Genomic DNA, 57671 nt, shown 5'->3' on the forward strand with positions numbered 1-57671 from the left:
TATAGATAAGCAGCAATAGCTGCATGATCATCCAAGTTAAAGGCTTCTCCAAGATGTTCATTGACGTACTGGGCTGCTTCATCATCCTGCAGCATCCAGGCGATCAGCTTGCGCTCAGCAGAATGGTAAGCCGGCAACAGATTGGGTGTAGGCACATGCCTATTTTGTTGCCTACCATTATTCCACCTTTTCGTGTTATTATCCCCATAATCCTCGTTATTTTTCATTGCTTCCCGTTCCTCGTTACATTCTTGCTTCAATGTCTCGAAGGATACATCAACTTCAGCCGCAAGTTCACGAAGATATACTTCACGCTCCGTCGGTGAAGACAGAGGAGCAATCAGTTTTACTGCTTCTTTGGAATAGGCGATCTGACCGCCGCCTTCTAGCAGTATATGGTTTTTTTTAAGGTTTATAAGCTTAAATTTTGTAGTTGTTACGGCACCGTCCACAATCTGGTTACGGAATCGTTCACCGCCGTGCTTTCGAATAAAATCATCCGGATCAAGTCCCTCAGGAATGAGCGCGATCTTCACCTGTAATCCGGCTTCCTCCAAGATGGGAAAGTTCTTCATGGCAGCGGCCTGTCCAGCCCGGTCGCCATCATAACACAGAATGACCTCATCACACATGCCTTTGATCATCAAAGCCTGATTTTCCGTAAGCGCCGTTCCCATAGCAGCGACACCATTCTGAACGTCCTGATCCCATGCAGAGATTACATCACCATAACCTTCAAACAAAATAACTTGTCTCTGTTTGCGTATTGCATTTTTGGCCTGGTGCAGATTGTAGAGAACACGACCTTTATTGAACAACCGGGTTTCCGGAGAGTTCAGATATTTAGGCTGGCCTTCTCCCAATATACGGCCCGCAAATGCAATCGGCTTACCGCTCCTGCCATGGATGGGGAACATGATTCGGTCTCTGAACTTGTCCACATATCCATGACCTTCACTTCGCTCTGAAAGAAGTCCGCCCCGCTCCATCTCTTCCAGCGGATATTCTCGCTTCTCCAGAAATTGTACCAGCGTATCCCAACGATTGGGTGCATATCCAATCTGGAACTGATCAATCAATTTGTCACCAATTCCGCGTGAGCGTAAATATTCCATAGCCGCCTTACCATGCTCTGTATTTTTCAATAGAAAATGATACAGCTTCGCGGTAAGCTCATAAGCCTCCAGCAGACGTGCCGTCTCCGGATTCACATGAGCTGCTTCACGTCCCTGCCAGTCACCCATGGAGATGTGACTTTCTTCTGCCATCGTTTTGACAGCCTCGGGAAAGGATAATCCTTCGATTTCCATCCTGAATTTGATGGCGTTTCCGCCCGTGCCGCATCCGTAGCAATAGAAAATCTGTTTCTCGGGTGTAACAGTGAACGAAGGCGTCTTCTCGGAATGAAAAGGGCAGAGGCCTTTCATATACTTCCCCTGCTTGGTCAGATGTACAAATCGGCTTACCGTATCGACGATATCATGTTGCTGCAATACCGATTCAATAATACTTTCGGGTATACCGCCTTGTCCGTTACTCATCTCGGCCACCTTCATCTCTTCTAACACGTAAATATAATTCGATAAACTTACACATTCTCCTGCAAATCTTTCAAAAGTTTTGTCAGTTTATGTTGAAAAATTTCTCGATCCTGCTCTGTGAAGGGCTTTGGCCCCTTCCCATAATGACCTCGGCGTCTGGCTTTGGCCGCAGTATGGCGAGAATCAAGCATAAAATCAATATCCCGGTCATTAAATTCACGACCTCTAAACGACAGAACATAACAACGTTTACCAAGTGCAAGCGCTGCAAGTCCATAATCCTGGGTTATGACCACATCATATGGCTTGATGTGATTTGCAATATACAAGTCTGCACTTTGATCACTGCGATCCACCTGCACGGTTCGTACGCCTTCTCCTCCTTGCAGCAAATGATCAAAGGAAGATACCATCAGCACAGGAATATTAAAAAGACGTGCGGTGCTGACAATCTCGGTCTTGACCGGGCACGCATCTCCATCCACAACGATGTGATTTATATTCAATTCACTCAAACCCAAACCACCCGGTTTCATAAAATAACTGCATAATGGTAATATACGACCTTTGCCATTCAAATTCCTTCTGCGTCCAATGGAGAAAAACAAAGTCTAAAATACGGAGCGGTTGTTTTAAGGCAAATTCTACAATCCGCTCCGTATATTTATACCCTCATGTATCCTTCTTTAATACTGATCATGTGCAGCTGTCGTACTTTGTAACGTGAATTGCAGTTACAGCACAATTTAGCCTACCAATTTGGAGAAGTCTGCAAAACCTTTCAAATCCTGATCAATGGCAGCAAGCAGTGCAAGGCGATTCGCACGAATCGCTTCATCTTCAGCCATAACCATGACAGAATCGAAGAATACCGTAATCGCAGCCTTCCAAGCGGAAGCGACAGATAATGCTTCTGCAGCATTGTGCTTAGCAAGTGCATCACGATAGGCTGCATTCGTTTGATTCCAGGCATCAAACAGCTGACGCTCTCCCTCTTCTGTAAACATTTCAGGATGTACAGAAGCGTTGGATGCTTTGGCCGCCAGATTTCCGACACGATTGAAGGACTCCACCGTTGTTTTGAACTCTTCTCCTGACAATACAGCTTTCATCAGTGCCTCACCTTTAGGAACGATCGCACTGATATCGTCGAACCCGGAAGCAATGACCGCATCCACGACGTCATATCGTACCGTTTCGGACAGCAATTTTTTCACACGTAATGCGAAGAAGTCCTGGAGGTCTTTACGAACCTCTGCGTCTGCACGTTTCAACAGATTCATCTGAGCATGTACTTCAAGCGCAGCCCCAAATACATCGGACAAGGTCAGCGGAAGCTGATGATCCAGCAGTATTTGTACAATGCCCGCTGCCTGACGGCGAAGTGCATAAGGGTCTTGAGATCCTGTAGGGATAATATTAATAGAGAAGCAGCCTACAATCGTATCGATTTTATCTGCCGCACTAACGATGGCTCCAACGAGAGATGCAGGAGACTGGTCTCCGGCGAAGCGTGGCTGGTAGTGTTCAAATACAGCCTTGGCAACCTCTTCTTTTTCACCAGCTTTGCGGGCATAATCTTCACCCATTACACCTTGCAGCTCAGGGAATTCCCCAACCATCAGCGTCACAAGGTCAAATTTGCAAATATCTGCGGATCTGCTAACCGCTTGAGCTGTATCTGCCGACACCTGCAGCTTTGCAGCCAGACTATCAGCAATTTTACGAATACGGCGTACTTTGTCCCCAACTGTACCGAGTTCTTCCTGGAACACGATGCTTTCGAGCTTGGACAAAGCATCCTTAATCTCCAGCTTCTGATCTTCCTCGTAAAAGAACTTCGCATCGGACAGACGGGCGCGCAGCACCTTTTCGTTCCCCTTAGCGATGACATCCAGTGAATCACTGCCTCCGTTACGAACCGTAACAAAGTACGGCAGCAGCTGACCTTCCTGATTCAGTACCGGGAAATAACGCTGGTGCTCACGCATTGATGTAATCAGCACTTCCTGTGGAATGTTCAGGAAAGAGGAATCAAATGTGCCAAACAGTACCGTTGGCGTCTCAACCAGGAAGAGCACCTCTTCCAGCAAATCTTCCTTGATGGCGATATTCCAGCTTTTCTCGGCAGCCAGTGCTTCAATCTGGGACACAATCATCTGTTCACGTTCCTGAATATCTGCAATAACATGCTGGGTGCGCAATACTTCCACATAAGCGGAAGGCTCGGACACAACAGCTTCACTGCCCAGAAAGCGATGTCCGCGCGTAACGTTGCCTGATTTGACCCCCGTTACTTCAAGTTCAATTACTTCGGTTCCAAACAGCGCTACAATCCAGCGAATTGGACGAACAAATTTGAAGTCATAGGACGCCCAGCGCATAAATTTCGGAAAAGTCATCGCATGCAGAACGGAAAGCAGTCCTTCGCCAATCACTGAAGCCGTATCTACGCCTTTGCTGCTTTTGGTTGCATAAATGTATTCGACACCATTCAGCTCTCTGAATGTGAACTGATCCGGTTCCACACCTTGACTGCGCGCGAATCCGAGCGCTGCCTTACTCCAGCTGCCGCTGTCATCCAGCGCAATTTTACGGGAAGGGCCTTTAACTTCTTCCTCCACATCCTCCTGTTTCTCAGCAACATTCTGGATCAGAACTGCAAGACGACGAGGTGTAGCATAGGCCTTAACTTCACCATACGCAATACGGGATGCATCGAGCCATTTCACGATGCGTTCTTCAAGCTGTGCAATGGCTGCGCGCATGAAACGTGCAGGCACTTCTTCCAAACCAATTTCAAACAGCAGATCTTTAGACATTCTCGGCTCCCCCTTTCTTGATCAGCGGGAAGCCCAGCTTCTCGCGCTCTTCCACATATGTCGCTGCCACTTGACGAGCAAGGTTGCGAACACGTGTAATATATCCTGTTCGTTCAGTTACACTAATCGCTCCCCGTGCATCCAGCAGGTTAAAAGTATGTGAGCATTTCAGCACATAATCATAAGCCGGGAAAACCAGGTGCTGTGCCATTGCTTTGTTTGCTTCTTCCTCATACATATTAAAAAGAGTGAACAGCATTTTAACGTCAGAAACTTCAAACGTATATTTGGAATGCTCATACTCAGGCTGACGGAACACATCTCCATATGCGATGCCTTCTACCCACTCCAGATCAAATACATTTTCTTTTTCCTGTATGTAAGAAGCAAGTCGCTCCATACCATACGTAATCTCCACAGCTACCGGATTCGTCTCAATTCCACCGACCTGCTGGAAATACGTAAATTGCGTAATCTCCATACCATCCAGCCATACTTCCCAGCCAAGTCCTGCGCAGCCAAGCGAAGGATTCTCCCAGTTGTCTTCCACAAACCGAATGTCATGCTTGAGCGGGTCGATCCCCAGACGTTTCAAACTTTCCAGATAGATCTCCTGAATGTTGTCCGGGGAAGGCTTGATAATGACCTGGAACTGGTGATGCTGATAGAGCCGGTTCGGGTTTTCTCCATATCGTCCGTCTGACGGACGGCGAGAAGGCTCAACATAAGCCACTTTCCATGGTTCTGGTCCAAGTGAACGCAAAAAGGTCATCGGGTTCATCGTGCCTGCCCCTTTTTCCGTGTCATATGGCTGAACGATAATACAGTTATGCTCGGCCCAGAATTGCTGCAGCGTCAAGATCATCTGCTGAAAATTCATAATCATGCTCCTTTTCGGTTGGTTTGTTAACAAGCGTAGAAGAAGTCCAGTCCATAATAAACAGCCCTCGCCCTACGCCTGATATACAGACGTAGGGACGAGAGCTGTTCCCGCGGTTCCACCCTACTTGGCCTGAGTCAAACAACAATAAATTGTCTGCTCCAACCCACTTTTCCGTGTCCATTCATGCTCCCGAGTGCCCTGTTCACAAACCGATTCAATCAGGCTCCCACCGTCCCTGACTCGCTTGTCATTCTGAATCCAGCTTCCTACTTTCTCGTTCAATGCATGTCTCCAAAAAGAGAATTTATACTTTATAATATATAAAATCAAATATGAAGTCAACACAAATTTTAAGAGTGCTTTACACAAGTCATATCCCGTACTTCTCCATCTGATCCAGAAAAGAGCGGGATTTAAGGTGAAGACCAAGCTGATAATCCATAAAAGCCCGCATGACTTTTTTAATTTCATTACGGGTTGACTCGCTCACCGATATATTTCCCAAACGCTGTAGATCCAGCTGTCCAAACAAGCGCAGCAGCTTTAACGTTTTTGAGCTGACAGGCATTGCTGGCGGATCAAAATGTTTGCATGCTCTGCACAGAACACCCCCGAGTCTGGGACTAATAAATAGCTGCTCATCGGGCCGTTCATGGTTGCAGGAGATACATTCAAGCAGCTGCGGACCATAACCAGCTGCCTGTAATATTTTCATCTCATACAAACTAATAATAATGGCAGGGTCCTTATCTTCCTTCAATGCCTGCAGACAAGCTTTCAATTGTTTGAACCAGAACGCACCGGTCTCTTCATCCTGAAGCACCCGATCCAGCAGCTCACATGCATAGGAAGCATAAGCCGCCTTCACCAGATCCTCTCGCAGCTCATGATTGGATTCAATAATCTCGCCTGCATTCAGTGTGCCGAGACCTGTATTACGAAAATAAACATATTGACCATACGTAAACGGCTGCACCAGTGCAGCATGCCGACTTTTTGGCTTTTTCGCACCCCGGACGAGAACTCCTGCTTTTCCGCCACTTTCGGTACAAAGCGTAACAATTTTATTACCCTCGCCGTAGTCCATGCTGCGGATGACAATGCCTTCCACCCTGTATAGCATGCCTCGTCACCTAACCATTCCTGAATCAGCCTATCAAGCTTCAGCTTCTTCGTCTTCATTCACTTCCCTTGCAGTATCCGACTCCTGACCTGACGAGTTACACGTCTCGGTATATAACAAATAGGATTCAACATCCCCTGTCATCGCAAATACCTTCCATGAAAAATCCCGCATCGGAAATTCATCCTCTCTTCGGAAATGACGTCTGGTTCTACCCGATAGGATGGAGCCTTGCAAGGGAAACTATGTGTTGCAATTAATGGATATGAAAATCACTACCGTAGTCTCACGATTTCATGAAGTTATTCACGTCCAAAACCAAGATCCCGCAGCACACGGTCCTGATTTCTCCAGTCTTTTTTCACTTTGACCCACAGATCCATAAAGATTCTGGAGCCAAGCAGATTTTGGATATCCTGACGCGCCCGCTTGCCCACTTCTTTTAACAAAGCTCCCTGCTTGCCGATGATGATGCCTTTCTGTGAATCACGTTCAACAAAGATAACGGCCGATATATAAACTACCCCATTATCCTGTACTTTCATGTCTTCGATTGTTACTGCGATGGAGTGAGGAACTTCCTCACGAGTCATTTGCAAAATTTTCTCACGAATCAATTCTGCGCATACAAACTGCTCAGGGTGATCCGTTACCTGATCGTCCGGATAATACTGCGGCCCTTCAGGCAAATACTTGCCGATCTGCTCAAGCAGTGTGCTCACATTGCTGCCAAGCATCGCCGAAACAGGCACGATTTCTGCAAAATCATGCAGCTTGCGATATTCTTCGATCAGCGGCAGGAGAGCTTCCGGTGCTATTTTATCAATCTTGTTCATTACAAGAATGACCGGAGTGCGCACACTTTTCAATTGCTCGGCGATGTAACGATCTCCGCCTCCCATGCCTTCTGAAGCATCGATCAGGAACAAAGCCGCCTCTACCTCACCAAGGGTGTTGAGAGCCGTTTCATTCATGTAGTCGCCAAGCTTGGATTGACGTTTGTGAATGCCCGGCGTGTCCAGAAATACAATCTGCTTTTCCTCGGACGTGTATACTCCATGAATTTTGTTGCGTGTGGTTTGCGGCTTGTCCGACATAATTGCGATTTTTTGCCCGATTACCTGATTCATCAAGGTAGACTTGCCTACATTAGGACGTCCGATGATCGCGACAAATCCGGATTTGAATGCTTGCTTTTTCATATGGTCCTCCTCAGGCGCCTAGGCCTGGAATTTATTTTTTAACATTGTTCAGATCTGAGGGCCCAAAAGCCCATGGCAGAAGCTCTGCCACTGTTGTTTCTAACAGGTCACCCTTTAAGTTTCCCAAAATGACTTTCATGTCTGGCTCACACAGCTCATACATGACTTGGCGGCATACCCCGCAAGGGGCAATCGGCCCTTCCGTATCTCCGACAATCGCCATCGCCTTAAAGCTGCGAGGTTTCTGTCCTCCTGCGATGGCACTGAACATTGCGGTACGCTCCGCACAGTTTCCCGGTGTGTACGCGGCATTTTCAATATTGCACCCATGGTGCACATGACCTTCACTATCAAGCAGTGCTGCGCCTACCCCGAAATGGGAATATGGCGTGTACGCTTTCGTACGTGCCTTTATTGCTTCTTGCATTAACAAGCCATTATCCATTAGTTTTTCTCTCCTTAGGGTGTGTATAAACTGTGAGCTCATTTCGTTAAGCTGATTAGACCGTTTGGATTACACGTGCCACTCCGATGACAGAACAAGCTTTCGATCGCTGTTATCCCCGGATTTTTTTCATCACTTTTTCCAAAGTGAAAATCCGGTGATAAAGGCGAGCGCTCCGCTTCTCCAGCTTTTTTCTGTCCTCTCCGTTATGGTGTAAGTTCAACAGAAATCAGCTTAAAGGCAGATTCACACTTTATTGGTGTGTGTCGTTTAAAGATTCAAAGCTTGAAAACCCGTTTGGATTACACGTGCCACTCCGAAGACAGAATAAGCTTTCGATCGCTGTTATCCTCATAAGAGACCCAGCCAGGTCATCACAGGTTTCAGGAAAACAAAACATCCAATGATGACGGCGAACACCGCAGCCAGCAGTACAGCCCCGGCAGCGGTGTCTTTTGCCGCTTTTGCGAGCGGATGGATATGCGGCTGTGCCAGGTCAACGGCTGCTTCTACCGCTGTATTCATCAATTCCGTAACGATAACCATAAATACGGCTGTTAGTACAAACATCCAATCCGTTCTCGAAATGTTGAAAAAAAATCCGGCTCCACACATCAAAATGGCTACTCCAGTGTGAACTCTAACATTCCGCTGCGTTCGCAAGCCGTATGCAATTCCTTCCAGAGCATTCAGGAATACGAGACCCCAGGAGCGCCTTTTCATTATCGTGTCAACCCGGCTTGAGCAAGGACAGCTTCCTGTTTGCCCATCATTTCCGCTTCGCTGGCCTCATCCTGATGGTCGTAACCAAGGAGGTGCAGGAAACCGTGTACAAACAAAAACCCTAACTCACGCTCAAATGAATGCCCGTACTCCTCACTTTGCAAGATGGTCCGGGGAACGGAAATAATGATATCGCCAAGAACATCAGGCATCTCTTCCATTTCCTCGTCCTCATCAAGCTCATAGATAATATCCAGTTCTTCATCCACGGTTTCATTCATGGCAAAGGACAGCACATCTGTAGGACGGTCAATGCCTCGGTAATCACGGTTCAGCTCATGAATCTGCTCATCGTTAACAAACGTGAGTGCAACCTCTCCTTCAGTAATGCCTTCTGCTTCACCGGCAATAGCCAGCAGCTGCTCTAGCATCGCGATCATTGGCTCCGTAATTTCTTTATCCTGTTGTTCATTATTCCATGCGAGGTTAAGACTCATTCCTTCATAACTCCTGTCTGCTCGTAATATTGATCAGCCGGCTTCAGGTGATGTCGGCTTTGGTTTCTTGATTTCTTCCGGATATTCGATTCTGGAATGGAAAATCCCCATCACCGTTTCCTTCAACGTTTTGGCGACGATATCCAGCTCACGCATCGTAAGATCACAATCGTTGAACTGATGATCATCGAGACGTCCCTTGATAATTTTCTCAATCATAGACTCGACCTGCTCCACCGTTGGCTTACGCAGTGAGCGAACCGCCGCTTCAACACTATCCGCTATACCCACAATAGCAGATTCCTTGGACTGCGCCTTCGGGCCAGGATAGCGAAAATCCTCTTCCGTGAAATCAGGTTCAATTCCGGCCTCCTCTGCCTGACGCAATGCCTTATGGTAGAAGTAGTGCAAAAACGTTGTCCCATGATGCTGTTCGGCAATGTCACGAATCGGCTTGGGCAGCTTATAGTCCTTCTGCATCTCTACACCATCCCTTGCATGAGCAACAATAATAGACTTGCTCAACTTGGGATCAATCGAATCATGCGGATTCTCCATATTGTTCTGATTCTCTATAAAATAGACAGGCCGCTTGGTCTTGCCGATATCATGATAATACGAGCCGACACGACATAGCAATCCGTTAGCCCCTATCGCTTCCGCTGCCGCTTCGGATAAATTGCCCACCATGACGCTGTGGTGATACGTGCCTGGTGTCTCCGTAAGTAACTTGCGAAGCAAAGGATGGTTGGGATTGGAGAGCTCCACCAGCTTGAGAGCGGACAAGATGCCAAATGACGTTTCAAAAAACGGCATTAATCCGATAACCAGAATTGCTGTAAGCACCCCGCCTGCAAAAGCGTACCCGATACCATATAACGCGGTTGTACGATTCCAGTCACCTGTATCAATCAGAGCGAGTGTAAATACCGCCAATGACCCAAAGAGGCAGACCATAATGGCCCCCTTCAAGATGGTCGAGCGCTGACTCGCACGATGTGTAGCAAAGATCGCCACAAACGAAACAACAATGGCAAAGAATCCAAGCTCAAAGTCGAAAAGCTGCCCCTGATGTGTATTCAGAATGATACTGGACAACAGTCCGATCAGGATGGAGCATACAAAAGCAAGTGTTGTATCCAGCAGCAACGCAATCAGCATGGCTCCCACGGCCACCGGAGCGAGAAAACCGATAAACGGTCGTTCATTCGTCTGAATTACTGCTGTGACATGCATGACTACAATTGTGATCATAAAAATAATAACAAGCATAAGCAGCTGAGCGTTATTATATTTGAAATGTGTCCCGCTGCTCTGCTGAATAAACATCAAAATCCCCGCTGACAGCATGCATGAGAACAGAAGTAATCCCAGCTGCGGCCAGTAGTTAACTTCATTTTTCAGCAGATCATTCTCACTAAGCAGTGCATACATTTCAGGAGTAATCAGCTCCCCTTTGGCTACCAGCGTATCCCCCTGCTTAATAAACACCGTAGGTGTATTTTCACGTGCCTGGACCTTCGCTTCCTTGGTGCCATCTTCATCGTAAAAACGGTTGGCGGTAACTACCAGGCGTGTGAGCTCCTGCACCACTTCCCGCTGTGTACGTTTGCTGAGTGAGCTCGCACTGACCATCTCTGCCACTTTGGCACGCGCCGTTGTCGCCTCGCTAACCTGATCGGTCATTAATCTGGCGACGATATTCCGCGCAACAGGCTTCATCTCCTGAATGTCATCCGAAGTCAGACGAGAGATTTTGATGTATGTCTCCTCAGGAATACGATAGCTCTGCTCCTGCACCACGTTTCGAATCTCTTCGAGCAGCGTGTCAGAGTATGTACCTGTTTTCCGATTATTATTAATAAAATTAGACACAAAATCCTTTTGGCGCTGCGGAATTTCATCCCGGTAGATATCAATTTTGTCCTGACTTGAGATCTGATCATCCTGATTTAAACGATCGATACGATCAAGCAGCGTGGTCATCAGGTTTTCGTTACGCATCGTCACGATCTGATATATCGGCTGTACTCGCTCTGCTGCTTCTTCCTGAGCCTTGAGTGTAGCCTTGTTATTCGGAATCTGCATCGGGGCAGCAATATCCACTTCACTGCGTGTGCCTTCCTGAATATCATATCGTTCTGGTAACAGCTTTGAAGAAAGACTCACATAAAAGAGAAGCACTAAAAACAAAAAGAGAAGATAGCGTGCCCACACGCTATACTTCCATCCTGTCGCTCTATTCTGAAAAGATTTGCCTTTTGACATTTCTTTCGAGGTCACTTTAGACAATCCCTTTCTATGCTTGGTTTTCTGCGGCGTTGTTGTAAGCCACGATAATTTTCTGGACAAGAGAATGCCGGACAACATCCTGCTCAGCGAAATGCACAAATCCGATTTCCTGAACTTCACTCAGAATTGCACTCGCTTCCACCAGTCCTGATTTTTTGCCGCGCGGTAAATCTATTTGTGTTACGTCTCCGGTAATGACCATTTTGGAGCCAAAGCCGAGACGAGTCAGAAACATTTTCATCTGTTCAGGCGTTGTGTTCTGCGCTTCATCCAGAATGATAAAGGAATCATCCAGTGTACGTCCGCGCATATAAGCCAGAGGAGCGATTTCAATCAGTCCGCGTTCCAGAGCCTTCGCCGTCTGCTCCTGCCCCATCACATCGTAGAGCGCGTCATACAGCGGTCTCAGGTACGGGTCTACTTTCTCCTGAAGATCCCCAGGAAGGAAGCCCAAACTTTCACCCGCTTCAACCGCAGGCCGTGTCAGCACGATGCGTTTCACACTGCCTTCTTTGAGCGCAGCTACAGCCAGCACAACAGCCAGATAGGTTTTACCCGTTCCGGCAGGTCCGATCCCGAATACGATATCTCTCTTTTTGATCGTTGTGACATAGTGCTTCTGTCCAATCGTTTTTACACGAATCGGCTTCCCGCGATATGTCGTTGTAATTTCACCCTTGAATAGATCCAGCAGCTGATCTGCACGCAACTCCTTGGCAAGCTCGATAGCATACAGGACATCTCGTTCAGTTAACACATACCCGTTACGGATCAATTGTAATAAAACATCAAATAATTGTTCAAGTGATTCTACATGCTGCGCAGTACCAAAGATATTAATCTCTGCTTCGCGTGATGCGATCTGGGCAGGAATTTCGTTCTCAATCAGTTTCAGAAAAATATCTTGGGGTCCGAATAGTGCTTGACCCTCTCCCGCACTCTGGAGCGAGATTTGTATGCTGCGTGTTTGCTCTGACAAATATCCTCATTCTCCTTGACTATGGACTAACGGAAGTTCTTCCGCGATGCTTTCTTCCACTTCAAATAATACTTTCATATAAACTTTACCATTCTCTTTCTTCTCATGCAAAATTTTTTCACTTAAAATTTTCGTTCCTTTGCCGTTTTTGGCTAAAATATCGTTTCGCGCCCCCTCCAAACCTTTCGTTTTGGCCCAGGTCACCGTCTGTTCTTCCTGATGAAAGCTTGTTTCCATATCCTTCTCCGTCATCCACCCCATAGGCAGGTTGAAGGAACGCCATGTCAGCGGCTTGTGATAGGTTTCTGTATCATATGATTTGAAGGGTGTATTCCCATAACCCCATAATTGAATAGCCCAGTCCCCCAGCACCACATAAAAACGTTCTTTGCTCTCCCCCGTCATCGTTTGATGTTTCTGAAGAAGCGGCACCTGGATATCATACTCCCGCCATACCATTCCGCGAACTTCTCCTTTGGCAACAATCGTTTTAGTGTTCTCCTCATCACCGAGAATACCCGAGATCAGCACTTGTCCTTTCTTCACACGCATGTCCTTCTGCACAACAGGGCGTCCCTGTTCCGCATAAATCCGGGTGACTACAGCATCCGACTTACTAATGAGATGTCTGGGGCTCAGCAAAGGTTCACGCTTGGGCTGTGCCGACTCTACCACCTGGATGGTAACACTTGTCCCCTCTTTGGTTACGCCAACCCAGGTTACATCCGGGAGTGCAAGTGCCAGCTGCCTTGAGAGCTTGTCCTGACTTCCCATTCGAAATGACCATTGGAAAGGATAAATGCCCTCCTTTTTGGCTGCGGCCAGCACTTCGTCTGTCGGAATTCTTACATTGCCTTTGACATCCACATTCCAGACCATGGAGGATAATGCAAATAGCGCTGCCATAAAAAACACCATGCCCAAGACAAAAAACTTCCTGCGCAGGAGCCGAGCCGCAAAAAAGGGAAAACCGCTGCGGTGCGTGATTTTCACTCTGCAGCCTGTCCCTTTTACGATGGGGCGCAGTCTGAAAAAATGCGGAAGCAAGATGCTCATCTCCGCCTGGCGTCCATCCTGCGCACGCAAATCCCATACACTTAGTCTCTGTTCGGTGATCATGTTGATTAACGTCTCGATATCTCCGCCTGTAACCTTAATCCGTACGGCGCCTCGCAATTTATACAGACTTGGCTGCTTCATTCGTTCCCCTCCACTCCATTCATATGAATATCCAGAATCGTACCTTCTACAGCTACTTCATCCGGCAAAATGTTACGTATAACCAAGGCACTGCCTTTGATCTCCAACTGGCCTTGTGACAGGGCGAGCACAATGCGATTCGGCGTGAAATGAATCACACCCCGATGATTTTCTATATACAGCTGCTTGCTGCCGATCAGGGTTAACCGTGGCATATCATAAAGCACATCCTGCGGCAGATCGAGCACCTCACTGGTCCATCTGCGCAGCTTGCGGCTGATCCGGGTCATTCGAAGGTCTTCCCCCTTCCTCTACAGTTCAACTTATGCGCAAATTCAGGGAATTATGAAGAATCGGCGAGCGGTTAGGTACTTATTTTGCAGAAAATACAAACATACGAAAAAAAGCCTTCTCCGGGAGCACATTACTCACCAGAAAAGGCTTCGTTTCAACTTTCACTTAAAAGGTTTCATCTGAACGTTTACTCTAAAGGCTTCATATCGGCATTCATCGGATCACTCACCACAAACTACAGCTTACCTCTTGTACCGAATGGCTGCTTCGCGCGCGGAGCACCAAGCACCTCTGCCCAAAGCACACCTGTGCGAATATCCTCGGCACGAAGACGCGAGCTGCCTGAATCCGAAGTATCCGTATCTTCTACACTTGAACCCGACACAGCAGGAAGACCTCCTGAGGTAATACGATTCAGTCTATCCTGAATTAGACGTTGCTGCTCTTCCATCTTGCGCATCTGCTCATCCACCGAGCTGCGCATGCTGTCCAGTGACTGTTCACGACTGAAATCATCCCCTTGGCGAGAGGATGCAGCAGGCTCGGAGTAAGGCTGATCATAACGCTCATCATATTGGTCATCATAGCGCTCATCGTCATAGCGTTCATCATACTTTTCCTCATATCGACGGTCATCCGCTCTGGATGGCTGCTGCGGAGGAGCATTGTCTACGCGACGATTGCGGTCTTCACCGCCGCCAAATGTTGGCATTCCGTTACCAGGACGCTTCTGATTCGGATTGGCCGACTTACCCAGCTTGCCCAGGAATGAAAAAAGTACAAAGGCCGCAACGGCTACCACATACAGATTATTAAATATCCATTCGAATAGGCTCATATGCATTCACCGCCTATCTTCCGTTTTTGGAATCACCCTGATCGCTGGAATTCGAACCTTCAGCAGGTTTTCCCAAAGTACTGCGCATCTGAGTATCTGCTTCAATGTTTTTCAGATTCATATAATCCATCACGCCAATCTTACCGCTACGGAGTGCTTCAGACATAGCAAGTGGTACTTGAGACTCGGACTCTACGACACGCGCTCTCATCTCAACAACGCGCGCTTTCATCTCTTGCTCTTGGGCTACGGCCATCGCACGACGCTCTTCTGCTTTTGCCTGTGCAATACGTTTATCGGCTTCAGCCTGCTCGGTTTGCAAGAAGGCACCAATGTTTTTACCTACATCTACGTCCGCGATATCGATGGACAAAATTTCAAATGCAGTACCCGCATCAAGCCCTTTGGACAAAACGGTACGAGAGATCAAATCCGGGTTTTCCAAAACGTCTTTGTGAGAATTCGAGGAACCGTTCGTACTTACAATACCTTCGCCGACACGGGCGATAATCGTTTCTTCACCAGCACCACCGACGAGTCGATCAATGTTGGCACGAACCGTAACACGCGCTCTGACTTTTACTTCAATACCGTCTTTGGCAACCGCAGATACGATCGGCGTTTCAATAACACGCGGGTTAACACTCATCTGCACGGCTTGCAGTACGTCACGACCCGCAAGGTCGATCGCTGCGGCACGTTCGAATTCGAGTGGAATATTTGCACGCTGTGCAGCAATAAGTGCGTTTACAACGCGGTCAACGTTACCACCCGCCAGGAAGTGACTCTCGAGCTGATTAATATTCAGTCCAAGACCTGCTTTTGTTGCTTTGATTAACGGGTTAACAATTCGGCTAGGGGTTACACGTCTCAATCTCATCGCGACCAGTGTAATAATACCGATTCGTACACCGGATGCGATGGCCGAAATCCAGAGCATAACCGGGAAAAAACTGAAAAATACGCTCAACACGATAATAGCCAGCACCGCGATGAGCAGAATCGTAATCATTGGGTCCATAAATTAAATTCCTCCGTTTGCAATAAGTTTTTTTGAAAAAAAGAGCATCAGAACTGACGCTGTACACATGCGCTGCTGAAGCATGCTTCCACCCTATTGCCCGCATGTCGGCAATGTGGTTATGTACACGGCCGAAGCGATCATCTCACTTCGGCCATTGCAGAATTACACAGGCAATGCCTGTTGTACAACAATTCGGGTACCTTCCGCTTTGATTACGATAATTGGCGTATCCACAGGAATGAAGCCGCCATCCGTAACCACATCGATCCGTTCACCATCAAACATCGCCGTGCCTGCTGGACGAAGCGGAGTCAAACTGATGCCCTGCATGCCAATCAGCTCCTTGCGCTCTGTTGCCGAGGAATACCCGCGATCAGCAGACAATCGCTCACTTAATATAAACCGGTTCCATATTCCTCTGTCTTTGAACACAATCGCAATGATGGCTACAACGACAAGTGCGGCTCCAAAGGCAATGCCAAGAGATACAAAGGCATCACTTGTATCATAGGCTGCCCGTACTACACCAGCCACCAGCGCAATCGATCCCACAATGCCCAGAATACCAAAGCTTGGGATAAACATCTCCAGAATCATCATCACGAGCCCGATCGTAAATAATACCCATGTTTCCGCTCCGGCAAACCCCGCAATGTAGTTGCCAGAGAAATAAAGAACAAAACATACAATACCAACGATTCCCGGTACGCCAAAGCCAGGAACGATAAGCTCAATGATGACACCGGCAATACCGATAAACAGCAATATCGTCATCACAATCGGATTGGTCAGAAAAGTGGAAATGTTCTCCGCAGTCGTGCGTTCCATCTTGAACACATCTCCTTGACCATACCCAAGCCAGCTTGCCGCTTCTTCCGGTGTATTGCTGATATGATCCGCATATCCTACCTTCAGCGCTTCTTCAGCGGAGAGAGCAATAATTTCACCTTTTTGCTTGGTTTTATTGATCTCCGGCATCTCGACTACGATGTTGACATCCGTCATGCCTGCCGCAATATCACTATCCCGACCGCTCTTCTCGGCAGCTCCCTGCATTTTGCTTTTCCAGAAGGCTACCAGCTTCGGATCATCCACATGTTTGCCTGTGCTATCCACCATGGCAGCAGCCCCGATCATACTTCCGGGCGACATTACGATCTTATCTGCATTCAGCGCTAAAAAACTCCCGGCTGACGCAGCATCACCGCGAACAAATGCCACGGTTTCGATCGGGCTTTCTTTAATCATCAAACCGAGCTTTTCAGCTGTATCGACACGGCCTCCCGGCGTATTGATATCGAGAACGATCAAGCCAGCGTTCATTTTCTCTGCTTCCTTGAATCCGCGCTCCATAAATTTGCCTAACCCCTGCTCGATTGGTTTATCAACCGGAATAATATATACGGCGCCGCTTTTTTCAGCTGCTTGCGCTGACGGTATTCCAATCCAGAGAGGAAGCAAAAGCGTCAGCAGCATCAAGAGCAGCATGGACCCCGTAAGCTTCTTCCGGCGCTTTCCCTTCACAATAGTCCCTCCTTTTCCAATAATGTTATACTGTCCAGCTTATGGTATTTATTACGCACAAAGCAAGCTTGCGTTTCAAAAACTTTAAATTATATTTGAATGCATACGTAAATGCAAGAAATATATACCCATAATCATGAATAAAACCCATTTTCTATAATTAGTTATGTATTTTCAGTGAAAGCCACTGCAGAACCATTGAAAAAACACCCCCTGACAAGTCAGGAGGTGTTTATAGAATTTGCTTTATTGCAGAAATTGTTGAACTGCTTGATTAACCAGTTTGCCGTCCGCTTTACCTTTTACTTTAGGCATAAGGGCCGCCATCACTTTCCCCATCTCTGCTTTCGAAGAAGCACCGGTTTCCTGGATGGTCTGCTGTACAATAACTTTAATTTCTTCTTCGGTAAGCTGTTCAGGAAGATACTGGATAAGTATTTCAATTTCCGCTTCGGCATTTGCCGCGAGTTCTTCGCGACCTGCTTTGCCAAATTCCTGGAGGGCATCTTTGCGCTGTTTGATTTCACGACTCAGGATATCAAGCACTTCGTTGTCATCCAAATCTCTTTTCAAATCTATTTCAAGATTCTTGATCGTCGAACGAATCAACCGAATGGTGGAGAGTCTGAACTTGTCCTTACTCTTCATCGCTTGCTTCATATCTTCGTTCAATCGTTCGCTAAGATTCATGTAGTTAAAATCCTCCTAAAACTTTCTCTTACGAGCAGCCTCGGACTTTTTCTTGCGCTTTACGCTTGGCTTCTCATAATGCTTACGTTTCTTCACCTCAGCCAATACGCCATCTTTAGCGATGGAACGTTTAAAGCGACGAAGTGCAGCATCAATAGTCTCGTTTTTGCGAACTTTAGTTTCAGACACCAGTTTTCCCTCCCTCCGACCAGACCGTCCAAGAGCAATAACACGGTTCATCATCTTTCATTATAGGCGAAAGGCAATAAAAGTGTCAACCTTAACGTGATCCCTTAATATTAGCTGAGCGGCAGAAGTTTTTCAAGTCCAAAACAAGAAAAGTTGCTAAATTGCATTCTTCTGGCTCTTATCGATGTGAATCAGACAAACTTGTGAGCGCGCCCATACGAGCACCGCCCAGCAAATGATAGTGTAAATGATGCACAGTCTGCTCACCGTCGCGGCCGCAATTGTTAATCAGGCGATATCCCGATTCCTTGATTCCAAGCCGGTTTGCCGCCTCTTGCGCAGCTGCGTGCATCTCCCCGATCAAGGGCAGATCTTCTGCAGTTACGTCATTCATCGAAGCGATATGCTTCTTCGGAATGACCAGCACATGGGTTGGAGCCGCTGGCTGAATGTCATGAAAAACGATGACATGATCATTCTCCAATACTTTGTTGGAGGGAATGGTGCCCTCTACAATTTTGCAAAACAAGCAATCCATCGTACAATCCCTCCTTCCTTTGAGTTCAAATTTATGTATTCCTTTATATCATACTAAAAGTAAAATGCTACGTCCAATGCTGCCCCGTCACGATTTAATCAGTTGATCTAGGGTGTGTCTGAAAACGCTGAAGGATGCAGAGTTTGCCGAATTTTCGTTCCAAGCCAGGAAGTTTACCGCAGGCGTGCCGGGCACGCCAAGGGAAAATGAGGCAGCAGGGGGCGAAAAGGTGGTAAAAGATGCACTTCAGTAGGTTTCAAGACACGCCCTAAATAAAATACTCCGTTTCATCCGTTTTCCGGCTGTATGTCAGTTCCCCCCTGTTGTATGGAAAAAGAAAAGCCACACCCTGAGGCCAACAATGCTCTTGACCGGGTATGACCTTGATTAAGTTTTCTTGTTTGCTTGGTCAGCTTTTGTGCATACTTTCTCCATATCTGATACAGCTATAATTCCGCAATGCTTAATAATAAGGAAGCAGCGTTAATGCCGTAAGCGCAAATAAAGGCAGTACGAGCCGGTTAAAACGTCTGCGTCCATATCCATAGTACGGGTACGGACCAGGATAGCCATATCCAGGATAGAATCCGCGGGCTTGAGCCCCCGGATAATGAACAACAGGCATCATATTCGGCCCCATGTTGGCGTGGGCTGCCATACCTTCGTTTCCAACCGGCACTGCCAGATAAATCATCTCATCATCCACATTCTCTACAATGCCGTCATAATACGAGCCATCGTTCATCTGAATGCATACGTACCGATGGATGTGATCCTTACACAGTTTCTTTGCTTCCGCTTTATCCACACTTAACGCCTCCCAGTTCAACTCATCTTCTCCCCTCATCGTATTCAGGGCTGGGCGAATTGACACTGCTTCACAGGATTTGAAGCAAGCTGTATCCCCTAAGGTGCATCAAGTGACTTAATTAAGTAAGCATTATTATAAAGCAATTAAGGGAGCATTAAATAATGTAATCAAGGAGGAACTATATAAGTTGAACTAAAGAATGTACACAATTCACTCCAATATACTCATCAATCCAGGCACATTAGTCCAACATCGTCCATAGCTCATGGCAAGTGACAAGTGGCAAGCAAGTGCAAGTCTGCCACCTTTTACTGCGAACGCTAACGATCAGGAGAAGCCTTATTTCGGCATATTTGGGCTTTGGAAAATTTTAACGATCCCCAGAGACGCTATTGTGCTGAAACCAGCTTGATCAGGCTCCTTTTTCAGGATTTCGAATGAAATAAGCTTCCTGGAGATCGTTAGAATTCAAATGTCCCCGATTCAGGGAAAATAAGCTCTATGGGGATCGTTAGCCTTCCCTCTTCGACTTAAACAGCCTGCCAAGGCTGGTATTCTTACCCCAGTACAACGCTCTTTGACGATCATGAACCGTTAATAGATATAATGTCGTTTCTTTAGTTCAACTTATATAATTAACACGATCCGTAAAAAATTGCATAAAAAAAGAAGCCCCTCGTGAGCGGGCTTCGGTAGAAGTCCGGCTGCTCGGACATCCATACAGGAAAGGAAGCATTCCTGAACAGATGTCCGACGGGGGGCTTAAAGCAAGTTTGTCGGCTTAACTGTAGTATAACAGCAGGTTGAACCTGTATCTGTGATGAAACTCACTTTTTGCTGCATGTCAGTAAAAAAGAAACTATTTTACAAATTGACAAGTTAAAGGAATGCCCGTCTATAAACTTTCCAATACCACTCGAGAGCCTGCACCCGCGTCTCCAGCCGGAATGACGACCAGTTTACGCGGCAAGCGTGCACGAAGCTCGGGAACGTGACTGATAATGCCCACGGCCAGCCGATCGTCATGCAGTTTCTCCAATGAGGTAATGACTGTATCAAGCAGCTCCGGGTCCAAGGTGCCGAAACCTTCATCCAGGAAGAAAAATTGCAGCGGGTATTGTCCACGCAGCTGGATCTGTGCTGAAAGCGCTAATGCCAGCGACAGGGAGGTTAAGAAGGTCTCTCCTCCAGACAATGTGGACACCGGACGTTTGACTCCGCCATTGGCATCGTCACAGATCACAAAGCCGCCGCCGGAATCCACCTCCAGCGAATACCTCTGCTTGGTCAGGAAGCGAAGACGCTGGGAAGCCGCATGGCTGACCTGCATCAGCTGCTCCTCGGCGATGTACTCTACAAATGCGTTGCCCCGGAAAGCTGATTGCAGCTTGCTTAACAGCTCCCCTTGATGGCTGACCTCCAGCCGTCTCGTCTCCAGCTCTGTCCAGCGCACATGCCGCTGCTGCACATCCTCCAGGTCACGCTCGGCACGAGCCTTCGCCTGCAGGGCAGTTTCATCATCCATTCTGGCCTGCTTCAAACGCTCTGTGCATGATGTCCACTGTTCCTCGGTAACTACCGCGCCATCCAGCTTCTGCTCCAATTCACGCAGGCGGGAAGCCAGTTCCCGCTCGCGTTCTCGATGAAGCTGGATTTCCTTTTTCAACCGTTCCGCATCCTCGGCTGGCATAGCCGCCTGTGTAACGGCCGTATCCGTCTCAAACGGGGACTGTTCCAGCAGTCGCTGCCAGCGTTCCTGCGCCAGTTCAAGCTGCTCCAACGCTGAAACAGCCGCCTGCTGAGCCATAACATCCCGCTTCACCGAATCCTGCTTCAATGCGTCAGCTTGCTTGAAGCGCTGTTCGGACATTGTTGCGATTCTGCGCAGCTCGTCCAGACGCGCCTGTGTCGCACGAATCAGATCTTCTACGCGTTGTTCACCGACCCACTGGCGCAAACGTTCTTCTTTCTCGGCAAGCAGCTTTCTGCTGCCTTGCCATTCGGTCTGCCACTGGATCAGCTGCTTGTCCAATTCTGTCAGCTTCTGCTGCAATGACTGGACAAGCTGCTCCTTCTCTTCAAGGAACGTCACGCTTTTGGCCAGACGTTCCTTGATGTCTTCTGCGCGTGCATCGCGCTCCTGCATCGCTTGATAGAGGCCTGCGGCCTCCGCTTGGGCGATGTCAGGCAGCTCTGTGGCCCAGCGGCTCTGCAATGCAGCCGCAGCGGCTTCGCTCTCGGCCAGCTTGCGCTCCGCCTGGGCGAGCCCGGCACGGCCGGCCTCTTGCGCTGCTGCCGCTTCCATGCGGCGCTGCTGCGCGCCCGCTGCCGCCTGCAGCAGCGCGGCGGCTTCGCCTTGCAGTGGCGCTGCTGCGGCAGCCAGCGCCTGCGCGGCCTCGCGCAGCGCAGCGGCACGCGCCGCCCAGCCCGCCGGAGATCGCCCATCTTCGGGCGATCCGGGGGGCTCGGGCTGAGCTGCCGCAGGCGCGGCCTCGGCTGCGGCCGTGGCATCGCCGGCCGCGGCGCCAAGCTGCGTCAGCAGGCTGCGGCGTTCGTGCAGCTGCTGGCGCAGCCCGAAGCGCAGCTCCTGCAGCTCCGCGTGCAGGCTGCGCAGCAGTTCCAGGTCCGCATCGTCTGCGTGCGGACCTTCTCCCGGCGGCGCAGCCGGGAGCGGGTGGTGTGCGGAGCCGCACACCGGGCACGGCTCGCCATCGCGCAGCTCGGCGCGCAGGGCGGTGGACAGCCGGTGCAGCTCCTGCTCACGCATCGTACCGCGCAGCTGCTCCTCCGCCCGGGCCAGCAAACTCTGTTCGCGGCTGATATCCTGCTCACAGGCAAGCAGGGCCTCAACCCCCGCTGACGCCTGTTCCACCAATTGCTGCCGCTGCTCGGTCAGGCGTCTTTCCTCCGCGGCCGCTGCTTCCAGCTTGTCGGCCCCCTGCTGTGCCGACTGCTGATATGCCTGCATGTCTGCTCTATGCTGCTTTACCTGTTCCGCCGCCGTATCCATGCGATGCTTCAGCTCAAGCGCGGCTTGCAGCTGCCTGCGTTCCTCGGACTTCACTTCGTTCGGCTTCAGGCTCTCCTGCAGCTCTTCACGCCGTTTACGTCCGCGCAGCTGCAGCTCACGCTCCTTATCCAGCTGCTGCCCGAGTGTGGTCTGTTCAGCCTGCCCTTTCTCGATCAGCTGTGCAAGCCGGGAACAATCAGCCTGCAGACTGTCGCGCTCCCGCTGCAGCTCCTTGGCCTGCTCAAGCTGGTCCAGACGCAGCAGCAGCTTGGGCTCCTCTGCGGTTAACTGCTTCCTTGCTTCCTCAGCCTGTTCAGCTTCCTGCACCGCCAAACGTTCATGCTCTTCGGCCTGTTGCCGTGCAGCTTCTGCTTCCAGCTGCCGCTGCTTCCGCGCCGATTCCGCATCACGTACCGTTTGAAGGGCGGGCAGCATCACTTCGGCTGCTCCCGAAAGCTTCAGACGGGCTTCATCCGACTCAACCTGCGCTGCCTTGGATTGCAGCACCTGCTGTTCCTGCATTCGTGCTTGCTTCTCCTGACTCAGCTCTCGGATTCGGCCTAATTGCTCCGCCTCCTTTGCTGCCATATCCAGCGCTTTCCGAGAGGTATCGGCATGTTGAACCGCTGCCTGAAGCAGCCGTTTCGTTTCTTCAAGCGTTTCTTTGCTCGCATTGCCCAGTCCCTGCTGCTCCGCAGCGATAGCCTGATGAGCCATGTCATTATCCTTGACCCTGCGACTTAATTTGATCGCAAGCTGATCACCATACTTTTCCAGATGGAATAAACGCTGCAGCATCTGCCGCCGCTCACTGCCCTTGAGCGAAAGAAATTCAGCAAACTTTCCTTGCGGCAAAACAACCGCTCTGGTGAAATCGTCCATTTTCAGACCGATCACATCTTCCACACACCGGTTCACTTCCGCCAGCTTGTCGGCAAGCACCTGATCCTCACCATCAATCGTCTCAATGAACTTGCTGACCGTATTGCTGACAGACACCTCGTTGTTCCGCTTGAAGCGCCGTTCTACCCGGAATCTTCGTGCCCCCTCTGCCGAAGCAAGCTCAAACGTAAAAGCAACCGAAAGCGAATCCTCGGCATGATTCATAATGCCCTGAGTCCCGTTTACAGCCCGTTCTACCTTGCCATACATCGCAAGTGTAATTGCATCAAGCAGAGACGATTTTCCGCTGCCCGTTGGCCCGAAAATACCAAAGAGCCCTGTCTCCGTCAGTACAGTAAAATCAATCTCCTGCATCTCCCGATAGCTTTGCAGCCCTGCAACTTTCAGTAAAATCGGCTTCACCGGCCTTCGACCTCCTCGCGCACACCTGGCTCGTCTTCATCCACCAGCTCGAGGAAAAGCTGCACCAGACTGTCTTCCGGCTGTGCTCCTCCCGTCTGACGCTGATAAAACTTGCGAAAAAGCTCATGTACAGGCAGCTGTGAACGCTGTTCCATCAGCCCTGCGGCCTCCATCTCGGGATATACCGGACGAATGTGGATGATGCCCTCATGAGCTTTCCGCAGCTGCTGAATTTCCTTGAGTGACATCGCATCCTCCAGCCAAACCTCCATATCAATGTAAGCCTTGGAATCCCGTCCCTCATCCAGCCAGCGGTATACCTCTGCCAGCCCTCCACGCGCCTTCCAGCGAACAAGTGGATTGCCACAGGTCAGAAGCACCTCCTCCACCTGCGCCTCACCGCCCGGTGTGAGATCCACCATCGTAATTGACTTGCTCTGCCCCGCTTCCGAGAAGCTGTAGGCCAGCGGAGAACCACTGTATCGAATGACACCTTCGCCTTTGACCGCCTGTGCCCGATGCAGATGTCCCAGCGCAGTATACTGGGCACCAATCGCCAGGGAGGAAGGGTCCACGGTATACGCACCGCCAACCTGAATCGGACGTTCCGAATCACTTTCTACACCGCCAAGCACATAAATGTGACTCATAGCCAGATTCACCGTATCCGGTTGAAACGAAGCAGCTAAACGCTGCATCAGCATACCTACCCTGCGGCTGTAGGCTTGCCGAAGCACATTTTCATCGCCATCCGTTGCCAACAGCTCGTTTAATCTCGCTTCCGACGGATAGGGCAGAGCCGCAATATGCGCAGTTTCCCCGGTTCGCCCGGCATGAATAGTTACAGCTTCCGATACGGGCGTACCTACCAGCGTAATCCCCTGTCTATTCACAAGCGGAGTGACTGAAGCTACCCGCTCCGGCTGATCATGATTACCAGCAATAACGACCAAAGGTCTGCCATTCTCTGTCAGACGCGCAGCTGCTTCATAAAACAGCTGCTCCGCCGAAGCAGGCGGATTCACCGAATCATATACATCTCCAGCCATCAATATGGCATCTGCCTGCTGCTCATCCGCCAGTTTAACGAGTTCATCGACGAAGTCCTCCTGTTCACGAAGCCTGCTTCGCCCTTCCAGCGTTTTTCCCAGATGCCAGTCCCCTGTATGCAAGATTCGCATGGTCCGTTCCACCTCTTTCCCCTACATCATCTATCATTTCCATCATAAATCCAGCGTTTTCTACCATCATTAATCTATCGTTTTGCACCATCTTAATCTATCATTTTCCATCATTCGGAAAAAGCGAATTCAGAAACATCCGGGAATAACAGCGATTTTCCATGTTATTTACTTAAATCGAAACGCTCGGTTTCATCGTGCAAATCTCTTTCGTGCAGATTATATAACAAAAGCTTTTACAACTTGACCGCATGACCGCCATCGAAAAAATAAAGCCACATATGATCAACCTTACGGCCCAATATATCCTGAATCGCCCGTGCGTAGAGCTGCAGCTGGAAGCGATAGTTTTCGACTAGCGGCTCCAGTCCTCCGCGATGCTCCAGCACCCGATCTGTTTTGTAATCCAGCAAAACAAGCTCGCCGTTCACTTCATATAGACAGTCTATAATACCTCTGACGAGCACGGTTTCGTTCTCAAGCACTGCCTGGACGTGGCTACTCTCAACAGACAGCTCCTGCTCCTCGCTCTGACGCGGTTCACGAAGCCACTCCTGCGGAGATTGATGTGCCGGAAGCCCATACGTAAATGGAATCTCTCTTCTGACCCATGCTGCTTGGAGCAGTTCCCTGCCTGGTTCAGTATCAAAAAAGGACGTCAGCTCGCTTCGGTCTATCGCCTCCACTTGATAAGGAAGCAAAATCTGAAGAGCGACGAGACGTGCAATCGTCTGTTCAACAACCTCTGTATCCACAACGTTCACTTCTACAGGGAGATGCTGCATCAGCGTATGATACACGGTTCCCCGTTCCGTACCCGTCAGCTGTCTCTCCCCCATGAACTTGGGACGGCGCAAATGCAACTTGAATGAACGTTTCGTCTCCGACATATTCTGGCCTGTTGCACCTGCTGTATCCTGCTGTTCCAGTATTGCTTCAATCGGTTGTGTTTTTATTGCCTCTCTCTGTTGTTTCTTTATCTCTTCAATCGGCGGTTCCTGTATCTCTTCTATTGGATGTTCCTGCATTTCTTCTGTCTGAAATTCCTGCATGTCTTCTATTTGAAACTCCTGCATTTCTTCTATTTGAAACTCCTGCATTTCTTCTAAAAGGGCATACGAAGCATACTCCTGAACAGAGGACTGGCTCTTGATCTCCGTTACCGACGTGCTTGCCGCCACTTGAGAAGCTGATTCATACGGATAAGTCCAGGAAAGCCGACGATCAACCTCACGCAGCAGGGCATGTTGGTCATGATCAGGCTGTCCCTGTTCATGCGCCTGATTCTCATCCGGAACCAGATCATGCAAGTTCATCTCGTCAACGTGCATGTGAATACCTCTGTTTGGAGCTGCTTCTCCTAGTCTGACTGGCTGCATCCGTTCCAGAGCTGCCTTGCGCTCTCTACGCAATTCGTTTAGTCCATCTTCATCGTCTTCGCTCTGTACATGATCTGTATTCAAATTACGTGACACCTGATCTGCAGCAGCAATCCGGATGCTCCAGCGTGATTCATCACTCGCAAGGCAAGCTGAATAAGCATCGCGATCCCCTGCAAGCTCACGCAGCACAGCAGCATCAGGGTGCCTGATCAATGCGGGGCCAATCCAGTCCAGATAGCTTCGCCCAGCAGCAAGCAAATAGTCCGGCAGAGCCAGCTCCGGGCTATCTTTCACCTGAGACCAGGCCTGTGCCTTTTTAGCTGCATCCTTCACCGTACCAACCAGAATCATCTTTTCCTTTGGCCGGGTTAACGCCACGTATAATACACGCATCTCTTCTGCAAGCAGTTCAAACTGAGCACGCCGTCTTATGGCCAGATTGGCTAATGTCGGATACGCGACCCGGTTGCTGCGATCCACAAATCTCGGACCGAACCCCAGCTCCTTGTGCATTAGAAATGGTGCGTGCAGGTCCTGCTGATTAAACATTTTGGAGATGCCGCCGACAAAAACAATCGGGAACTCCAAACCTTTGCTTCGGTGGATCGTCATAATCCGTACGACATTATCCTGCTCACCCGAGCCACTTGCCGCAGTCCCGAGATCTCCACCATTTTCACGTAATCGGGAGACATACGTCAGGAACCGGAACAGCCCGCGATTCGCAGTAGCCTCTTCATATTGACGTGCACGGTCATACAGAGCCTTCAGGTTACTTTGACGCTGCTGACCGCCAGGAAGTCCGCCAACCCAGTCCAGATAGCCCGTTTCCCGATAAATGCGCCAAATCAGCTCACTCAGACTGCCCTGTCTTGCCTCCAGTCTCCACTGCTCCAGCTGACGCATGAACCGAATGAGCTTCTGCTGCAGCGCCGAATAAACCTCTTCGTGCCCCTGGAAAACTGCCTCACCCTGTTCAGCAATGTGAGCATGCTCTTCTACGTTCTCTTTTGCTTCAACTTGCAATTCAGCTGTAACCGCTGATTCCCGCTGTGCCTGTTCCAGCTCTGACCAGGCTTCCGGCCACTGCATCTGAATCACGTTATCCACTTTTAAGCCTTGTTCCGGTATGAAACGCTGACCAGGCACGCTCATTTCGGATTTCCAAGGTCCTGCAGCTGATACAACGGCATCATAGAACGACTGTCTTTTATCACCCAGACGGATCTGGGCAAGCTCCTCCTCATCCAGACCAACCATCGGAGACCTTAACACAGAGGCTAAAGGGATGTCCTGTCTTGGATTATCTACAAGCTGCAGCAGGGACAACATGACCTCTACTTCCGTAGCTTGAAAATATCCTTTACTCTGCTCTCCTCCAGCGGGGATGCCCTGTTGTCTGAACTCCTCAATCATCAGCGGGGCCCACATTAGCGTCGAACGCAGCAAAATAACAATGTCTCCATAACGTGCCGGACGCATCGTTTGCAAAGCCTTGTCATATACGCTGAGAGCAGGCTTGTCTGTTTCTCCGACCATCTCCCGGATGCGATTGGCAATTGCCCTTGCTTCCAGCTGGGCTGTTTCAAGCTCAGCACTTTCCAATTCTGCCGAAGTCGCCAGATCCGAACCCTCTTCTGTACTATCCGCCAGATCCGGCCCGCTGCCTTGGCGATCAATCAGCATAAGCTCTGGAGTATAGGCTTCCCCTCCAAGCGTCTCTGGCGGAAATGACGCACCATAAGCCAGCTGTGCCCGTTCATCATAGCTAATCTCCGCGACCCCTTCGTTCATAAGCTGTCTGAAGATGACGTTGACGGAATGTACAACTTCAGCACGGCTGCGGAAATTTCGGGCGAGATCAATTCGTTTTCCCGTTCCTGTCTCCTCACGCGTACTGCTATCTCCATGATCCTCTGCATGTCCAGGGGCATTCGCGCTGTAGCTGCGATACTTGTTCATGAAAAGGCCTGGTTCAGCCAAGCGAAAACGATAAATACTCTGCTTCACATCACCAACCATAAATCGGTTGCCTGGATTCTCTCTGGAGATCAGACTGACGATATCCTCCTGAACCGTATTGGTATCCTGATACTCGTCGAGCAGCACTTCGTCAAAGCGTGCACGATACTCCATCGCTGCATCGGAAGGCATTGAATGTTCAGGCGTGGAATCCTCATGCCGCAAAATATGCAAACAATAGTGCTCGAGGTCATTAAAATCAACCTGCGCACGTTCCTGCTTCGCCTGACGGTAACGCTCGCCAAAAGTGCTGACCAGCCTGGAGAGCTCCTGCATAAGCGGTGCAGCCTGCTCCAGCTCCTGCCAAAAGGTGAAGGCACTCCGGCCAAAAAGAGAACCTTTCAGATCGGTAACTGCCTTTTTGGCCGTTTCCCGCAGCTCCTTTACCTGCTCCTGCAGCCCGGGATCTGTCTGATCCTTTTTACATGGCTTCAACTTGCCAAATGCAGCTGGCTGGAATACCTCGGGCAGCCTTTCCCACGGCATAACTTCCACAGCGGATAAAAGCTCTTCCACCATAGCCAGATCCGCTGTGAGCGTCTCTGCATAAGGAGCTGGACCCTCAGGCTGTAATGAGATCTGAATCCCTTGACGCAGCAATCCTGCCGCTCCGCTCAAGGCAAGAGCCGCATCACGCAGAATGCTCTGTACCCATGCCGATTGCCCAAGGGCTTCAACACTTTCCACCTGAAAGGCTTCCGCCATCTGCATCAGCCAGTGATCCGGCCATGAATGGCTTCGCGAGAAATCATACAAACGCTGCACCAGCCGATGCATCGCATCGTCGTTTCGTTCCCCGCTGAACCAGTCCACCAGTTCGCGGAATGTGCTTCCCTCCTGCTCTTCGCCGTACTTTTCCTCAAACAGCTCCTCCAGCAGTTCCTGTCGAAGCATTTCAGCCTCATTTTCATTCAGGATGCGAAAAGCCGGATTCAGCGGAATCTGCTGATAGTACCTGCGAATGACCTCCATACAGAAGGAATGCAGTGTTGTAATGGAGGCCCGTCCGAGCAATGATAGCTGCCTGCGCAGATGTTCTTCCTCGGGCTGCTCTTCGAGTGCACGCTCCAGCGCTTCCCGAATACGCTGCTTCATCTCCGCGGCCGCCGCCTTCGTAAACGTAGCTACAAGCAAGCGATCCACACTGAATCCTTGGGAAGGGTCTGCGATTTTGCGAATAATCCGTTCAACCAGAACAGCCGTTTTACCCGATCCCGCAGCAGCCGCGACCAGAATATCTTCCCCATGCTCAGCAATGGCGCTCCATTGATCATCGCTCCAGAAGCTGCCTTCCGGTTTTGGCATATTCATCATGACGTTTCCCCTTCCCTGCTGTGAGACAGCATATCCCAGATTTGCTGTTTGCCCGGTTTGGACAGCAATTTATAATCATTTCCTTCAATATTTTCATCAAACTGACAGACCGGTTTATAAGGACAGAAGGTGCATGCCACCTCCTGCTGTATACGATACGGCTCAATGGCTGTATCTCCATCCGTAATCCGGGTTCCGATCTCGCGAATATTGCCGCGAACAGCAGCAAGCAAGGTGTCCCACTGTTCCGGCGTCGCTACAGCAGCACTGCTGTAGAAGCTTCCATCTGCCTTGAGTGCCACCGGAATAATCGCGGAGTGCCCTTTGTCCAGTGTACGGTCCATCTGTGCCACAGCATCGCGGTCTGCCAACAGCAGGCCTTTCATTTTAAAGCGTTTCAGCAGCTCCTGCTCTGCCTGCTCCGAGGTCATACCGTTTGCGGATTGCAGCAACGGATTATGCACATGGAAATACAATGTGCCTCCAGGCATCGCCGTTTCCCCCAACCACTCCTCGGCAGCACTGAGCAGCACCTCCAGATAGGTGAGCATTTGCAAGGACAAGCCATAATACACCTCATGAAGCTTGAGATCCGTCTGACTGGATTTGTAGTCGATTACCCGCAACAGCAGACCATTCTCGCCTTCGGCCACATCTACACGGTCAATACGACCCACGATCTCCAGCACACAGCCATTCTCCAGCTCGAAACGAAGCGGCGGCAAAGGTTTGCCCGGCCCAAAATCAAGTTCCAGCCCAATCGGTTCAAAACTGCCTCGTCTGGACTGCTCTCCCAGAATGACGGATGCACGGCTGACAATGTCTTTTAATTTGCGGAAAATATACCCGTAACGCTTCGTGCTCAGCAAAATTTCGCCCTGCAGCTGCGGAGCGATCTGTTCCACCGTCTGCTCGGCCTCCTGACGGCACTGTTCAGGTGTGAGGCTGCCCCAGCTGCGATTCTCCTCACGCAGACGCATCGCCAGCTGACTTAATGCCGCATGGAACAGCTGACCGATATCCGGAGCCTGCAGCCGATATAATTGCCTTTCTCGAAGCTTCAGGCCATGTGATGCAAAGTGGGAGAAAGGACAGGTCACAAATCGTTCCATACGCGAAACACTTGTCCGAACCTCTGTACCGTACAGTCTTCGGCTCGTTGAGGTTTGCAGCTGTAATGCACGATTGCGGTAAAAGATCGAGCCCAGCAGCCTTTCCAGCTGAGCACGGCTCTTCTCCCGCGATACATGCCAATTGTAAACGGCCCACCACAGCTCGGGAATCTCTTCGCCTCGGCGCCATCTGCGAAGCTGACCAATGAGCATCGAAAGACTTTGCTCCGAATGAACAGCGTAGGAGAGGTGAACAGCCTCTGAATCCAGAACGGGCGGCTGGGCAAGTAGTGGCTGCTCCTGCAATGCAAACATTTTGCGTACATGGCGCACAATCTCGGAAGGCAGCAGAGATTTGCCTTCATCATCTGCTACAGGATAGCTGAGCCATAACTGCTTGCTGGCTGCTGTCAGCGCCGTATAGATGAGAAAGCGCTCATCCAGCATAAGTCTCGTTGCACCAGGTCCTAGACCCACGCCTCTCTCTGTCAGCAGCAATCTCTCGTGCTCCGTTAACACCCCGCCATCCTGAGGGATCGCGGGCAACTCGCCATCTACTGCTCCAAGAATAAATACGTATTTGATATCCCGCAGACGTGTACGGTCCATCGAACCAAACAGCACTTGATCCAGTGCAGGCGGAACCAGCCCCAGCTTGAGCTCGGTCAATCCGGTTTCCATCATGCCCGCGAATAAATGCACGTCCAAACGTTCATCACCCATCATATCTACCATCTGGTCCAGCAGATCGAGTACAGCCCCCCACATCTGACGATGCTCTCTGGAACGCTCCGGATCACCCTGTGCTTTGGCCTGAGCAGACATCTGATCCAGCTTGTGTGCAATGTCAGCATCCTCCAGCAGCTGGAATAACGCCTCACATTGAGCGGCAGCCGTTTTGGCTTTTTTCATTCGTTTCTCAAACATGCCGAGAGAAGATATAATGACGGTCCGACATCTCTCCATCAGTGACAATACAGCATCACGTCCCCGGCTTCTTGCTTCCTGAGCATGATCCTCCAGGGACAAGCTCGGCACGTACTTCCATGGCTTGTCGTCCGTCCAGCGATATCCATGGATGCCGCAGGCGAGCACATAGTTTTCGAGCTGGTCCATATCTTCACGGGTAACAGAACCATCCAGCGGAAGCAGCAGATCGGTTTTGACACAGCGAAAAACGTCCTCGTACCGCCAGTTGCGGCGAACCACATCCAGTGCTGCACGAATAAATTCAGCTAAAGGATGATGGAGTTCACTTCGTCTCCGGTCCAGAAAGACGGGGACATCGTAATCCCTGAATAGTGGCTCGGCAATATCGGCATACGTCTCCATACTGCGAACCAGCACCGCCATATCCCTATACCTCGCTCCATGCTCCTGGGCCAGACGCCGCATCTCACGCAGAGCTCCCTCCAGCTCGGCACGCCGGTTCTCGGCAGCGATCAATCGTATGCCTGCATCCTCACCATGACTCCGCCAGCGAACACGCCGGTCAAAGCCAGCCTCCAGATGTGCAAGTCCCGGCCGATCCTTAAACCTAGGCAATACTTCAGCATGGAGTACGGTCGTATCACTCGCCACACCCAGATGCTCAGCCATGCCTTTAAGGCGCACATAAGCGCTTGCTGTTGGATAAAAAAGCTCCAGCTCCCCTGGTAACACACCTTGCTCGTAAGCCCGATCCAGCGTTAAGGAGATTGTGACAGACGAGGCCTGAAGAATGAGCTGACCAATCACACTCAGCTCCTGTGGCGTAAATCCATGAAAGCCATCAATCCACACCTCGGCTCCTTGCAGCCAGCTGCTTTCCGGCAACCGACCTGTCAGTTCATTCAATGTGTCCTCATCATCAATATATAAATCTGTTAATTCCTTCTCGTAGTCATGATAGATCAGACTCAGATCATGCAGCTTGTCCTCCAAGATAGGTGATGCAGACGCAATTCCCCACTCCGTGAGCCCTTCTTCCAGCGCTGATGCATGAACCTCGTAACGCTTGAATTCGCTATATAGATTCGTCAGTTCTCCAATAAACCCGAGCTGGCTGCCCGAGGCAGCAAACAGCTTGAGTTCTTCTTTTCGACGTTGTATGACTTTATATAAAAGCATCTTTTTGCCCTCGGCTCCAATGGGAATACGGGCAGATCCGCCAGCTTCCTGCATAACGCGATAAGCAAGACGCCGGAAGCCCAACACTTCAGCTCGCATCGTGCCTTTAATGGCTCCTGAGGACAATAGGGCCTGCTCTGTCCGAAATGAGCTCTGCTCCGGAACGAGCAAAATCAGCGGTTTGCCTTGCGGCTCCTGTTGAAGCAGTGTTGTAATTTCCCGGGTTATCAGTGTGCTTTTGCCACTGCCTGCCCGGCCAATAACAAAACGTACGGACATGTGTCATCCTCCAAACTGCACGTTCAAGATTTTAATTTCCAGTATACCATACCTTGTTCGCTTCGGAACATACGTTTGCCATGATCCACCATAAACGGCGCTCATCTACGAGAATGGCAAAAAGCCCTCAGCGATATCCACTGTGGACTTATAACCTGGATGTTACTTTATTTGCCCCTGTTGTTTACAAGCTTGATGTAAAAAAGGAAGTCTGTTAATTCTTTTTGCTGCGCACTTCAAAAATAGCGAATTTCAGGTAATGGCCTTCATCTACCCCCAGAATTTGCGGGTGATCCTTGCCGGCAGCTTTCCAGTCGATCAGACGCAGCACTTTACCTGCATCTTCAGCCGCATCTGCAATCGTTTCGAGGAACAGATCAGGACGCATGTGGTAGGAGCAGCTCGCGGTCACCAGATATCCACCCTCGTTGACAAGTTTCATGCCCTGCAGGTTAATGTCCTTGTACCCGCGACAAGCCCCTTTGACTGCTGATTTTGTTTTGGCAAATGCAGGAGGATCAAGGATGACCACATCGAACGTTTTACCTGCACTGGATAACGCCTTGGACGTGTCCACCTTTTGCTCCGCGGCCCGTGCCCGTGCATTGCGCTCATCCAGCCCTTTGACCTGCTCACGCAAATACTGGAAGGCATCCGCTACTACAAACTCAACCCGATCGGTGAAACCATTCAGATCCACATTGGTTCGTGCACTTTCGATGGCATGCTCGGAAATATCGAGACAGGTTACTTTCTTCGCTCCATATTTGCAGGCGTTCAGCGTAAAGCTGCCGGTATGCGAGAAACATTCCAGCACAGTCGCACCATCCCAGTACGGGAACGTAACCACTTTGCCGCTCTTGTTTACAGGCAGCATCTGCTCGGTTCCTTCATGCTCAATCTGCTGCATGGTAATGCCGCTTTTGTATCCCCAGCCTTTCATCAACGGTTCAATAGCCGCACGATTCTCACGCTGGTCGAAGAAATAACCTGTTTTCTGCCCTTCTACGATGTCTACTTTGATGAGCAGCCCATTCTCAGTCACGGTTACATGGCGCGGACAATCTCCGTAGAGAGGACCTTTGACCTGCTCCAGACCCTCAAGCTCACGAATGGACACATCGCTGCGTTCATAAATACCTTCCGGCTGCATGACTTCAATGAGTGCTTGCACGATGGCTTCACGACAGCGGTCCATACCCAGTGTCAGGATCTGCACAACGAGAATGCTGCCAAAGCGATCCACGATCAAGCCGGGCAGAAAATCGGCTTCTCCATAAACGAGACGATAGGCTTCACCATCTTGTATGAAGCGTTCCCGGTGACGCAAACAATCGCGGAAACGAGCAGCAAAAAAAGCCGTGTCCATCTGTTCGAATTCCAAAGGCTGATAAGAAACGACACGGACAGTAATTTGAGAAGTCGGGTTGTAGTATCCCGTCGCCAGGTAGCGGCCTTGATGGTTGAGAATATTTACAACATCCCCCGGCTCCGGGCTGCCGTCAACGGATGCAATTTCATTTTTAAAAACCCAGGGATGCGCATGTTCCAGCCGTTTTTTGCGGCTGCGTTCCAGTGTTACCGATGGCAAGATTGATCCACTTCTTTCGTAAGTTAGTTTAAAAGATAGGTTTGGGCGGCAACGTGACCGCTTCGGGAACGAATCGATCCTCTGATCGCAGTTATCCCCAGATTTTTTCGATTCCCTTTCTTCAAAGGGAAAATCCGGTGATAAAGGCGACCGCTTCGCTTCTTTGGATTCGATTTCGTCCCCTCCGCTACGTTTGCCGAATCACCATATCTTTTGAATTGGGGGCTGGCAATTTGAAAAGACCACTCCCGAGATGAATTTATCCACCGTGCTCACGATTGCCGTCAGCTTGTTTCATGTTCCCTCTCTACCTGTCATGCTTGTCTCCACTTTCTCATAGGATAAGTGATAAGCAATTGGGACGGGAGGAGTGATGTTATCATGTTCAGGGATATAATTTTGCCATTGTTATATGGGCTTATTATTTTTTTTGGCGGTATGAAGCTGATGGAGACAGCGCTGCAGCGCATGGCTGGGCCGATGCTGGCAGGCTGGTTGAATCGGGCCACCTCTGCCCCGTGGAAGGGCATGGCCTTCAGCGCCGGAGCAACGGCGCTGCTGCAAAGCAGCACCGCTGTGACCGTGCTAACCATTGGACTGGCTAACGCACGTTTAATCTCGTATGGCCGTACACTCGGCATTATCCTCGGAACCAACATCGGCACGTGTCTGACCACAGAGCTTGTCGGTCTCCAGCTCGGACGGGCTGCCCTGCCGCTGCTGCTGGTCTCGCTTACCGGCTGGGCTCTATTTGTGATCCTTGCCGAACGCAATCAGCTCGCTCCTGAACGTATTCGTCATACGTTGGCGAATATCCAGTTCAGCTTTTTGGCAGCAGCCGGCTTTGCCCTTGTTATGACAGGCATCCAGGTCATGCAGTCCATAGCTGTTCCTTTGCGCAGCATGGGGGTATTCCAGTGGTTTCTGGATCGTTCGGCGGACAGCCTGTGGTGGGGCTTCCTCGCCGGTGCGTGCCTGACCGCGCTAATTCACAGCAGTGCCGCGGTCATCAGCATGGCGATTACGCTGGCAGCCACAGGGGTATTGCCTGTGGAGATCGGCATCGCCATTGTGATCGGGTCCAACGTGGGGACCTGCATCACCGCTGTTATTGCAGCCGCGGGCGGGGCTCCCGCAGGCAAATTTGTAGCAGCCTCCCATGTTGTACTCAACATTGCGGGAGCGCTGCTGTTTATGCCGCTGATCGGCCAGCTGCACGCAGCTTCGGCGTGGCTGTCAGCGGACAACGGGGCACAGATTGCGCATGCCCAGACCCTTTTTAACATCATCAGCTCATTGCTGGCTTTACCGTTCTGCTACCTGCCCATCTGGCACAAAAAAACACCTGTCCACACCCCGTCGACCAAGACACCTGTTGTTTAAATCTTCCAGTATTCCAGCATTGCCTCATGACCCACAGGAAGCCTCGTTTGCTCCATGTGACATATCGTCAAGTCGAACGTTTATACGTAAATGCCCAGCTTGCTCAAGCCCGTACGCAAAATTTCGTCATTGTTATCATATCCGTCCTGCTGCTGTTTGGACCAGGCCTCTGCGGGAGTATACCAGTCTACACCTTTGATCTCTTCAATCTGAGGCTGCAGGTCGCCGCCTTCCGCCTCCACAAGATAATAGTGCACTTCCTTGTCCACTGGTCCAAACTCCGCGTGCTGATACGTATAAGCGATAATATCGATCGGCTCCACAATGCGGCCTACCATGCCCGTCTCTTCCAGAATTTCGCGAAGTGCGGTCTGCTCGATCGTTTCTCCGGCTTCCATTTTGCCCTTGGCCAGTGTCATTTTGCCATAACGATCCATGATGAGCTGAATTTGAAGCTGACCGTCTTCTCCTGTTCTGTACACCACGCCGCCTGCTGAAATTTCTTTTTTGTTCATGCTGTTCTCCCCCGTCCACTTTCATTTCTGTTCTTGGCAAAGAAGGACCTCATCTCCCCGGGTATTCTCCCCAAGGAAATGAAATCCTTGTTCATGACGCCGTGATTACATCGCGGCAGACTTCAAATTCTCATCAAGCACACGAACCAGTGTACCCTGGCTTTCATTGGCTCCGGCTTCGGTCAGCTTCACTCGGCACACTTTACCAACCATATCAGGCGTTCCATCGAACACCAGCTGGATGTAGTTGTCGCTGTAACCATGCAGCTTGCCGCTGCCTTCGCGGCCCTTCGCTTCGCCTTCAGGGATAACCTCCAGCACTTGTCCAACAAATTTCTGAGCATACTCCAGCTGCATTTGCTCGGACAGCTCAATCAGCTCATGCACACGTGCATTTTTAACATCCTCATCCACCTGATCCTCCATGCGTGCTGCTGGAGTACCTGTCCGTTTGGAATAAGGGAACACGTGCATTTCGGAGAAGCCGATTTTGCGCATCAGCTCATATCCGTTACGATACATCTCATCCGTTTCACCCGGGAAACCAACAATAACGTCCGTTGTAATCGCTACATCCGGCATCGCCTCACGAATACGCAGCATTTTGTTATAGAACTCTTCAGTTGTATATTTGCGGCGCATACGTTTCAATACCGTGTCATCTCCCGCTTGCAGCGGAATGTGGAAATGACGAACCAGCTTGTCCGAACGTTTGATCACATCCAGCATTCGATCATCAATCTGGCTCGCTTCAATTGAACTGATACGAATGCGCTCCAGTCCTTCCACTTTATCCAGATCCCACAGCAGATCGGTCAGATCATAGTTTTCCATGTCATCTCCGTACCCGCCTGTGTGAATGCCTGTCAGAACAATCTCTTTGTAACCCGCCTGTACAAGCTGATGCGCCTGTTGAATGATGCTGTTTGCTTCACGACTGCGGGACAGACCGCGGGACCAAGGAATAATGCAGAACGTGCAGAAGTTGTTGCAGCCATCCTGAATTTTCAGGAACGCACGTGTACGATCGGCAAAATCCGGCACATCCATCTCTTCAAACACACGGGTTTTCATAATGTTACGCACCGCATTCACAGGCTGACGGGATTCCTGAATTTCTTTGACATATGGCAAAATTTTATCCCGATCCTGCGTTCCGATCACGAGGTCTACGCCCGGAATGTCCAGAATCTCCGCAGGTGATGTCTGCGCATAGCATCCCGTTACCGCTACAATCGCATCCGGATTGCGCCGGATGGCACGACGAATAATTTGACGGCTCTTTTTGTCACCTGTATTCGTTACGGTACACGTATTAATCAAATAGACATCTGCTGTCTGCTCATCGAAGTCTACCTGATCGTAGCCTTCATTTTTGAACAGCTGCCAGATCGCCTCTGTATCATAAAAGTTAACTTTGCAGCCCAAAGTGTAAAACGCCACGGATGGCATAATTACATTCCCCCCATTTCTCCGGATTCATATAAAATACAAGTTAATGCCGCCATACCCGCCGTCTCGGCCCGCAAAATACGCTTGCCCAGTCCAACGGATACCGCACCTGCTTCATCAGCCTGAGCCGTTTCCTTCTCGGAAAAGCCGCCCTCAGGTCCTACGACTACGAGCACCTTTGCTCCTGCATCAGGAGCAAGTTCAGCAATAAACGGCTGGAGTGCATCTCTCAGCTGTTTGCCATTTTCTTTTTCATAACAATAACATACCAGATCATAGTCCCTAAAAGAAGATAACAGCCCTTTCCAGGAAAGCGGCTGCTCAACGGTTGGAATGCGGTTGCGATGACTTTGCTCGGCAGCTTCCTTGGCAATCTTCCGCCACCGCTCCATTCGTTTGCCTTCTTTTTTGGCGTCATACTGCACAATCGTACGTTCCGATAAAAAAGGCACAAACGATACGGCCCCGATCTCGGTACATCTCTGAATGACCGTTTCCATCTTGTCGCCTTTAGGCAGACTCTGTGCAACGGTTACGTCTAATCGTGCTTCATGATCCATAACAAGCGGCTCGATAATCGCAGCCTTCACTTCACTAGCATCAATGCTTTCTATAGCCACTAACGCTTCTCTGGAGTTTCCGTCGCTGACAATCAGCTTGTCTCCAGGCTTGCCGCGCATGACTTTGCCGATATGACGGGCATCATCTCCCGTAATGATCACTGCATGTTCACTGAACTGCTCTGCAGATACAAAATATCGCTGCATATGTCTGTCCACCCATTCTTTCCTGTTATGACTGGCATTCTCCCCGCCGGACGGCAGGCGAGAATCCAATCGCCACAGATGATCATACAACTTTTATGTGCTTCTGACCAGCGTTCTGGCCCAAATAACAGCTCGCTTATTTAAGGTATAATTCAATAATCAGACCGACGACATCTCTGTACATATCGGTTGCGAACAGATACAGCGGCTGAATCGTGACGGCCTGCAGCGGTGGAATGACCAGAATCAACAGAAAGACAAAGATCGACCATTGCTCTACGCCCTGCAGCTTGCGGCTGATGGATGGGGGCAGCACATCCTCAAGAATGCGATAACCATCCAGCGGCGGCAGTGGAATCAGGTTAAACATAAACAGGAAAAAGTTGGTTATGCTGAACATGGGCAGGAAGATCATCAGCGCAGTAGCCACTCGCTCATTTTCAATGCTCCCCAGTACACCCGATCCAAACAGCATACCATAGATAATGGCACCGATAATTGCCAGCAGCAGGTTACTGAGCGGACCTACGGCAGATACGATGGTTCCCATTAATCTTGGCTTCTCGAAATTGGCACGGTTCACTGGAACCGGACGAGCCCATCCAAATCCTGCAATCACCAGCAGCAATACACCTAGCAGATCAAAATGCACAACCGGATTCAGCGTAACCCTTCCGAGCAGCTTCGCCGTTGGATCACCGAATTTGTTGGCAAAGTAGGCGTGTGCAAATTCGTGAACGGTAAATGCGATCAGAATAGTGACAAGAAAGAAGGGCAGCTGATCAAGGGGAAGACGGATAAAACGCTCCAAGAACTCCATAGACTACCTCTTTCTGGCTTCAAACGCCAGCCAGTCCTCTTCACGCTCGATGGCACGAACTTCAAATCCGGCAGCCACAAGTGCATCATGCACGACCTGTTCTTTGTTTTTCCATATGCCTGAGACGATATAAATACCGCCAGACTCCAGCGCGTTATATACATCATCCACAAACAGCAGAATGATCTCGGCCAGAATGTTGGCAACGATAATTTTCACAGGCAGCTTCACGCCCAGAGCCGGGTCCTGACTTCCAAGAACAGATAACAGATCGCTTTCTTTGACCGTAATCTGCTGCTGCATGTTGTTCAGCTCCACGTTTTCCATGGCGCTTGTAACTGCAACCGGATCAAGGTCAAGGGCCAGTACATGTTTTGCTCCCAAATGCACCGCACCAATGGCGAGAATGCCGGAACCCGTGCCTACGTCAATGATCTCTTCGCCGCCTTGGATCACGTTCTCCAGTGTGCGCAGACAGAGAGTTGTCGTTGGATGTGTTCCCGTACCAAAGGCCATCCCCGGGTCAAGCTCGATAATTTTCTCATCCGCGCTCTCGGGTGTATAATCCTCCCAAGTCGGCTTGATCGTCAGACGGTCCGAAATACGGACAGGCTTGAAATACTGCTTCCAGGCTGTAGCCCAGTCATTTTCGTCCACTGTACGCGTCTCGTAACGAATCTCTCCGGCATTAATACCGAAATCGGATAATTCCTCTATTCTCGGGTTCACCTCGGCTTTCAAGGCATCCATATCCGTACCTTCGGAAAAATATCCTTTGATGACCGCGAAGCCTTCGGGGATATCATTAAGCGGAACATCATATAACTCGCCATACGTTGTATCCCGCTTTTTATTTAAAGTACCGGATTCTTCAATCGATACTCCTCCAGCACCCGCTTCATGCAAAAAATTCGAGATCATCTCCACAGCTTCTTCTGTGGTATGTATTGTTAGTTCATGCCATAACATACGTGGTTTTGCCTCCTCAATGATTAAAAACGTGGTTTCGCCTGCTTAAATTAAACATCCCAACTATTGTACTACACAAGCAAGCCAGAGCACAAAGCATAGTCATAAAAGCAAATAAAACAGGATACCCCGCAGTTTGACTGCTTGAATATCCTGTCCTTTCGTACGTGCGTGCTTTTTCGCAAAATTAATAGAACCGTCCGCCGTTCTGTGTAATCATCTCTGCAGCCTGCGGCAGAGAATCCTGAGATACGGACACTGTAAGCAAAATGCTTTGCGTCACGCCTCCAGACACAGTCTTTGCCGAATCATCATACACCTGACCTCCGGACAAAATTTCGGTCTCATCACTGATGAGGGAAAGTACATTCAGTTCGCCGCTAAAGCCGCCAACGACAGCTGTAGGGGAGCGGTCATCTCCGGAAACGGCACGCGAGTCTGATTGAACTGCCCCCCTGCCAATACTCTCGATCCGCAGCTGGTTAGGGTGAAGCAGTTCCAGGGCTCTGCGTGCAGATTCTGCCTCCGTCCAGCTTGTGAAGACAGCTTCAAGTGTGACCGCGGAGCGATCCTCCGTCATTCCAATTCCCGTCCTTGACGGCGATCCGCCGCCTCGCTGCGACGCAATGCTTCCAAATCCTCGTGATCCGCCGCTTCTGCGCTAAATTCTACATCTTCATTTTTAGCCGATTGCATACGTTTCATCTTTTCGGTTTTGGTCAATATTTTGCCCGGGCGTTCATGTTCTGCCATGTTCATGCTCCTCCTTCTTGAATCACGTTTTCAGTTTTTTCTGTCCTCTTCGTGGCTGGGTAAATGATCCGTTCGACCTGCTGCTCGAAATCAGATCATTCCGCCAGCTTGTTCGATAATGGACATTGCACGATGGTGTACCGATTCATCCACTACGACCGTCAATAAAATATCTCTTCCGGTAGGCCCGCCTTGCCCACCATCACTCATGCCGCTTGCAGCAGGGTCTGCAGCAGCCATAATACCTGAGCTGGCATGCGTGTTTAATGTATCCGGCACCCAGGAGGAATAGCTGCCTGAGACTCCCGGTTTATAGGAGGCTCCACTTGGGCCGACACCCGCATAACGACTGAAACGATTAATCGCTAAATCCTCCACTCGTAACGCCTCCAATTTTTTGGCTGCACCTTCTGCCTGCTCCGGGCTGTGGAAATACGCCAAAATATTTTTCTCCGTCATTTGCCACCCGCTCCTTCCGTTTCTCATCCTGCATTCGGTGTATCCCTTAGCCTATCGTTCCCGCAAAATTATCCTTCCGCAACCGGGCCCAGAATATACCGAATGGTGCGACTTCTATATAAGTTGAACTAAAGATTTTACACCATCCACTCCGATGACAGAACAACCTTCCAATCGCTGTTATTCAACTTGTATAGTTTCGCTTGCACAATTTTTTGTAAAAGCACAGCAAAAAGGACATCTCCTTAACGAAGATGCCCTTACATTTCACTTTATATATCAGTCGCCACGAAAGGCACGTTTCACTCGATCAAAGAAAGATTGCTCATGTTCATGCGTCTGCTCGCCATCCAAAGCCGCAAATTGACGAAGCAACTCCTTCTGCTCATCACTCAGCTTGCTCGGGGTAACGACAACCACTTTTACATGCTGGTCCCCTTGTCCCATACCGCGCAGGCGCGGTACTCCTTTGCCTTTGAGACGGAAATACGTTCCGGTTTGCGTTCCCGCAGGAATCTTCAGCTTCACTTTTTCGGTAAGTGTCGGGATTTCAATCTCATCTCCCAATGCTGCCTGCGCAAACGTCAATGGAACTTCGCAGTAAATGTCATCGCCTTCGCGTTCAAAGAAGTCATGAGACTTCACACGAATCACGATGTACAAGTCTCCTGCAGGGCCGCCACGCAGACCGCCCTCTCCCTCACCTGTCATACGCAGCTGTGCACCGTCATCAACCCCCGCTGGAATGCGGACATGAATTTTACGCTGCTTGCGAACTTTACCACTGCCACTGCATGTCGTACATTTTTCTTTAATAATTTGTCCTGTACCGCTGCAGTTGGAACAAGCACGACGGTTCACCATACGGCCAAACGGCGTATTTTGAACCACTTCCTGTTGACCGCTACCGTGGCAGACTGAACATGTTTCCGGCTTCGTTCCAGGCTTCGCTCCGGAACCATGACAGGTATCACAGCTCTCCGTGCGCGGAATAGTAATATCCGTCTCTTTGCCAAATACAGCTTCCTTGAACTCAATGGTCATCGTATACTGCAGGTCATTCCCGCGCTGCGGAGCATTCGGGTCACGACGTCCACCGCCACCGCCAAAGAACATATCAAAGATGTCGCCAAATCCACCGCCACCAAAGTCTCCACCACCGAATCCACCCTGATTCGGATCAATGTGACCATATTGGTCGTACTGAGCACGCTTCTGGCTGTCACTTACGACATCGTAAGCCTCTTTCACTTCTTTAAATTTGGCTTCCGCATCTGCGGCCTTGTTTACGTCAGGGTGATACTGACGGGCCAGCTTGCGGTAGGCCTTTTTGATCTCCTCGTCGCTCGCATTTTTGCTAACGCCGAGCACCTCATAATAATCACGTTTTTCAGCCACTCTTCCACCCCCATAACATTCACCTTATCGCACATCGTGACAAAAGGAAAGTCAAAGCACGGGAGCCCCGGCTATGACTTTCCCTTTAATCCGAACGTCACCGATGTTTAACTCGCAGCAAGTGCGAATTAATTATTTTTTATCTTCATCCACTACTTCGTAATCAGCGTCTACGACGTTGTCACGTTTTGCGGAACCTTGTGGTTGTTCTTCAGCGCCTTGAGCTGCTTGTGCATCTGCTTGAGCTTGCTCATACAGTTTAACAGACAACTGCTGCACGATCTCCGTCAATTCCTCTGTAGCTGCTTTGATATCTTCCAGATTGTCGGAAGCGAGCACGCCCTGCAATTTTTCTTTGGCTGCATTGGCTTTTTCTACTTCGCCTGCATCTGCTTTTTCACCAAGATCCTTGATGGTTTTGTCTACAGAATAGATCAGTTGGTCTGCGCTGTTTTTCGCTTCTACAAGCTCTTTACGTTTTCTGTCTTCTTCAGCGTGAAGCTCAGCATCTTTCATCATTTGTTCAACTTCTTCATCGCTCAGACCGCTGGAAGAAGTGATTGTGATTTTTTGTGTTTTGTTCGTACCTTTATCTGTTGCAGATACGTTAACGATACCGTTAGCATCGATGTCGAAGCTAACTTCGATTTGCGGAACACCGCGTGGTGCTGGCGGGATGTCTCCCAGCATGAAGCGGCCAAGCGTTTTGTTGCCAGCTGCCATCTCACGCTCACCTTGCAGGACATGAATCTCAACGCTAGGCTGATTATCTGCATAAGTGGAGAACACTTGAGATTTGCTTGTAGGGATCGTTGTATTACGCTCGATCATTTTTGTGAACACGCCACCTGCAGTTTCGATACCGAGAGACAATGGAGTTACGTCGAGCAATACAACGTCTTTCACGTCACCCGTCAATACGCCCGCTTGTACAGCTGCACCAAGTGCAACGACTTCATCCGGGTTAACGCCTTTGTGCGGCTCTTTACCTGTCAGCTTTTTGATGGCTTCCTGTACTGCCGGAATACGTGTGGAACCACCAACCAATACGATTTTGTCGATATCGTTCGGAGTCATTCCTGCATCGCTCAGTGCACGGCGTGTAGGTTCAAGCGTACGCTCAACCAGACCTGCAGAGAGTTCTTCGAATTTCGCGCGGCTCAGGTTCAGTTCCAAGTGCTGAGGAACGCCGTCTGCAACCGTAATGAACGGCAAGGAGATCGTTGTAGTCAATACACCGGAAAGTTCTTTTTTCGCTTTTTCCGCTGCATCTTTCAAACGCTGTACCGCTGCTTTATCTTTGCTCAGATCAATACCTTGATCTTTTTTGAATTCATTTACCAAATAGTCGATGATTACTTGGTCGAAGTCGTCACCGCCCAGTTGGTTGTCACCACTTGTCGCTTTAACCTCGAAGAAACCATCACCCAGTTCCAGGATGGAAACGTCGAACGTACCGCCACCCAGGTCATATACGAGAATCGTCTGGTCTTCGGATTTCTCCATACCATATGCCAAAGCTGCTGCTGTTGGCTCGTTGACGATACGAAGCACTTCCAGACCTGCAATTTTACCTGCATCTTTGGTCGCTTGGCGCTGACTGTCATTGAAGTATGCCGGAACGGTGATAACGGCTTGCGTTACCGTTTGGCCCAGGTATGCTTCTGCATCAGCTTTCAGCTTTTGCAGAATGATTGCAGAGATCTCTTGTGGAGAATAATCTTTGCTATCGATTGTTTCTTTGTGGGAAGTACCCATGTGACGTTTGATGGAGATGATCGTACGATCAGGGTTGGTGATCGCTTGACGTTTCGCTGTTTCACCAACGACACGCTCGCCATCTTTTTTGAAACCTACTACGGATGGAGTTGTACGTGCACCCTCCGGGTTTGGAATAACAACAGCCTCGCCGCCTTCCATAACGGCTACGCATGAGTTGGTTGTTCCTAAGTCAATACCGATTACTTTGCTCATCGGAAAATTTCCTCCTCAACATTTTAGAATCATCAGACTGTTCATCAGCCTTATTGTGCTATATAAGTTAAAACTAGAATGTTTACACGGACACTCCGATGACAGAATAACCTTCCAATCGCTGTTATCCCCAGATTTTTTTGATTCCCTTTTCCAAAGGGAAAATCCGGTGATAAAGGCGAACGCTTCGCTTTTTCAGGTTTTTTCTGTCCTCTCCGTTAACGTGCATAAAAATAGTTCAACTTATATAAAAAGTTACCTATGTGTATAAAACTGTATATTAAACTTCGTCCCTTAGTTCCAGGAATTATGAACTCACTTTAACCATAGCCGGGCGAAGCACTTTATCCTTCAGCATGTAGCCTTTTTGAACCTCTTCCACAACGATACCCTCTTCGTGCTCATCGCTCTCCACCTGCATAATCGCTTGGTGGAATTCAGGGTTAAACGGTTGTCCAACCGTTTCCATTGCAGTCAGTCCTTCGCTTGTCAGCACCGTTTCCAGCTGGCGCAGAATCATTTGAAATCCTTTGGCAAACGATTCAGTCTCGGAACCTTCCGGCACTGTAGCCATAGCGCGTTCGAAATTATCAATTACTGGCACCAGTTCGGTGATCAGCTTCATCGAAGCGTATTTGGCAAGCTCTTCTTTTTCCTTCTGTGTACGACGGCGGAAGTTATCAAAATCAGCCTGTGCACGCACAAAGCGTTGCTGTGTTTCCTCAGCCTCTGCTTTCAAACGTTCCAGTTCAGATGACTCCTGATTGATTATCTCCTCAGCCTGCGCTTCTGCAGCTGCAGCCTCATTGACTGGCTCCTGCTCAGCGGCTGTTACCTCTTGTTCTTCTGTGAATGATTGCTCCTCTTTCAAGATGTTCACCTCCTTATATAAATGCATCAAGACCGCTTTGCCGTTCCCGTCTCATGATTTAAAGCGGGTTGTCAGCATCGTCGTCAAATCACGTGATAATGTATTTAGAATATGGATAACTCGCGCGTAATCCATGCGAGTTGGTCCTAGAATTCCTATAGAACCGAGTGCCTCACCATCCAATGAATAGGATGCTGTAATCAAGCTGCAGTTCGCAAAGGCTTCGTGGTCATTCTCAGTACCGATTCGCACCTGAATCCCCTGTCCGCCGGGAACTGGCATCATTAATTTCATGAGGGTTGGCGTCTCATCTAACAAATCCAGAATATCTTTTACCTTTTCAACATCCTTGAACTCAGGTTGCGTCAGCATGTTTGTAGCTCCGCTGAGGAACAAACGATTGTCATGCTCGTTATCGAACGCACTGTTGAGGACCTGCATCACTTCCTCATAACGTGTAATATGGCGTTCCAGTTCCTGACCCAGCTCAGTGTAAAGACGAGATTTCAGCTTGTAGATCGGCACACCTACCAATTTACTGTTTAACAGACGAACCACATTCTCCATGTCAGCAACTGAAATTTCAGGAGGAATCTGAACCGTCTTGTTCTCCACCTGACCTGTGTTGGTCACAATAATAGCTACAGCTTCCTGATCATTCAGCGGAAGCAGCTGGAAGTGACGCAGCGACGTATGGAACACTTCAGGCCCAAGCAGAATCGAAGTATAATTGGTCATATGAGACAAAATGTTGGATGCATGCTGAATAACCTGCTCCATGACATTCAGTTTTTCTGCAAAAAATGATTTCAAATCGTCCAGTTCCTGCGGCTCCACCTGATTCCATGGAACCAGATGATCGACATAGTATCGATAACCCTTATGTGAAGGAATGCGTCCAGCTGACGTATGCGGCTGTTCCAGAAAGCCCATCTCTTCAAGGTCGGCCATTTCATTCCGAATCGTTGCCGGACTGTATCCAACATCTCCTCGTTTGGAAATGCTTCGGGACCCTACGGGCTCAGCTGAACGGATATAGTCATCCACTATAGCGTTCAGAATCATTCGTTGACGCTCTGTTAACATGGTGAGTATTCCCTCCTTCTGACTGTACTGTCCCATGTCGTTAGCACTCCAGTTAGTTGAGTGCTAATCGGTAATACAAAAATACCAAACTGACATGATCATTGTCAAGTGAGTTTACTGAATGTGGGCGCCTATTTCTAGTATAGGCCAATAACCTCTACTTATAACGCATGTTATTGGCCTAAATACTGTATTTCTTTACCCGGCGGATAATGCCTGAGAGTGAATCGCGCCCCGCCCAAAGGCGAATCGCTATATTGCAGATCGGCATGTAATCGCGCCGCCAGCTGTTTGCTGATCGTAAGCCCAAGCCCGGTTACACCATTGTTCCCGGTATAGAAACGTCGAAAAATATGCTGGCGGTCATGCTCGTTCAGGCCTGGTCCGTCATCATCAATATGAAAAATCCAGTCCGCATCATCAGCCGCAGAAATCTCCAATGTTAATTGGACTTGAGTTTGCGTATGACGAACTGCATTTTGCAGCAAATTCAACAGCACCTGAAACAGCTGTTCTCCCGCTGTTTCGACCATGAATGAATCCGCCACAGCAGACAACTGAACGCCGCGCTGCAATGCGGTTGGCATCAGCAGGTACACCGCCTCCTCAGCCATACTCTTCAAATCAATGACAGTCGTAGGCCATTCCTCATCGACAGTCTCCAGTCTTGAGAGCTGAATCAGTTTTCCAACCATATCAATGAGCCGCTGGGACTGGGCAGCAATAATATCAAGTCCCTGATCGGTGGATACGACCTGATCCTGAATGGCATAAACATAACCTTGAATGGACATTAGCGGCGTTTTCAATTCATGAGAAACATTCTGTAAAAACTCAAGCTGCTGACGATGGTGATCGTCAAGTCTGCTGCTCATCAATTGAAAAGTATGAATCAGTTCCCCGATCTCCGTATGGTCGGCTTGCAGAAACTGCTCCTTATCCGGCATGTTCGGTTCATATTTGCTGACAGCCTCCTTCAGCTGGTTCAACGGCCGCACAGTACGCCACACCGCAAATAACCCGATGAGCAGGATGACAACAAAGCTTGCAGCAATCGATAGAAGCGTTGTACGGAATAACGGGATATACATAGCTCTGAGTGACGAGAGCGGAGAATACAAGATCACTCGAAATTGTTTATGCGGCAGCTCCGCTTCACTATACAGCACCTTTTTCCCATTCAAAATCATATATCCCTCGTGTGTTCCCGGAAACCCCTCCAGCTTCATTCCCACACGGCCGGCACTGCTTGAAGCAACAATTTTATCATTACCGTCAATAACGAAATAGTCTGCATAAAAAAGAATATCCTTGATAAAGAAACGGAAGCTGTCGTTATCCAAGTCCTCCAGATCATCCACTCGAATGACTTTGACAGCCTTCTTCGTTTGACCATTTAACTGCTGCTTGACCTGATTCAATAAAATATCATCAAAGAGATGGATAAAAAATATGACCGTAAATGCAACGGTAACCAGCATACTTGCAAACAGGGCAAGCAGCATTTTGCTGCGTATCGTCTTCATCGCACATGCACAGCCGCTTTATAGCCGAACCCCCACACTGTATCAATCGACAGCGTCGCTTGTACCTGTACCAGCTTTTTGCGGAGACGTTTCACCAGATCATCCACAACGCGTACTTCCCCGTAAAAATCATAATTCCAAACCTGCTGAATCAGCTGCTCCCGGCTGAAGGGACGATCCAGATGCTGTGACAGAAATAACAGAAGCTCATATTCTCTGCCTGTCAATCCGACCTCCTGTCCGCGAACGTCCACACGCCGGAATGCTTCAGATATCTGCACGTTTCCTACACTAAAGTACGCACCCTCCTTGGGCAAATCCGGCTCTGTTTCCCTTGCTTCACTACTGGATAATACGCGGCTGCTATTAATTAGACGAAGCATACTTTTTACTCTGGCTACCAATTCACGTGGATTGAAAGGTTTGCTCAGAAAATCGTTGCAGCCCAGCTCCAGCCCATTCAAACGGTCAATCTCCTCTCCACGCGCGGACACCATAATGATCGGAATCTCGGTAAACGTTCGCAGCTCGGTCAGGAGGGTAAGGCCGTCAACACCTGGCATCATAATATCGAGAATCAGGCAATCCGGCTTTTTCGAGCGGACTTCGCCGATCAGCTCCCCGCCATGCGGGAACGAGATCACTTCATATTGCTCCTTTTTCAAGTAACCCGTGATCAGCTGTAAAATAAACGGATCGTCATCCACTACAAAAATACGCGGCATAGGTCTTCCACCTCAATTATGAATATGTCGTTTCTGATATGTTTTTTATTTAATATATCTCTACTAATGTACCAGAGTACAAGGCAGCATTTCAAAACTTCCATTGCTGGGTAAACATATTGAGAGAGTTACGCCATGTTATGAGAAAAGACGGAGGTCCCATAAGAGAACTCCGTCTTGTTTGTCGCTGTCTTTCATCATGTCACGGTAGTATTCGTTTTCGGACTGACATGGTACAGCCAGCTCACATCAGAACACATAATATTATTTATGGGATGTGCTTGATTTTGCTGCATCGTTTTTGTTTGTTACTGCTGTTTTTGCGGGTGCTTTCGTTGCAGCTGCTGCAGCTTTATGTGTTGCGGCAGTTGCAGTTTTGTGCGTTGTTGCAGTTGCTTTATGCGCTACCGTTTTGGCTGCTGGTGCTTTTGTTGCCGGTTTTTTAGCCGTTGTTGCTTTGGCCGCTGTTGCTTTTTTGGCTACCGCTTTGTGGGCTGCAATTTTGTGAGCAGCTTTTTTCGTTTTATGTGCCGTTTGTTTTGCTTTATGTGCGGTAGCTTTGGCTGTAGCGGAAGCTTTGTGGGCAGCCTGTTTCGCTTTATGTGCTGTTTGTTTCGCCTTGTGAGTGCTTGCTTTTGTTTTATGGGTTACCGCTTTGATTTTGTGAGCAGCTTTTTTTGCTTTATGTGTTGTTTTTGCTTTGTGAGCAGCCTTTTTCGCTTTATGTGCTGCTTTTGCTTTGTGATTCACTTTTTTGGTTGTTTTGGCAGCAGATTTGGTTGCTGCAGTTTTTACAGCAGATTTTTTAGCTGTTGTTTTGGTCGCAGTTTTTGCTGGCGTTTTAGTAGAAGTCTTGCTGGTTGATTTAGCTGTAGTTGTCGCCGCTGTTTTAGAACCCGTCGCTTTTGATGATGCAGCAGACGTTTTGGATGCCGGAGCTGCACTCGATTTCACCGGTGAGGTAGTCGACGTTTTCGTTGCCGATGTTGCTTTTTGTGTTTCAGCCGATTTCACGGAATTCACAACAGGTGTTGCGGCAAATGCACTGCCTGCTCCACCAAGTACGGTCATCGCTGTTACCAAAGCTGCTACATTTTTTGTCCATTTTTTCATGATCGGTCACCTCATTCTTAAATTTGAGCCATCTGCATTTTCCTCTCAGCACGGTTGTAGCCTTTGCTTCAATCGTTGTTCTTCTGATAGTTTTACTGCGGATCGCTTATGTAAGTTCATCTTAACAAGAGGTTGTGTGAGAACAGTGGGATAAGTGTGTGAAAAGTGTATGAAAAAAAGAAGGCAAAAAAAGACCACAATCCCATAGAAACCGGCAGGTTTCCTGGTCTTGTGATCTGATCTCTCTAAATTATACGAATAGCCAACCTAAGCTGATACATTCAGCTCCTTCAATACAGCAATTTCATCACAGCAGTTCTGCTTGCTGCAATGAACGCAGTCCGTCCACACCTTTTCCGGGAATATTTCCTTTTCCACAACAGCAAAACCATTTTTCAGAAAAAAGGAAACTTCATAAGTGAGGGCCATCACCTTCGGAATCTGTTGTCTCTCTGCTTCTTCTACAAGCCGATCTAACAAGCGCGAGCCAATTCCCAGCCCCTTATAGCCTTCCGAGATTCCAAGTGATCTGACTTCCACCAGATCATTCCCGAGACGGCATAACGAGCCGCAGCCCACCACAATTCCATCCACTTCAGCCACAATAAAATGCTCCAGCTGTCGATGCAGTACCTCCCGTGAACGCGGAAGCATGATCCCACGCTCAGCATATCCTTTAATCATCTCAAACAGTGGTTCAACATCTTCCGGTACAGCTTTTCTGCATATAACCGACATCCAGCTCTCCTCCTATAACGACGCTTTCCGAGGAAAGCCAGCTTCGTAGTTGTTAAATTGACACGCCCTGTAAAACAATATGAATAAATATACAACAGAGCGTATAGAATTTCAAGCTACGAATTTAGCGATATGGAGCCGATAAACTCGGCAAAAACGTCATTACCGAACAAAATACCCTGCTCACTAAGTCTAAAGCCGTCTGCTGTCCGCTCAAGCAGGCCTGCATGTAGCATTTTGCCCAGCGGCTTCGCAAATACGTCCTCCATGGACTCCCCGAATTGATCGTGGAATCGGGATGCCGAAGCGCCTTCCAGCATACGCAGACCAACCATCAGATAATCCTCCATCGCTTCCGCCCGTCCGATCTCAAAGTGATCCAATCGAGGTAGCCCTGCTCGCGACGCTTCAACATAAGGATTAATGCCCTTGATATTCATATGGCGTTCACGACCCACATACCCATGCGCACCCGCACCGAGTCCATAGTAATCCTCATTGCGCCAGTAGGTCATATTATGACGGCTTTCAAAGCCCGGCTTGGCAAAGTTGCTGATCTCATACTGCTCATAGCCCGCTTCCTTCATGCGTTTCATTAATAGAAGATACATCTGCAGCTCATCATCCTCATGGGGAAGAGGCAGTTGATTTTTTTGATACAGGGTATGGAAAAGCGTATTCTCTTCTACCTTCAGGCTATAAATCGAATAATGCTTCAGATCCAGTTCGAGTGCCCTGTCAATGCTTTCGTTCAACATCTCGACCGTCTGGTTAGGCAGCCCAAACATCAGATCAATTGACAGGTTATCCAGTCCTGCCTTACGTGCGTTCTCCAGACTGCGATAGACGTCATCCGTATTATGAATACGGCCAATGCCTGTCAGCAGTTCATTCTGAAATGCCTGCACGCCAAAGCTGACCCGGTTCACACCACCTTCTTTCATGGCTGCCAGCTTCTCGGCATCCGTCGTTCCCGGATTAGCTTCCATTGAAAATTCAATGTCGTCTGCCCAATTCGGGAAGTAGGTTTTGACCGAGCGCAGAAAATACGCCATCTCATCGGGCTTCAGTGCGGTTGGCGTACCACCGCCGACAAAGATGGTTTTGATTTCACCAGGCGGATTCGCCTTGACGGTATGCTCCATTTCCCTCTCGAGTGCCTCCAGATATTGCATGACCGGCTGATCCTTCAGCACGTAAGAATTGAAGTCACAGTAAAAACATTTATTCGTACAAAATGGAATGTGAAGGTACACCGCTTGGGGCGCACCTGTTTTCTGGTTGTGTGCTGCGAGTGTCACGGCAAGTCCCCCTCTATTTGAAAAAAGGAAGCCATTTGGCTTCCCTTTCAGCTAAATTTTAATCTTATTAATCATCGATTTTCAGTACCGCCATAAATGCCTCCTGCGGCACCTCTACGTTACCGACCTGCTTCATCCGCTTCTTACCTTCCTTCTGCTTCTCAAGCAGCTTCCGTTTCCGCGAGATGTCACCACCGTAACACTTGGCAAGTACGTTTTTACGCATCGCTTTAACCGTTTCACGGGCAACAACCTTGGTGCCTACAGATGCCTGAATCGGCACTTCAAACATTTGCCGCGGAATCAGCTCGCGCAGCTTCTCACAGATAATACGGCCGCGGTTGTATGCGCGGTCTCTGTGAACGATAAAGGATAAGGCATCGACCTGTTCGCCATTGAGCAGAATGTCCATTTTCACCAGATTGGACTGGCGATAGCCGGACAGCTCGTAGTCGAAGGAAGCATAACCTTTGGTGCTTGACTTCAGCTGGTCGAAGAAATCATATACGATCTCGGACAACGGGATCTCATATGTAATCGTAACCCGCGTTGTATCCATATATTCCATATTAATAAATTCGCCGCGTTTATTCTGGCACAGCTCCATAATCGTTCCCACATAATCATTCGGTACGATGATTGAAGCCTTCACATAAGGCTCCTCCACGTAATCAATCCGTCCTACTTCAGGATAGTTGGATGGATTATCAATCTGAATCATCTCACCATTGGTCAACGTTACGTGGTAAATTACGCTCGGGGCCGTAGTGATCAACGGAATGTTGAATTCACGCTCGATCCGCTCCTGAATAACGTCCATATGCAGCAAACCCAGGAATCCGCAGCGGAATCCAAAGCCCAGAGCACTGGAAGTTTCCGGCTCAAAGCTGAGCGATGCATCGTTCAGCTGCAGCTTCTCCAATGCTTCACGCAGATCTACATAGTCCGAAGTCTCAATCGGATACAGACCGCAGTATACCATTGGATTAATTTTACGATAACCCGGAAGTGGTTCAGGAGTTGGATTTTTTGCATCGGTAACGGTATCCCCGACCTGTGTATCGCCTACATGACGGATACCCGCAACGATGAATCCTACGTCACCCACGTTCAGCTCGTCCACAATCGTCATACGTGGCTTGAACGCACCAACTTCGATAACTTCAAACGATTTGTTTGTCGCCATCATTTTAATTTTGGAGCCTGCTTTAATTTTGCCATCAATAACACGTACGTACACGATAACCCCTTTGTAAGGATCGTAGTGCGAGTCAAAGATCAGCGCTTTCAGCGGCTGGTCCGGATCACCTACCGGTGCAGGTACACTCTGTACCACTTGCTCCAGAATCTCTTTGATACCAATACCCGCCTTAGCTGATGCGAGTACAGCGTTGCTTGTATCCAGACCGATGACGTCTTCAACTTCCTGCTTCACCCGCTCCGGGTCAGCACTTGGCAAGTCAATTTTGTTGATGACCGGAAGAATCTCCAGATTGTTATCCAGTGCAAGGTATACGTTAGCCAGCGTCTGGGCTTCAATCCCTTGAGCGGCATCAACAACGAGCAATGCCCCTTCACAAGCAGCAAGACTTCGTGATACCTCGTACGTAAAGTCTACGTGTCCTGGTGTGTCAATGAGATTCAGCAGGTATTCTTCTCCATCGTCCGCTTTGTAATTCAAAGCAACTGCCTGCAGCTTGATCGTAATTCCACGTTCACGCTCCAGATCCATCTGATCCAGCACTTGCTCCTGCATTTCACGTGACGTCAGCGCACCTGTGTACTCCAAGATCCGGTCCGCAAGTGTTGATTTACCGTGATCTATATGTGCAATAATTGAAAAGTTACGAATTTTACGTTGTCTTTCCCGAATGTCAGTCATTCCTTACCCCCAGAAACAGCCTAGTGTCAATCACTTCATTATAACAGTTGCTGCAAGGTGCATCAATCCCATCATGTTCAACTTCATAACAAAGCACACTGGATTAACGTCCTGAAAGTTTAGTTTACCGTTATTTTATCAGCTTCTATTCATCCTTCCCCTCCACTTCTATTCATCAACTCCGCCAAAAAGAGAGACGACCCACTTGATGCCGCTGTTCGACAGGTTCTGCAGCAGGCCCGCTGTTTTGTCTGCGAGCACATCGACTGGAGGTTTATGTTGATCTGCTCCAAGCACCTGACTTGGAGTCTGGACAGGAACAAAAGGCTGCTTCTTCACCTCAGATGGAGCAGTTCCAGCAGGTGCAGACTCATTTTGCACCTGAGTCGATTCAGTAGTAGTAGCCATTGCCGGAATGCTTTCGACAGGTTTGTTCTTCTGAAAACCATTACCCGCCAGCTGCATGCCAAGCAGCACGCCGAGCAGCATAAGCACGCTGACAGATAACATCTTTTTGCCGAATCTGGACATCTTGTCTTCCTCCCTCTTGTATAGGATAAATAGAATTCAAGTCTGTTCCGGGATCACGAGATTACTAGCTCACTACCCGTTCTTGGATGCTGGCTTTGCGCTGGCTTTATCCACGTTCTGCTCTTCCCAGTACACTTCTGCGATCATGTCAGCGAGAACTTTGGACGTTCGTTTGAGCTCGGCCGCCGTATTGTCGATGCCCCCGATTTCGATCAAAATGCTGTTCGGTGAAAGCGTCTGATTATATTCTCCATTGTTGCCTCCACCACCATTTTTACCCCACACCCCTCGGGACACTCCTGGATATTTCGCCTCCAGTTTTTTATGAATTTTGGCAGCAAAGGCTTCATTCTTGCGCCAGTTCGGATTCTCATGACCGATGATGAAGTATACCTTGGCATAGCTCTGATCACCGATCATTGTTGTTGTTTTTTTATGCCGCTGTGAATCACGGTGAATATCAATCAGATACGTCAAGTCATCATTCTGAGCGAGCGCTGCCTTTACGGTTTGCCTCGAATATTTATAAGAGAAGTTCCAGTTATAATCTTTTACTTTGGTCTGGTAATCCTCCTGCGCATGTTCAACTCCAATACCGAGCTTCTGCAAGCTGTCAGACAGATACGTCCCTACTTGAAAAACATTGCCCGTCGGCTTGCCGGAGGAAGGATTGTCACTATTCGTGCCGAGCAGTGGATTATACCCTTCACGCGGATGCGAATGATAGATTAGTACCGACTTTTTAGCAATAGCAGCATTGCCCTTGTCTTGTCCGCTGCCTTTGGATGGGGGATCTCCATTATCCTCGCCGGAATCTGTGTTGTCTCCCCCCGAAGAGGGGGTGTTGTCCTGACCCGGAGGAAGATGCAGGTCACTTTCAGGATTGCCTTCGCCTGATGAGGCTGTTTCGGTAAGTCCCGGACCCGGCTGATAATCTTCGGGCGCTTCTGCCTTCGTATTTCCCGACCCGGGCCGGAGCAGGACCGGCTGATTTGTCCCCATGCCCGGCATCTCACGTGCAATCAGGCTTTTCGGGTCCTGCGGATTGACGTTAGTCAGCAGTTGAAATACAAAAGAGGTCAGATTTTCACCGGAGATCGCAGAATTCTGCTCCTTTTGGGTTAGATGAGGCATCTCCATGCCCAGCATATCTACAAAAAATCGACTGGAGACCGATCCTGCGAATCCTTTCATTGAAGAAACGGGTGAGCTGTTCAGCCGTTTTTCGGCCATTCCACCAAGCCCCAGTGCAACAAAAAAGAGGGCGGATATTATCATAAGCAACAATAGTGTACGGCCCATGGCCAGCACATGCAGACATCTTTTTTTCCACTTGCCGATGTTCCATGCCAGGATCTTGTTCATTCTTCTGTCTCCTTCCCTTGCTGGACAACTCTTATACTTCAACTCTATGAGCGTGCGCAAATTGATAGAACAGGAAGTAGAAAGATTACTTGAACAAAAAAAGAAAGCCCGCTAGATTCGGACCTTCTTCATGGCTGTTCATTTTAGAAGCAGATATGGAGAAATGAGGGAAGTTCCCTTGAAAGGATATGCAGAGGTACGGGAGCTTTCCTAATGCGTATACGCCGCAACGTTTCCTGGATGTACAGCTTCGTGCAGTGCAGCATTCAGGCCGGTAGCGATAACGTTGGCGATGCCTTCGATAAACTCGTCAATCTCCTTCGGTGTCACGATGAGGTCATGTCCGAGCGGTTCAAGCACTTCTTTTACCAGACTTAAACGATCTGCTTCACTGATGTCATCGAGCATACCCATGATTTGTTTCGTCTGATCCGTTTCCTGCCGGAAATGAGAACGCATCATCTCAATGACGTTATTAACGATGGTGGAGGCATAACATACGGTTGGCACGCCAATAGCAATGCAAGGAACACCCAGAATTTCCTTCGTTAATCCGCGACGTTTGTTACCGATGCCAGAGCCTGGATGAATACCAATATCCGCCACCTGAATGGTAGTGTTCACACGTTCAAGAGAGCGGGAGGCCAGTGCATCAATAGCGATAATCGCATCAGGGCGGGTACGTTCAACAATGCCCTGCACAATGTCACTCGACTCAATCCCCGTTGTACCAAGCACACCCGGAGCAATCGCGCTGACCTCACGATATCCGGGGGCTACCTGATCAGGTACCAGTTCGAAATACTGGCGAGTGACCATTAAATTTTCCACAACTAATGGGCCGAGAGAATCCGGGGTCACATTCAGGTTACCCAAGCCTACAATCAGCACTTTGGATGTTTTATTAATTCCGGCCTTCAGCATAAAATTTTCCATTTCACGTGTGAATTCCGCAGCTACCCGCTCCTGCAGATCGGTATCCCCGTTACGAAGGGAAGGCACCTCGAGTGTGACATAGTGACCTTTAACACGCCCAATCGCTTTTGCGGCTTCATCATTCAGAACATCTATGCGGGTAATCGTAATGCCATCTTTGGTATCCACATCTTCACGCAGTCCGGGA

The 57671-nt window shown here is 49.2% G+C and carries 49 protein-coding genes (2 of these 49 only partly in view); 1 reads left to right on the plus strand and 48 read right to left on the minus strand.

The genetic code is table 11. From position 1 onward, the window contains the following. The 27 genes from dnaG to IEW26_RS03510 all read right to left on the minus strand — a co-directional run. On the minus strand, positions 1 to 1541 hold the 5' portion of the coding sequence (gene dnaG, locus IEW26_RS03375) for a DNA primase (RefSeq protein ID WP_111271935.1). It extends 280 nt beyond the left edge of the window; only the first 1541 of its 1821 coding nucleotides appear in the window; the start codon lies at positions 1539 to 1541; its stop codon lies beyond the left edge, outside the window. Between the two features lie 47 nt (positions 1542 to 1588). Then, positions 1589 to 2056, minus strand: a complete 468-nt coding sequence (locus tag IEW26_RS03380; protein ID WP_373288405.1) for a YaiI/YqxD family protein — start codon at positions 2054 to 2056, stop codon at positions 1589 to 1591. Between the two features lie 231 nt (positions 2057 to 2287). Further along, on the minus strand, positions 2288 to 4363 hold the full coding sequence (gene glyS / locus IEW26_RS03385; protein WP_188591243.1) for a glycine--tRNA ligase subunit beta: 2076 nt from the start codon (positions 4361 to 4363) through the stop codon (positions 2288 to 2290). Continuing rightward, positions 4356 to 5243: a glycine--tRNA ligase subunit alpha gene (gene glyQ / locus IEW26_RS03390; protein WP_111271881.1), complete on the minus strand. Its 888-nt coding sequence runs from the start codon at positions 5241 to 5243 to the stop codon at positions 4356 to 4358. The genes glyS and glyQ overlap by 8 nt, the downstream gene beginning before the upstream one ends. Then, positions 5191 to 5427: a hypothetical protein gene (locus tag IEW26_RS03395; protein WP_188591244.1), complete on the minus strand. Its 237-nt coding sequence runs from the start codon at positions 5425 to 5427 to the stop codon at positions 5191 to 5193. The genes glyQ and IEW26_RS03395 overlap by 53 nt, the downstream gene beginning before the upstream one ends. A 189-nt stretch (positions 5428 to 5616) precedes the next feature. After that, the gene (gene recO / locus IEW26_RS03400) at positions 5617 to 6369 is read right to left on the minus strand and encodes a DNA repair protein RecO (RefSeq protein WP_188591245.1); all 753 of its coding nucleotides are present in this window, start codon (positions 6367 to 6369) and stop codon (positions 5617 to 5619) included. Between the two features lie 33 nt (positions 6370 to 6402). Beyond that, the gene (locus tag IEW26_RS03405) at positions 6403 to 6543 is read right to left on the minus strand and encodes a YqzL family protein (RefSeq protein ID WP_110897984.1); all 141 of its coding nucleotides are present in this window, start codon (positions 6541 to 6543) and stop codon (positions 6403 to 6405) included. A 128-nt stretch (positions 6544 to 6671) separates the two neighbouring features. Further along, on the minus strand, positions 6672 to 7571 hold the full coding sequence (gene era, locus IEW26_RS03410) for a GTPase Era (protein ID WP_145404110.1): 900 nt from the start codon (positions 7569 to 7571) through the stop codon (positions 6672 to 6674). Between the two features lie 31 nt (positions 7572 to 7602). Next, positions 7603 to 8016, minus strand: a complete 414-nt coding sequence (locus tag IEW26_RS03415; RefSeq protein ID WP_188591246.1) for a cytidine deaminase — start codon at positions 8014 to 8016, stop codon at positions 7603 to 7605. 351 nt (positions 8017 to 8367) lie between these two features. Beyond that, complete coding sequence (locus IEW26_RS03420) at positions 8368 to 8739, minus strand: diacylglycerol kinase family protein (protein WP_145404112.1); 372 nt, start codon at positions 8737 to 8739, stop codon at positions 8368 to 8370. After that, entirely contained in the window at positions 8739 to 9236 is a 498-nt protein-coding gene (gene ybeY, locus IEW26_RS03425) for an rRNA maturation RNase YbeY (RefSeq protein ID WP_184182280.1), read from the minus strand. The genes IEW26_RS03420 and ybeY overlap by 1 nt, the downstream gene beginning before the upstream one ends. Positions 9237 to 9269: 33 nt before the next feature. Further along, positions 9270 to 11519: an HD family phosphohydrolase gene (locus IEW26_RS03430; protein ID WP_188591666.1), complete on the minus strand. Its 2250-nt coding sequence runs from the start codon at positions 11517 to 11519 to the stop codon at positions 9270 to 9272. Between the two features lie 16 nt (positions 11520 to 11535). Continuing rightward, positions 11536 to 12507, minus strand: a complete 972-nt coding sequence (locus IEW26_RS03435; protein WP_188591247.1) for a PhoH family protein — start codon at positions 12505 to 12507, stop codon at positions 11536 to 11538. A 6-nt stretch (positions 12508 to 12513) separates the two neighbouring features. Beyond that, entirely contained in the window at positions 12514 to 13707 is a 1194-nt protein-coding gene (yqfD, locus tag IEW26_RS03440; RefSeq protein ID WP_188591248.1) for a sporulation protein YqfD, read from the minus strand. Next, positions 13704 to 13997, minus strand: coding sequence for a sporulation protein YqfC (yqfC, locus tag IEW26_RS03445; protein ID WP_145404117.1), 294 nt, complete (start codon positions 13995 to 13997; stop codon positions 13704 to 13706). The genes yqfD and yqfC overlap by 4 nt, the downstream gene beginning before the upstream one ends. Before the next feature lie 239 nt (positions 13998 to 14236). Next, positions 14237 to 14839: a YqfB family membrane protein gene (locus tag IEW26_RS03450; protein ID WP_188591249.1), complete on the minus strand. Its 603-nt coding sequence runs from the start codon at positions 14837 to 14839 to the stop codon at positions 14237 to 14239. A gap of 13 nt (positions 14840 to 14852) precedes the next feature. After that, on the minus strand, positions 14853 to 15860 hold the full coding sequence (gene floA / locus IEW26_RS03455; protein WP_188591250.1) for a flotillin-like protein FloA: 1008 nt from the start codon (positions 15858 to 15860) through the stop codon (positions 14853 to 14855). Positions 15861 to 16025: 165 nt separating this feature from the next. Continuing rightward, on the minus strand, positions 16026 to 17351 hold the full coding sequence (locus IEW26_RS03460; RefSeq protein ID WP_188591667.1) for an NfeD family protein: 1326 nt from the start codon (positions 17349 to 17351) through the stop codon (positions 16026 to 16028). 282 nt (positions 17352 to 17633) lie between these two features. Beyond that, on the minus strand, positions 17634 to 18077 hold the full coding sequence (locus IEW26_RS03465) for a GatB/YqeY domain-containing protein (protein WP_111271870.1): 444 nt from the start codon (positions 18075 to 18077) through the stop codon (positions 17634 to 17636). 15 nt (positions 18078 to 18092) lie between these two features. Next, a complete protein-coding gene (gene rpsU, locus IEW26_RS03470) occupies positions 18093 to 18266 on the minus strand; it encodes a 30S ribosomal protein S21 (RefSeq protein WP_005547957.1) in 174 nt (57 codons plus the stop codon). 178 nt (positions 18267 to 18444) lie between these two features. Further along, on the minus strand, positions 18445 to 18804 hold the full coding sequence (locus tag IEW26_RS03475) for a histidine triad nucleotide-binding protein (RefSeq protein ID WP_145404119.1): 360 nt from the start codon (positions 18802 to 18804) through the stop codon (positions 18445 to 18447). Between the two features lie 463 nt (positions 18805 to 19267). Beyond that, the gene (locus IEW26_RS03485) at positions 19268 to 19612 is read right to left on the minus strand and encodes a hypothetical protein (protein WP_373288407.1); all 345 of its coding nucleotides are present in this window, start codon (positions 19610 to 19612) and stop codon (positions 19268 to 19270) included. An 898-nt stretch (positions 19613 to 20510) separates the two neighbouring features. Then, positions 20511 to 23930, minus strand: coding sequence for an SbcC/MukB-like Walker B domain-containing protein (locus IEW26_RS03490; protein ID WP_188591252.1), 3420 nt, complete (start codon positions 23928 to 23930; stop codon positions 20511 to 20513). Continuing rightward, entirely contained in the window at positions 23927 to 25111 is a 1185-nt protein-coding gene (locus IEW26_RS03495) for an exonuclease SbcCD subunit D (RefSeq protein ID WP_188591253.1), read from the minus strand. Before IEW26_RS03495 ends, IEW26_RS03490 begins: the two co-directional genes overlap by 4 nt. 236 nt (positions 25112 to 25347) lie before the next feature. Further along, a complete protein-coding gene (addA, locus tag IEW26_RS03500; RefSeq protein WP_188591254.1) occupies positions 25348 to 29829 on the minus strand; it encodes a helicase-exonuclease AddAB subunit AddA in 4482 nt (1493 codons plus the stop codon). Continuing rightward, positions 29826 to 33329: a helicase-exonuclease AddAB subunit AddB gene (gene addB / locus IEW26_RS03505; protein WP_188591255.1), complete on the minus strand. Its 3504-nt coding sequence runs from the start codon at positions 33327 to 33329 to the stop codon at positions 29826 to 29828. The genes addA and addB overlap by 4 nt, the downstream gene beginning before the upstream one ends. 214 nt (positions 33330 to 33543) lie before the next feature. Then, the gene (locus tag IEW26_RS03510) at positions 33544 to 34920 is read right to left on the minus strand and encodes a class I SAM-dependent rRNA methyltransferase (RefSeq protein ID WP_188591256.1); all 1377 of its coding nucleotides are present in this window, start codon (positions 34918 to 34920) and stop codon (positions 33544 to 33546) included. 381 nt (positions 34921 to 35301) lie between these two features. On the opposite strand from IEW26_RS03510, the gene IEW26_RS03515 reads away from it, so the two are divergent. Next, positions 35302 to 36303 (plus strand): Na/Pi cotransporter family protein, encoded by a 1002-nt coding sequence (locus tag IEW26_RS03515; RefSeq protein ID WP_188591257.1) that lies wholly within the window; start codon positions 35302 to 35304, stop codon positions 36301 to 36303. Positions 36304 to 36383: 80 nt separating this feature from the next. Here the strand turns inward: IEW26_RS03515 and IEW26_RS03520 are convergent, their stop codons facing one another. From IEW26_RS03520 to gpr, 21 genes are all read right to left on the minus strand, one after another. Further along, positions 36384 to 36818, minus strand: coding sequence for an NUDIX hydrolase (locus tag IEW26_RS03520; RefSeq protein WP_188591258.1), 435 nt, complete (start codon positions 36816 to 36818; stop codon positions 36384 to 36386). A gap of 105 nt (positions 36819 to 36923) precedes the next feature. Beyond that, complete coding sequence (mtaB, locus tag IEW26_RS03525) at positions 36924 to 38270, minus strand: tRNA (N(6)-L-threonylcarbamoyladenosine(37)-C(2))-methylthiotransferase MtaB (protein WP_145404126.1); 1347 nt, start codon at positions 38268 to 38270, stop codon at positions 36924 to 36926. A 2-nt stretch (positions 38271 to 38272) separates the two neighbouring features. Then, positions 38273 to 39037 carry an RsmE family RNA methyltransferase gene (locus IEW26_RS03530; RefSeq protein ID WP_188591669.1) on the minus strand — a complete coding sequence of 255 codons (765 nt, stop codon included), beginning with the start codon at positions 39035 to 39037 and terminating at the stop codon, positions 38273 to 38275. Positions 39038 to 39173: 136 nt separating this feature from the next. Beyond that, positions 39174 to 39857, minus strand: a complete 684-nt coding sequence (locus tag IEW26_RS03535) for a site-2 protease family protein (RefSeq protein WP_111273439.1) — start codon at positions 39855 to 39857, stop codon at positions 39174 to 39176. Positions 39858 to 39860: 3 nt separating this feature from the next. Then, entirely contained in the window at positions 39861 to 40826 is a 966-nt protein-coding gene (gene prmA / locus IEW26_RS03540) for a 50S ribosomal protein L11 methyltransferase (protein WP_145404127.1), read from the minus strand. A 187-nt stretch (positions 40827 to 41013) separates the two neighbouring features. After that, the gene (locus tag IEW26_RS03545) at positions 41014 to 41406 is read right to left on the minus strand and encodes a hypothetical protein (protein WP_145404128.1); all 393 of its coding nucleotides are present in this window, start codon (positions 41404 to 41406) and stop codon (positions 41014 to 41016) included. After that, the gene (locus tag IEW26_RS03550) at positions 41403 to 41579 is read right to left on the minus strand and encodes a YfhD family protein (protein WP_111273442.1); all 177 of its coding nucleotides are present in this window, start codon (positions 41577 to 41579) and stop codon (positions 41403 to 41405) included. Before IEW26_RS03550 ends, IEW26_RS03545 begins: the two co-directional genes overlap by 4 nt. Positions 41580 to 41669: 90 nt before the next feature. Continuing rightward, positions 41670 to 42038 (minus strand): hypothetical protein, encoded by a 369-nt coding sequence (locus tag IEW26_RS03555; RefSeq protein WP_111273443.1) that lies wholly within the window; start codon positions 42036 to 42038, stop codon positions 41670 to 41672. 279 nt (positions 42039 to 42317) lie between these two features. Continuing rightward, on the minus strand, positions 42318 to 43436 hold the full coding sequence (dnaJ, locus tag IEW26_RS03560; protein WP_111273444.1) for a molecular chaperone DnaJ: 1119 nt from the start codon (positions 43434 to 43436) through the stop codon (positions 42318 to 42320). 132 nt (positions 43437 to 43568) lie between these two features. After that, positions 43569 to 45410: a molecular chaperone DnaK gene (gene dnaK, locus IEW26_RS03565; RefSeq protein ID WP_111273445.1), complete on the minus strand. Its 1842-nt coding sequence runs from the start codon at positions 45408 to 45410 to the stop codon at positions 43569 to 43571. Positions 45411 to 45717: 307 nt separating this feature from the next. Continuing rightward, the gene (gene grpE, locus IEW26_RS03570; RefSeq protein WP_373288408.1) at positions 45718 to 46281 is read right to left on the minus strand and encodes a nucleotide exchange factor GrpE; all 564 of its coding nucleotides are present in this window, start codon (positions 46279 to 46281) and stop codon (positions 45718 to 45720) included. Between the two features lie 51 nt (positions 46282 to 46332). After that, positions 46333 to 47367 (minus strand): heat-inducible transcriptional repressor HrcA, encoded by a 1035-nt coding sequence (gene hrcA / locus IEW26_RS03575; RefSeq protein WP_111272145.1) that lies wholly within the window; start codon positions 47365 to 47367, stop codon positions 46333 to 46335. A 173-nt stretch (positions 47368 to 47540) separates the two neighbouring features. Then, the gene (locus IEW26_RS03580; RefSeq protein WP_145404131.1) at positions 47541 to 48893 is read right to left on the minus strand and encodes a sensor histidine kinase; all 1353 of its coding nucleotides are present in this window, start codon (positions 48891 to 48893) and stop codon (positions 47541 to 47543) included. Next, a complete protein-coding gene (locus tag IEW26_RS03585; RefSeq protein WP_188591259.1) occupies positions 48890 to 49618 on the minus strand; it encodes a response regulator transcription factor in 729 nt (242 codons plus the stop codon). Before IEW26_RS03585 ends, IEW26_RS03580 begins: the two co-directional genes overlap by 4 nt. 264 nt (positions 49619 to 49882) lie before the next feature. Continuing rightward, complete coding sequence (locus tag IEW26_RS03590; protein WP_229729629.1) at positions 49883 to 50632, minus strand: hypothetical protein; 750 nt, start codon at positions 50630 to 50632, stop codon at positions 49883 to 49885. A gap of 366 nt (positions 50633 to 50998) precedes the next feature. Continuing rightward, positions 50999 to 51469, minus strand: coding sequence for an N-acetyltransferase (locus IEW26_RS03595; RefSeq protein ID WP_145404135.1), 471 nt, complete (start codon positions 51467 to 51469; stop codon positions 50999 to 51001). A 116-nt stretch (positions 51470 to 51585) separates the two neighbouring features. Then, positions 51586 to 52770, minus strand: coding sequence for a radical SAM family heme chaperone HemW (gene hemW / locus IEW26_RS03600; RefSeq protein ID WP_145404136.1), 1185 nt, complete (start codon positions 52768 to 52770; stop codon positions 51586 to 51588). A gap of 67 nt (positions 52771 to 52837) precedes the next feature. Beyond that, positions 52838 to 54652: a translation elongation factor 4 gene (gene lepA / locus IEW26_RS03605; protein WP_111272152.1), complete on the minus strand. Its 1815-nt coding sequence runs from the start codon at positions 54650 to 54652 to the stop codon at positions 52838 to 52840. Positions 54653 to 54820: 168 nt separating this feature from the next. After that, positions 54821 to 55183 carry a DUF3679 domain-containing protein gene (locus IEW26_RS03610; protein WP_188591261.1) on the minus strand — a complete coding sequence of 121 codons (363 nt, stop codon included), beginning with the start codon at positions 55181 to 55183 and terminating at the stop codon, positions 54821 to 54823. Between the two features lie 72 nt (positions 55184 to 55255). Next, positions 55256 to 56548 (minus strand): stage II sporulation protein P, encoded by a 1293-nt coding sequence (locus IEW26_RS03615; protein WP_145404137.1) that lies wholly within the window; start codon positions 56546 to 56548, stop codon positions 55256 to 55258. A 210-nt stretch (positions 56549 to 56758) separates the two neighbouring features. Continuing rightward, positions 56759 to 57671, minus strand: the 3' portion of a protein-coding gene (gene gpr, locus IEW26_RS03620; RefSeq protein ID WP_188591262.1) for a GPR endopeptidase. 89 nt of this gene lie beyond the right edge of the window; the window shows 913 of its 1002 coding nt (coding positions 90-1002); its start codon lies off the right edge, out of view; it ends in the stop codon at positions 56759 to 56761.

The sequence above is a fragment of the Paenibacillus silvae genome, assembly GCF_014639235.1.
Lineage (GTDB): Bacteria > Bacillota > Bacilli > Paenibacillales > Paenibacillaceae > Paenibacillus > Paenibacillus silvae.

Coding starts and splice junctions, on each gene's coding strand:
- glyS (WP_188591243.1), bottom strand. CDS start 4,363: ATGTCTAAAGATCTGCTGTTTGAAATTGGTTTGGAAGAAGTGCCTGCA.
- glyQ (WP_111271881.1), bottom strand. CDS start 5,243: ATGAATTTTCAGCAGATGATCTTGACGCTGCAGCAATTCTGGGCCGAG.
- IEW26_RS03395 (WP_188591244.1), bottom strand. CDS start 5,427: ATGGACACGGAAAAGTGGGTTGGAGCAGACAATTTATTGTTGTTTGAC.
- recO (WP_188591245.1), bottom strand. CDS start 6,369: ATGCTATACAGGGTGGAAGGCATTGTCATCCGCAGCATGGACTACGGC.
- IEW26_RS03405 (WP_110897984.1), bottom strand. CDS start 6,543: ATGCGGGATTTTTCATGGAAGGTATTTGCGATGACAGGGGATGTTGAA.
- era (WP_145404110.1), bottom strand. CDS start 7,571: ATGAAAAAGCAAGCATTCAAATCCGGATTTGTCGCGATCATCGGACGT.
- IEW26_RS03415 (WP_188591246.1), bottom strand. CDS start 8,016: ATGGATAATGGCTTGTTAATGCAAGAAGCAATAAAGGCACGTACGAAA.
- IEW26_RS03420 (WP_145404112.1), bottom strand. CDS start 8,739: ATGAAAAGGCGCTCCTGGGGTCTCGTATTCCTGAATGCTCTGGAAGGA.
- ybeY (WP_184182280.1), bottom strand. CDS start 9,236: ATGAGTCTTAACCTCGCATGGAATAATGAACAACAGGATAAAGAAATT.
- yqfD (WP_188591248.1), bottom strand. CDS start 13,707: ATGAAGCAGCCAAGTCTGTATAAATTGCGAGGCGCCGTACGGATTAAG.
- yqfC (WP_145404117.1), bottom strand. CDS start 13,997: ATGACCCGGATCAGCCGCAAGCTGCGCAGATGGACCAGTGAGGTGCTC.
- IEW26_RS03450 (WP_188591249.1), bottom strand. CDS start 14,839: ATGAGCCTATTCGAATGGATATTTAATAATCTGTATGTGGTAGCCGTT.
- floA (WP_188591250.1), bottom strand. CDS start 15,860: ATGGACCCAATGATTACGATTCTGCTCATCGCGGTGCTGGCTATTATC.
- IEW26_RS03460 (WP_188591667.1), bottom strand. CDS start 17,351: ATGCTGCTCTTGATGCTGCTGACGCTTTTGCTTCCTCTCTGGATTGGA.
- IEW26_RS03465 (WP_111271870.1), bottom strand. CDS start 18,077: ATGAATCTTAGCGAACGATTGAACGAAGATATGAAGCAAGCGATGAAG.
- IEW26_RS03475 (WP_145404119.1), bottom strand. CDS start 18,804: ATGGATTGCTTGTTTTGCAAAATTGTAGAGGGCACCATTCCCTCCAAC.
- IEW26_RS03495 (WP_188591253.1), bottom strand. CDS start 25,111: ATGCGAATCTTGCATACAGGGGACTGGCATCTGGGAAAAACGCTGGAA.
- addA (WP_188591254.1), bottom strand. CDS start 29,829: ATGATGAATATGCCAAAACCGGAAGGCAGCTTCTGGAGCGATGATCAA.
- addB (WP_188591255.1), bottom strand. CDS start 33,329: ATGTCCGTACGTTTTGTTATTGGCCGGGCAGGCAGTGGCAAAAGCACA.
- IEW26_RS03515 (WP_188591257.1), top strand. CDS start 35,302: ATGTTCAGGGATATAATTTTGCCATTGTTATATGGGCTTATTATTTTT.
- IEW26_RS03520 (WP_188591258.1), bottom strand. CDS start 36,818: ATGAACAAAAAAGAAATTTCAGCAGGCGGCGTGGTGTACAGAACAGGA.
- mtaB (WP_145404126.1), bottom strand. CDS start 38,270: ATGCCATCCGTGGCGTTTTACACTTTGGGCTGCAAAGTTAACTTTTAT.
- IEW26_RS03530 (WP_188591669.1), bottom strand. CDS start 39,037: ATGCAGCGATATTTTGTATCTGCAGAGCAGTTCAGTGAACATGCAGTG.
- IEW26_RS03535 (WP_111273439.1), bottom strand. CDS start 39,857: ATGGAGTTCTTGGAGCGTTTTATCCGTCTTCCCCTTGATCAGCTGCCC.
- prmA (WP_145404127.1), bottom strand. CDS start 40,826: ATGTTATGGCATGAACTAACAATACATACCACAGAAGAAGCTGTGGAG.
- IEW26_RS03545 (WP_145404128.1), bottom strand. CDS start 41,406: ATGACGGAGGATCGCTCCGCGGTCACACTTGAAGCTGTCTTCACAAGC.
- IEW26_RS03550 (WP_111273442.1), bottom strand. CDS start 41,579: ATGGCAGAACATGAACGCCCGGGCAAAATATTGACCAAAACCGAAAAG.
- IEW26_RS03555 (WP_111273443.1), bottom strand. CDS start 42,038: ATGACGGAGAAAAATATTTTGGCGTATTTCCACAGCCCGGAGCAGGCA.
- dnaK (WP_111273445.1), bottom strand. CDS start 45,410: ATGAGCAAAGTAATCGGTATTGACTTAGGAACAACCAACTCATGCGTA.
- hrcA (WP_111272145.1), bottom strand. CDS start 47,367: ATGTTAACAGAGCGTCAACGAATGATTCTGAACGCTATAGTGGATGAC.
- IEW26_RS03580 (WP_145404131.1), bottom strand. CDS start 48,893: ATGAAGACGATACGCAGCAAAATGCTGCTTGCCCTGTTTGCAAGTATG.
- IEW26_RS03585 (WP_188591259.1), bottom strand. CDS start 49,618: ATGCCGCGTATTTTTGTAGTGGATGACGATCCGTTTATTTTACAGCTG.
- IEW26_RS03595 (WP_145404135.1), bottom strand. CDS start 51,469: ATGTCGGTTATATGCAGAAAAGCTGTACCGGAAGATGTTGAACCACTG.
- lepA (WP_111272152.1), bottom strand. CDS start 54,652: ATGACTGACATTCGGGAAAGACAACGTAAAATTCGTAACTTTTCAATT.
- IEW26_RS03610 (WP_188591261.1), bottom strand. CDS start 55,183: ATGTCCAGATTCGGCAAAAAGATGTTATCTGTCAGCGTGCTTATGCTG.
- IEW26_RS03615 (WP_145404137.1), bottom strand. CDS start 56,548: ATGAACAAGATCCTGGCATGGAACATCGGCAAGTGGAAAAAAAGATGT.